The organism is Mycobacterium sp. 852002-51152_SCH6134967 (genome assembly GCF_001667105.1).
GTDB classification, from domain to species: Bacteria; Actinomycetota; Actinomycetes; order Mycobacteriales; family Mycobacteriaceae; genus Mycobacterium; species Mycobacterium neumannii_A.
In genome coordinates this window covers 1-57,671 of sequence record NZ_LZIK01000041.1, presented here as the reverse complement: position 1 = coordinate 57,671, position 57,671 = coordinate 1, and the positions used below count along the sequence as shown (strand labels likewise).

Genomic DNA, 57,671 nt, shown 5'->3' with positions numbered 1-57,671 from the left:
ACCACCCACCTGCAGCGGGCGGGTGGCCGGCTGGTACCGCACGGCGAAGCCGCTCGAAACGGTGGGGCCGAGAATCGCGTGCTGCAGCGCGAGTGCGGTTTCGCGCTGCTGGTCGAGTAGGTGTACGCGCTGCAATCCCTGGCCGAGCCTGCCTGCCAAGACCGCCAACAGCGTCTTGTCTTCGGGCGTGAACGGTCGGCGCTCGGGCAATTGGAGGTAGACGATCAGCAGCCCGCGCGGATGCTGCAGGGCGATGCGCGCGGACCCGGTGTCCGACGCGTCGGCCACCAGTGAGTCGGCGGAGCGCAGCGAGGTGATCGCCAGTCTTGTGGCCGCGGGCAGGTCGTGCCACTCGACCGGCTCGCCAGAACAGACCAGCCCTGTCGGATCGATCGTCGTGGCACCATCATCGGCCGGAAACGTGACGGCCAGAACGCGGTGCGCCCGCCACACCTCACGCAGCACGTCGGCTGCCGTGCGCACCGCGTCGTCGAGCGTATCCGCCTGCGCCAGTTGCTGGTTGAGCGCTGCCAGCGCCGCCTCCCGCTGCACCGTGTAGTGCTCGGCGGTGACGTCGCGGAAGGTGCCGACGATCACGGGCCTGCCGGTGTCGATCTCCTCGATCTGGTTGTAGGTGAGAGTCACCCACAGACGGTGCCCGTCGCGGTGCGTAACCGGAACCGTGTGCCTGCCATGCGGTTCACGCATAATCTGTGACAACAGCTGGTTGGCTTGGTGATGCGCTTCTGGATCCGACTCCGCCGTCGGCCACCACGGTTGTACGGGTTCATACGGCAGTTCCTCGACGCCGTAGCCGAGGATGTCGGTGAACGCCGCATTGATTTCGATCACCGCGCCGCGCTCGTCGGCCACGAAGAACGCCTCCTGCAGCGAGTCGATCAGCGCGGTGCGCCAGCGGGCGTGATGATTGCGGATCCTTGCGAGTTTGACGTTCGCGCGCACGCGCGCCAGCAGTTCGGCGGCGGCGAACGGCTTGACGAGATAGTCGTCGGCGCCGGCCTGTAAACCCTCGATGGCGGCTTCCTGTCCGGCGCGGGCGGACAACATCAGCACCGGTACGGCCGCGGTGCGCGGGTCTGACCGCAAGGCGGCGACCAGTTGAAGACCGTCCAGACGCGGCATCATGACGTCGCTGACCACCATGTCGGGCAGCTCCGTGCGGACCGCGTCCAGCGCTTGCTGACCGTCGGTGACGGCATCGACGAGGTATCCGTCGTTGCGCAGCATCCGGGCGACGTAATCACGCATGTCGGCGTTGTCGTCGGCGATGAGCACCCGCGGTGTGGTGCCCGGAACCGGAGGCGAAGTGGGTGAGCCGGGCAGCTCCGAGGGCACATCGGGGGCAGGCCCTTCGCCGTCGGCGGGCAGCCACCGCAGCGCCTCCTGGAGGTAGGGCTCGGCACCTGCGGCCGCTGTCTGCGTGTCATCTGCGGAGAAGAGCGCCGCGGCCGGTAGATGCGCGGTGCCGAAGTGCAGGCGGATCGCGAACGTGGTGCCGACACCTTCGCTGCTCTCGGCGGTGATGCTGCCGCCATGGAGTTCGACCAGTTCCTTGACCAAGGCCAGGCCGATCCCGCTGCCCTCATTCGACCGCGCCCGCACGTTCTCGATCCGGTGGAACCGTTCGAACAACCGGGGTATCTCCGCGGCGGCAATTCCGGCTCCGGTATCGGAGACGGTCACCACCGCGTCGTCGCCGTCGCGGGTCGCGTTGACCGAAATGCCACCGGTGAAGGTGAATTTCAGCGCGTTCGACAGCAGGTTGAAGATGACCTTCTCCCACATGTCGCGGTCGATGTATACCGTTTCGCCGAGAGGAGGACAGTCGACGGTGAACGTGAGGCCGGCACGCTCGATCGCCGATCGGAAGACGCTGGCGAGTTCGGCGGTGACGGACGCGAGCTCGACCGGGGCGAAGCTCGCCCGCATGCGGCCGGCTTCGATACGCGAGAAGTCGAGCAGCGTGTTGACCAGTTTGGCCAGCCGTAACCCGTTGCGCCACACGATGTCCAGCTCCTCGCGAGCCAGAGCGTCGAGGTCGGCGCCGCGGGTCCGCAGTTCGGCGACCGGATCGAGGATCAACGTCAGGGGGGTCCGGAACTCGTGGCTGATGTTGGAGAAGAACGCCGTTTTGGCACGGTCGAGTTCGGCGAGCTCTTCTGCGCGCTGCTGCTGAGCCTGGTAGTTGCGCGCACTGCCGACGCCCGCGGCGACATGGCCCGCCACGAGCGACACGAAGCCGCGGTAGGTGTCGTCGAGCGGACGGTAGCGGTTGAGCGCGGCGACCAGGAAACCGATCGGGGAACCGCCCTGTTGTTGCAGTGGGACGATCAGCGCGTGTGTCGGTGGGTCGCGCCAATCACCGGTCGGCAGGTCCGCATACCTGTCGTCGTCGAGCGCGAGCACCGTCGTCTCACCGCGCGCAGGTTTGTCGAGCGGCCAACTGCCATCGCTGTCTGCGGGCACCCACGTCGATGCGATCGGATGGTCGGCGATGCCCCCGGTGGATCCGGCAAGACGTGCACCGTCGTCGGCGTCGAACAGATAGATCAACGTGAACGGCAGGTCACGCAGGTTCTGACCCAGCTGGCGTTCGGCGAACGCCATGATCTCTTCTTCGGTACGCACCGCGCTCGGGTCCGATCCGAGGTCGCGCAACGTCGCCATCTGGCGCTCGCTGATCACCTTCTGGGTGTCCTCGCTGACCACACACAGCATGCCCACGACCAGCCCTTCGTCGTCGCGCAGCGGGCTGTAGGAAAAGGTGTGGTAGGTCTCCTCCTGATAGCCGGAGCGCTCGAGGAACAGGAGCAGTGCCGAGTCCCAGGTCGCCTCTCCGGTGGAGAGCACGAGATCGATTCGCGGGCCGATATCGGGCCAGATCTCGGCCCACACCTCGCGCGCCGGCCGGCCGAGGGCCCAAGGATACTTGCGGCCCAACGTGTCCCGTCGGTAGGCGGCATTGCAGAAGAAAGTCAGATCGGGCCCCCACGCCATCCACATCGGGAATCGCGAGGACAGCAGGATGTTGACCGCGGTTCGCAGGCTCTGCGGCCAGCCGTCCGGCGTCCCCAGGGGTGTGGCGGCCCACCGAACCTCGGCCAGATCGGGACCGACCTCGCCGTCGGCATCGAAAACTGTGGTCAACCGATTCTGCGGCCCCCTCGGGTCACTCATGCGTCGACCGCATCGGCCACGGATCCGTACGGCCGCAGAACCTTGTCGAGCTTGGTGACCTCAATGGGGCGGACCACCTCGGGGTTGGCGGCCACCAACCGCACCGTCACCCCCGCCGCCAAGCCCTTCTCGTAACACTCGAGGACGGCGTTCAGGCCCGCACTGCCGAAGTAGCCGACCCGGGACAGTTCGACGATCAGCAACTTGGCTGGATGCTCGTCGGCGGCCTCGACCGCGCGGTCAAGGTGTGGCTGCAGCGATCCGACGCTGTTCGAGTCGATCTCGCCTGCGACCGACACCACCACCGCGGTGTCGCGCATGTCCAGGCTCACCTCTAATTGCGCCACGTCATCCCACCCGTCAGTGGCGGAGCGGTGCGCGCGTCTGATCCGTCATGCCTTGGTGATACCCCGGCGGCGACTTCAGTTACCACGCGCATCCACGGCCCTCGATCACCTACTCGGCGCGGGTGTGCGCGGTGAGCAGCAGATGGTCGAACTGCCTTCGCAGGTCGTCCCGCTGGGGATCGATCGTGCCGAGTTCGGCGACGATCTGCGCGGCCAGGGAGCGCAACTTCGTGTTGGTGTGCTGTGAGCGCCACATCAGCAACTCGAACGCGGCTTCGGCGTCGATGCAGTAGACGAGCATCAGGGCGCCCTTGGCTTGCTCGATCGCCGCTCTGGCCTCGAACAGCTCGGGCAGCGAGTCACTCAACGCTTGGCGGCGGGTCTGGGCGAACGTGTCGGTCAGGTCGATGTAGTAGCCCTCGGTGCCGACCACCGCACCCTTGTCGTCGAGCATCCGGTCGCCGATCACGATGACGGTATGCAACCTGCCCGCGGTGTCGATGAACCGGTGGCGGCTCGAGAACGAGCCACCCAGGTGCAGGGCGTGGTCGAGTAGATCCTGGACGTGCTGTCGGTCGTCGGGATGTTTGTGCGACAGCAGCAGTTCGGTTGTCGGCACGACGGTGCCCGGTTCGTACCCGTGCATCCGCGCCACTTCGTCCGACCACTCCCAGCGCTGCCCGACGAACCAGAACCTGAACGTGCCGACATTGCGGTCCGCAATAGCCCAAGCCGAGGCAGACGGTAGTGGGCTGTCCGCCACGTCGGGGTTCGACATCTGCCAATCATGGCACCACAGACCCCGAAGAAGGAGCGCGTTCGGAAAGCTCTATGACTTCGGTTCTGCTCGGCCGCGGACACTGCTTCCCACCGCCGCCCGCTCCGGGAACACGGCGGCCATCCTGCGCTGCGATGCCGGAGTGAGCACCCTCTGCGGCCACCAGAACCAACGGCCGAGCAGGGCGGCGACGGACGGCGTCATGAACGCGCGCACGATGAGGGTGTCGAACAACAGACCCAACGCGATCGTGCTGCCGACCTGGGCGATGCTGCGCAGATCGCCGACGACGAACGAGGCCATCGTCGCGGCGAACACCAGGCCCGCCGAAGTGACGACCTTCCCCGAACCGGCCATCGCACGGATGATCGCGATTTTGAACCCGTGGTGCAGTTCCTCCTTGAACCGGGAAACCAGCAGCAGGTTGTAATCCGAGCCGACGGCCAACAACAGGATCACCGACATCACCAACACGATCCAGTGCAGCTTGATGCCCAGCAGGTGTTGCCAGACGAGCACAGACAGTCCGAACGACGTGCCCAGCGAAAGCAGAACCGTTCCGACGATCACCGCAGCGGCCACCACCGCCCGCGTGATGATCAGCATGATGATGAAGATCAATGCCGCAGCGGACAATCCGGCGATCATCAGGTCGTAGTTGGAGCCGTCGCGCATGTCCTTGTACGTTGCCGCGGTTCCGCCGAGGTAGATGGTGGACCCCTCCAACGGGGTGCCCTTGATGGCTTCCTTGGCCGCGAGCTTGATCGCGTCGATGTGGTCGATGCCTTCTGGGGTGGCGGGATCACCCTCATGCTCGATGATGAAGCGCACCGACCTACCATCCGGTGAAATGAAGTTTTCCATGCCGCGCTGGAAGTCCTTGTTCTCGAACGCTTCTGGCGGCAGGTAGAACGAGTCGTCGTTCATCGATGCGTCGAACGCGTCGCCCATGGCGTGCGAGTTCTCCTGCATCGCGGCCATCTGATCCTGCAGTCCCTTCTGCGAGGAGTGCATGGTCAGCATCATGGTCTTCATCGTCTTCATGGTTTCGATCTGCTGGGGCAGCAGCAGGATCAGCTGAGGCATCAGGCTGTCGAGGTGTTCGAGATCGGGCACGAGGTGCTCGATGTCATCGGTCAACGTGTCGATGCCGTCGAGGGTGTCGAAGATCGAGCGCAGCGACCAGCAGATCGGAATGTTGAAGCAGTGCGGTTCCCAGTAGAAGTAACTGCGGATGGGTCGGAAGAAGTCGTCGAAATCGGCGATGTGATCCCGTAATTCGGCAATGTCGACCGTCATCTCCTTGGTCTTTCGCACCATGCTGTGAGTGGTGTCGGCCATCTGCTGCATCAGGCTTGCCATCTTTTCCATCTGGTCGATGGTCGACTGCATCTCGTCGGCCTGGACCAACATGTCGGCCATCCGGTCCTGCAGGTACTTCTGATTGAGCTGGTTGGTCGTGCCCTGCATGCTCAGCAGAAACGGGATAGTGGTGTGCTCGATCGGCTTACCCTGCGGCCGGGTGATGGTCTGCACGCGGGCGATGCCGGGTACGCGAAAGACCCCCTTGGCGATCTTGTCGATCACCAGGAAGTCGGCCGAGTTGCGTAGATCGTGGTCGCTCTCGACCATCATCAGTTCGGGGTTCATCCGGGCAGCGTCGAAATGCCGGTCGGCGACGTCGTATCCGATGTTCGACGGGGTGTCAGCGGGAAGGAAGTGCCGCCCGTCGTAGTCGACCTTGTATCCGGTCAGCGCCAGCAACCCGACCAGCGACAGGGCGCAGGTCGCGACGAGAACCGGCCCCGGCCACCGCACGACCACGACGCCGACCCGTCGCCATCCGCGGGAGTTGATCGGTCGCTTCGGTTCGAAGAATCCGAACCGGCTACCCACGACGGTGACAGCCGGGCCCAACGTCAAGGCGGCGATCACCGCGACGAGAACGCCCACCGCGCATGGCACCGCCATGGTCTGGAACCACGGCAGCCTGGTGAACTTCAGGCACAACAAGGCGCCGGCGATCGTCAGACCGGAGCCCAGCACCACGTGGGCAGTGCCGTGAAACATGGTGTAGTAGGCGGTTTCCTTGTCCTCGCCGGCCTGGCGGGCCTCTTGATACCGGCCGATCAGGAAGATCGCGTAGTCGGTTCCCGCGGCGATGGCGATCAGGGTCAGCAGGCTGGTGGCGAATGTCGAGAGCCCGATCAGTCCGGTGTTGCCGAGGAAGGCGACGATGCCACGGGAGGCGCCGAGTTCGACGAACACCATGAACAGGATCAGCACCATGGTGGCGATCGAGCGGTAGACGATCAGCAGCATCACCGCGATGACGATCAGCGTTGCGACAGTTGCTTTGACGGCTCCCTTGTCACCCGCGACGCGCTGGTCGGCGTTCAACGCCGCTCCGCCGGTGACGTACGCCCTGATTCCCTGCGGGGCAGGGACTTCCGTGATGATGTCGCGGACCGCTTGGATCGATTCGTTCGCGATCGTCTCGCCGATGTTCCCGCGCAGATAGATTTGCACATACGCCGACTTTCCGTCGGCGCTCTGCGCCCCCGCTGCGGTCAGCGGGTCGCTCCAGAAATCGGCGACATGCTCGACGTGTTCTGGGTCGGCGCGGAACCTCTGGATCAACTCGTCGTAGTAGCGGCGTGCTTGTGCGCCGAGCGGTTTGTCACCCTCCAGGATGACCATCGCGTTGCTGTCGGAGTCGAACTCCTGGAAGTTCGCGCCGATGCGCTGCATCGCGATGAAAGCCGGCGCGTCGTGGGCGTTCATCGAGACGGTGTTGGCCTCGCCGACCTTCTCCAACGACGGGACGAACACGTTGGTTACCGCGGTCAGCACCAGCCAGCCGATGATGATCGGCACCGAGAGCACCCGGATGGCATGAGCGATGCGCGATCGTTCGGCCTGCGTTCCGGACGGACTGCGGGCTGGTCGAATTGCGGTCATCCCATGACCCTTCGGTGGCGCGCGTGTCGCAGGCCGACCGTGTCCCCATGACCCTGTCCACCGTGCGTGTCGTATATCTAGCCTGTCGAACTATCGGCTGTCAATCTTTGAAGACCAGCTCGTGGCCGGTTTCTGGGAGGACGCGGTGTCACCGGTTTGCCTGGGTGGGTCGGCGGCGGTGCGAGGCAGGGCCACCGCAACGCTCGCAGTCAAGTGAGGTGACGGAGAAGCTCAGGCCTAGCTCTTTGCCCACCATGAGCACTTGCGCGGAAGGATGCGGCTCGGGCGAAGTCGTTGCGCTCAGGTCGCCGGAAGCCCCGGCGACCTGAGAGTCGACTTCCAGCAACTTATCCACCCGACCTTCAGCAGACTCTTGCTCTGATGTGTCACAGGTCACGGCGTTGCGGAGAGGTGGCCCTGGACGGTGGCTCGCTCTCGTGTAAGTTTCCTTACGATCACTGCGTGCACATGCAAGTACCGTGCGTCATCTGCAATATGCCGAGTTATGGCGAGCCTGTGACAGCGCAGGACCGGCCAGCATAGTCCACCCTGTTTAGTGGTACGAATCACTTGCCTCTTAGGTTAGGCTCAGCTAATCTTCAGCTGCCATTTGGCAAATTCACAGGCACAACAGGAGAAAACGTGCAACTAGCAGTTCAGGCCGGTCCGCCGGTTCAGGACCTCCCACCCAGTTACTCGCCATCGAGTCGGCGCAACTCCAAGCTGTTGGTTGCTGGCGTCGCAATGGCAAGTGCCAGCGTGATCGCGGTCAGCCCGGTAGCCCCCCCGATGCCCACTGTTCAGGATGTCCAGGAGCGCGTCGCGCACGCCGCGGTCCAGCTCACGGCGGCCAGCAATCCGCTCCTCGTGTGGGGACAGGCCATCGCCGACACGTTCGGAAGCCTGGAGACGCTGACCGGAGACTCCGCCGGCGCGACGGAAAACCTCTTGAGGCAGCTGAGCACCGGCTACATCTTCCGCGAGACCGCCAATGTCCTGATTCAGAACACCCTGAACCCGGGTCCTCTGCTGAATGAGGTTCTCAACTTCAATTCGAAGTACGGACCCACCATCGAGACGGCGATCTCGGGGACCATCGAGGCGATGCGGCTGGCGGCTGAACAGCTTCCCGGTGTGATTAGCGAGTCACTGACCTACCTGTCGCAGGGACAGTTCTTCGAGGCTTTCTCGAAGGTCAACGGCTGGTTCGTGCTCAGGTTCCTGGCCGGAATGCGGCCGCTGATCCCGATCCTCTCCATCCCCTCGCAGTTCGTGGGGGCGCTGCCCGGCGCGGAGAAGTTGCCTGCACTGCTCGATGTCGTCTCTGAATTCGCGCTCACCAAGGCGATTTTCGAACCGATCGTCGGCTCGATCGTGCAGTCGACCGAGATTTTCGACGCCACACGCGAAGCGTTGGCCGCAGGCAACATCGCCGACGCCGTCACCAACCTGGTGAACCTCCCGGTGCTGGCGCTCAGCGCTCTGGTCAACGGATTCCAGCCCGCCGCCTCCCCCTCGGAGTGGCAGGGTCTGCTCGACCGTGGTCTGTTCACCTATCTCGCGGTCACGCTGCCCAGCCAGATCGCCAACGCGATCGCGCCTCCGGTTCCTGCTGCGTCGACCCTGAGCGCGCCGGGTGGCCCGGGCCAGTTCAGCTTCGGTGGTGACACACTCGCGATCAGCCTCGCCAATGACGGCGAGGGTGAAGACGAAGGTGCCAACGACGGCGAAGGCGAAGGCGAAGGCACCGGCGAAAGCACGGGCGAAGCCGCCAAGGAAGCCGAAGGCACCGAGGAGAGCACCGACGAAGCCACCGAGGAAGCCGAAGGCACCGAGGAGAGCGCCGAGGAGGGCAGCGAGGTGAGCACCGGCGCCGAGGAAGGCTCGGACGCTGGTGAGGATGCCGGCGACAGCACCACCGACGCCGAGAGCACCACGGGCTCGAACACCAACACCGGCAGCAACACCTCGGGCATCAGCACCAGCCGGAGCGGCAGCACCGGCAGCACCAGCGGTTCCGGCACCACCACCGGTGCCGGCAGCACGACCGGCTCCGGCAGCACCGGTTCGACCGGCAGCACCGGTTCGACCGGCAGCACCGGTTCGATCGGCAGCGCCGGCTCGACAGACAGCACCGGCACCGGTTCGGACGGCAGCACCGGCACCGGCTCCGGCAGCACCGGCTCGGCCAACAGCTCCGGCAGCACGGGCTCCGGCTCGGGCAGCGGTTCCGGCTCGGGCAGCGGTTCCGGCTCGGGCAGCGGTTCCGGGTCGGGCAGCGGTTCCGGCAGCAACTAAGTAGGTACGACGATGACGGCCCCCTCGGCAACGAGGGGGCCGTCTCTCGTCTGCGGCTGATCCGGGATCAGCGAGCGCCGCGCACAAGGCGCCCCGGCCGGGCGCCCGTGTCGACGCCGTCGCGGCGCGTCACCACGCCGCTGACGATCGTCGCGGTGTAACCGGAGGCGCCCTGCACCAACCGCTGTCCCCCCGCAGGCAGGTCATAGGTTATCCGCGCGGGATGCAATGTCAGTGCATCCATGTCGATGACATTGACGTCGGCCTTCTTGCCTACCTCGATGACGCCGCGATCGGTCAGCCCGAACAGCTGCGCGGTGTCGTGAGACTGTTTGCGCACCACGTATTCCAGCGGAAGCTTGTCACCGCGGTGGCGGTCTCGCGCCCAGTGCGTGAGAAGGAACGTGGGATACGACGCGTCGCAGATCATGCCGCAATGTGCGCCGCCGTCGGACAACCCGACCACACCCGCCGGATGCAGCAGCATCTCCCGGATCGCGTCGTGGTTGCCGTAGAAATAGTTGTAGAACGGCAGCATCAGCATCGCCGTTGCGTCGTCCTCGAGCATCAGGTCGTACAACGTGGTCAGCGGGTCCTCACCGCGGTCGCTGGCGATCTTGTCCACGGTGCGTTCGACCGTCGGTTCGTAGTCGGGCGGATCGCCCAGCGCATAGATGCGACCCAGCGAGTACTGCACGAGCGCGAACATGTTGTCGAACAACACATTCGGATCGGGCGGCAAGTCCTCCTCGGCCAGGATCGCGGCCTTGACCGCCGGGTCCGCCAGGCGCGCGGCCAACTCTTCGCGGCTGCATTCGGCCTTCAGCTTGCGGAAGGTCGGCCGGTGGGTGAAGGCGTGATGGCCCGGGAAGCCGAACAGCATCCCGAACGGGCGCGCGGCGATCTGCGGATAGAGTTCACTGCCTGACGCGTGGGCCTCGGCCGAGATGTCGAGCTGTTCCCGCCACAGGTCCGGCGCCGCATCGACCTGGATCATCCCGAACGAGATGGGTCGGTCAATCTCGGCGGCGAGACGCTTCATCCATTCCAGTTCCTTCTTGGGCGCGATGATGTCCTCGCCCGCGACCCCCTGCGGCGCCAGCTCGAACACGGCCCGCCCGCCGGCGGCCATGGCGCGGCCGAGGCCGAACAGTTCGTCTTCGGCGGCGAAGGTGCCCGGAACCGGTTCACCGTCGATGGCCCGGTGCCCCAGCGTGCGCGACGTCGAGAAGCCCAGCGCACCGGCCTCGATGCCCTGCTGCACGAGGCGGGCCATCACCGCGATGTCCTCCGGTGAGGCGGGCTCGTTGCGGGCTCCGCGCTCCCCCATCGCATACGCGCGCACCGCGCCGTGGGCGATCTGGCTGCCCACATCGATGGCGAAGTCCTGCTTTTCGACGACATCGAGGTATTCGGGATAACTCTCCCACCCCCACGAGATGCCCTCGGTGAGCGCGGTGCCCGGGATGTCTTCGACGCCCTCCATCAACCCGATCAGCCATTCCTCGTGGCCTGGCCGCACCGGTGCGAACCCGACGCCGCAATTGCCGGTCACCACGGTGGTCACCCCGTGGCCGCTGGAGGGCTCGAGCAAGCTGTCCCAGCTGACCTGCCCGTCGTAATGGGTGTGGATGTCGACGAAGCCCGGTGCGACGACTTTCCCGGTGGCATCCATCGTCTCGGCGGCTTCGCCCTCCAGCGGAGCGTCGCCGTGTCCGCGGCGACGGACTTCGACGATCCTGCCGTCCCTGATGCCGATGTCGGCGGTGTACCGGTCCGCTCCTGTGCCGTCGACGACGGTTCCGCCGGTGATTTTCAGGTCGAACACGATTACTCCTCCGCATCCGGATGTCAGCCGCTAATGTCGGGCACTGTAACACCGTTACAGAAGCTTCGCGGCGACTTCGGAGAGGACCGTTCGTGACACACACAGCGCAAGAAGTCCGACGCGAAGATGCGATCGGCACCCCGCCCGCGCGGCCCACCCTGGTGCCGGCCGAGCGGTACTATTCGCCCGCATTCGCTGCTCTCGAGATCGAACGCATGTGGCCCAAGGTGTGGCAACTGGCCTGCACGACTGATCACGTCGCCGAGCCTGGCGACTACTTCGAATATCGCTGCGGCCCATACTCCGTGCTGATCGTCTGCGGCGACGACAGCGTTCTGCGGGCGTTTCAGAACGTGTGCCGGCATCGCGGCAACTCACTGTGCTCCGGGGCGGGCTCGGGTCTGCGCGAGCTGCGGTGCGGGTACCACGGCTGGACGTGGGATCTCGGCGGATCGCTGCGGCGGGTACCGAACCGCAAGGGGTTCGGCGCATTACACATGTCCGAGCTGCCGCTGGTGCCGGTCGCCGTCGACACCTGGGAACGGCTGGTCTTCGTCAACCTCGATGTCGACGCGATGCCGCTGCTCGAATACCTCGAGGCGATGCCCGCCGATGTGGAATGGTGCAGGCTGGCCGACTTCCGCTGCTACGCCACGATGACGATCGACGTCGACGCCAACTGGAAGACGATCGTCGACGGCTACAGCGAGACCTACCACATTCAAACCCTGCACCCTGAGTTGCATCGCTGCATGGACGATGTCTACGCCCCACAGACGATCTGGGGACACACGGGCAAATCCGAACAGCTGTACGGGGTGCCGAGCCCCCACTTGAAACAGTCGGTCAGCGACGACGAGGTATGGGACGCGTACGTGTGCACGCAGGGCGCATTGATGGGCGTCGAGGAGGGCACCCCGCTGCCCGACGACCGCGAAGCCGGCGCGTCGGTCGCCGATGTCATCGCCGCCCGCACACGCGCATTCGCCGCATCCCGCGGTGTCGACCTGCAATGGGCGGGCACCGAGCAGATCATGCGGCTGCACCAGTACAACGTGTTCCCGAACATGACGCTGCTGATGAATGCCGACCACCTGACGGTGATGACGTCACATCCGGGATCCGATCCGGACCGCGGCGAATTGGTGATGCTGCTGTGGACACGGATGGCGCCAGGCTCGCCACGTACCAAGCCCGTCGACGTGCGCATGAAGGCCGAAGACGCCCACCCCGGACTGGTTCTCACCCAGGACATCTCGGTGTTGGCGGGTTTACAGCGGGGCCTGCACCAGCCGGGCTTGAAGCACCTGACGCTGTCCAACGAGGAGCGCCGCGTGATCAACATGCACCGCAACCTCGAGCGCTACCTCGACCTGCCCGAGTCCGAACGGATGACCGGGGGTGAGCCCGGTGGCGACACGACGGACGGCCGCTAGGGGCCAGGAGGCGGTCAACGCAGAGGTCATCCTCGACGCCGCCGCCAGGATGATCGAACTGCACGGGGTGGACGGCTTCACCATGCGCGGGCTGGCCGAGCAGCTCGGGGTGGCGGTGACCTCGATCTACTGGCACGTCGGCGGCCGCGACAAGCTGTTCGACAGTCTCGTGGACCGGCTGCTCGACGAGATGGCACATCTGCCCAACGAGGGCGACACCGCGGTCGACCGCATCGCCTCGCTCGCGCATGCTCAGCGGCGGGCACTCATCAGCAGACAACATCTGCTCGCCATCGCCCACGAGCGCGACCAGACACCGCGGTTGTTCCTGCCGGTTCAACAGGCGCTGGCGGCCCAACTCGCCGAGCTCGGGGTGATGGGCCAGGACGCTGCCCTGGTGCTGCGTGCGGTCGAGGTGCATGTCATTTCGTCTGCGGTGATGCAGTTTTCGGCCGTGCGCGGCGAGAAACACGACGAGGAGGACCCGTCGCTGTGGACCGATGACTGGCCCGACCGTGCCCTCGTGCAAGCGCTGCAGTCACCCACCGACTATGACGCGGTGTTCGCCTACGGCCTCGAAGCGCTGCTGGCCCCCCTGCAGCGCTGAGCGACTATGCCGGGGTGTAGCGCAGCATCGTCACGTCGTGCTCGGGGTAGTCGAAGAACACGGGTTTGACCCGCATCCCGACTCTCAGGTCGCCGGGTTCAACGTCGACCAGCTCGGTGGAAAACCGCGGTCCCTCATCCCATTCGACGATCGCCAGCAGCTGAGGCACCGCATCGGCGAAGTGCGGCCCGACGGGCCGGCGCGCCACCGTGTACGAGTACAGCGTGCCCATCCCGGAGATCTCGCGCCACTCGAGGTCGTCGGTGAGGGTCCGCGGGGCTCGCACCCTCGGATAGAACACGTACGCATCCGAAGACGGCGAGTACTGGATCAGGATGCGGTGCTGGGCCAGCGCATCCCAAAAAGGCGCGGTGGTCGGGGTTTTCACCGGCATGGGCCGCTCGAAGGTGGTCACGGGTCAGTCTCCCTCGAGGATCAGGGCGGTCTGCTCGGACAGGATTCCGCCGTTACCGGACACGAACGCGCGATTGCAGGCGGGCACCTGTGCGGCGTCGGCCCGGCCCATGATCTGGCGCGTCGCATCGCAGACGTGGTGCATTCCGCCCGCGAGACCGGCCTGGCCGAAACCGAGTTGGCCCCCGGCGGTGTTCAGCGGGAAGTCCCCGCGGAACGTGAGGTCGTGGTCGGCGACGAACTGCATGCCCTTGCCCTTCTCGCAGAACCCGGCGTCCTCCAGCGACAGCAGCACGGTGATCGTGTAGCAGTCGTAGATCGAGACCATGTCCATATCGGTGCGGGTCAGATCGGTCATGCCGAAAGCGGTTGCGGCGGCCTCCGCCATCGGGGTGTGCAGGAGATCGGCCGCGTACGTGGGGGTCTTGAACGGGACGTGCTCGCCGAAACCCTTGATCCACACCGGCCTGTTCCGCGCTCGCCTGGCGATGTCCGCGCTCGCGACGACCACCGCTGCGCCGCCCACACACGGCATCACGATCTCGAGCATGTGCAACGGGTCGGCGATGATCGGGCTGTTCAGCACGTCGTCGACGGTTAGTGGTTTGTCCTTCCAGATCGCGCCTTCGGTGTAATTGGCGTTGACCCGTTGATCGACGACGATCTTGGCCATCGCCCGCTCGTCGTAGCCGTACACCGCTCCGTAGCGGGTGGCTACCTGACCGTACGGCCCGTTCTGCCCCAGGTTGCCGTACGGGATCTCGAATTCGGCCTGCGGAGAACCGTACTGATTGCTCGACGAACCGAAGAACACGGCGTCTACCAACGGCTTCGGCTTCTTCTCCGACATCGGCGTGATGTAGCGCGCCGGCAGCGCACACAGCACCACGTCGCACAAGCCGAGCTCGACCGCCGCGGCCGCCCGCCACACCATCGCCGCCGCGCTCGCCCCGCCGAGGTCGACGAGCTCGGCGAAGTTGGCTCGCACGCCCAGGTATTCGGCGATCGTGGACGGTACGAAGATCTCCGACTCGGCCAGGTGTGAGGTGACGATGCCGTTGACGAGTTCTCCTGAGAGCCCGGCGTCCTGCAGCGCAGCCGAGGCCAGCTCCGCCCACTGCTCGAGGGTGAACGGCGCCGGGGTCGCCTTGTTGAACCGCTCGGGCGGCAGTTCGACGTAGCCGACGATCGCGGCTTCACCACGTAGTCCCATGGGTGTCCTTCTTCAGTTGATCACTTGCGCGGGAGCCCGAGGATCATCTGGGCGATGATGTTGAGTTGAATCTCCTTGGTGCCGCCTCCGATCAGCTCGGCGGGCACTCGCAGATACGGCTGTACGACGTCGGATTCGGCGGCCATCGCCGATCGGCCCGCCGAGCCGAGGGTTGCCGGGAACGTGCGTCGCAGAAGCACGTTCATCGCAACCTTGGCGATGCTGGACGCCGCGCCCGAAGCCTGCCCGTCGAGCAGCCGGATGGTCTCGCGCACACCGAGTGCTTTGATCGCGTTGGCGTAGGCGTCGAGTTCCCCCAGCTCGCGCAGCGCGTCCTCGCGCGGCCTGTCGGGTGCCGCGGCGCTTCGACGCAGTGGCGCTGCCCGGTCGTACTGCACGTAACCACTGATGGCCGAACGCTCTTCGGCCATGGTGGCGATGGCCAGCGCCCACCCCCCGGTCGGCTCGCCGAGCAGCATCCCGTCGGGGACGAAGACGTCGTCGAGGAAGACCTCGTTGAACTCCTGTTCCCCGCTGGCCTGCTTGATCGGCTGGACTTCGATCCCGGGTGAGCGCATGTCGATGATGAAGTAGCCGATGCCGCGGTGTTTCGGGGCCGTCGGATCGGTCCGGGCAAGTAGCGCTCCGTAGTCGGCCCGGTGCGCCGATGAGGTCCAGATCTTGTGCCCGTGGATGCGCCATCCGCCGTCGACCTTGGTCGCCCGCGTGGCCAATGCGGCGAGATCCGAACCCGCACCCGGCTCGCTGAACAGCTGGCACCACGCCAGTTCGCCGCGCTGGGTGGGCGTGATGAGCTGCTGCTGCAGCTCTTTGGAGCCGGCCTTGATCAGTGAGGGCAGGATCCACTCGGCGATTCCCAGCGACGGTCGTACCACCGAGGGCCGCTTGCCGAACTCCTCGTCGATGATCAGTTGTTGCAGCGGGCTGGCGTCGATTCCCCAGGGCGGCGGCCAGTGCGGGGCGATCAATCCCGCATCGGCGATGGCGGTGCGCTGCGCGCCCGTGGCGAAGTGCTCGTAGTCGCCTTGACGCCCCGGGCCATCGTTGCTCAGCGCCGCGGCCTCCTCGAGGGTCTCGGCGATCCGGGCCCGGAACGCGGATTCGGCCTCACCGAGGTCGACCGAGAAATCGCGTTCACCAGTGGCGGTCAGTTCACCCAGCCGCTTGGCCCAGCGATTCCTGTCCCCGATCGACGCGGACAGGCTGGTGGCGCGCCGCCAGTAGAGGTGCAGGTCGTGTTCCCAGGTGAAGCCGATGGCGCCGAACATCGTCAGCGTGTCCAGGGCAAGGTCCGGGCACGGCGCGACGGCCATCAGCGCAGCGCCGGCCGCGGCCATCGCGTGTTGGTCGATCGGTTCGGACGCCGCGCGCACCGCGTCCCAGGTCGCCGCGCTGGCCAACTCGCTGTTGACCAGAAGCATTGCGGCGCTGTGCTGCAGCGCCTGGAACGTGCCGATGAGCTTGCCGAACTGTTCGCGCGTGCGCAGATGCGCGGTGGCGGCTTCCACACACCACTGCGTGATGCCGACGGCCACGCTCGCTGTCAGCGCGGTGGCAAGGTACTCGGCCCGCCGGGCGTCGATACCGTTGAGAACGTCGGTCTTCTCGACCGGATAGTCGGCAAGACGCAACCTGCCGAGGTCGGTCAACAGGTCGGTGCCGCGCACGGATTCGACGGCCGCCGCGGGATGCGTCGTATCGATGGCGAGCCAGATGTGGTCCCCGCGGTCGCTGACGGCACAGACCAAAGCCGTTGTCGCCGCACAAATCCCCGCGATCAGGTCCGAGTCGCCGTTGATCGACCACCGGTGGCCGTCGTCGCGGGCAGTGAACGTCGAGTCGCCGGGCAACGCCAACGCGGCCGCGTCGCCGGCGGCGAGGCGGGTCAGCAACGCTGTGGCCGAAGGGGTCGGTTCGGCCAGCAGGGCGACCGCGCCCGTCGCCACGGTCGGCAGCAGCGGTCCGGGAAGCGATGTCCTGCCCGCCGCCTCGAGCACGCAGGCGGCGTCGAGCAGGGCGCCGCCCTGACCGCCGTAGTTCTCGGGCAAGTGCACGGCGTGAAATCCGTTGGCGACGAACTCCTCCCACCATGACGGCAGGCGGCCCTGCGCAAGCAGGTCGAAGGATTCGCGGGTGGCCGACACCGGGGCGCGCCGCGCCGCGAACTGCGCGACCGACTCGCTGAGTTCCCGTTGTTCGGGGGTCAGGGCCAGGCTCACCCGGACCCCCTGCCGGACCGACGTGATGTCCGGAAGAACTGCGCGGCCGCCGCGATCGCGTCGGGCGTCGGCGACGGCTCCCAGCCCAACTCGCGTACCGCCTTCGAGTGGTCCATTACAGACATGATGTTCATCAGCCGGATGTTCAGCGGTGTCAACAAGGTGTCACGGCCGCGGAGCCGGGCGATCCAGCTGCTCGGGTAGCTCGCGGCTGCCATCAGTGCGATCGGGACGCCGCGTCGTGGGGGCTCGACTCCCACTGCGCCACAACCGGCTTCGAAGATCTCCCGCGCGCTCATCCACCGCTCGGAGACGATGTAGCGCTCACCGATCCGGCCGCGCTCACCCGCGAGGATCATCGCCCGCGCGGCATCCTCGATGCCGACGGTCTCGCTCTCGAAACCGTCGATGTAGAACGGCAGCTTGCCGCGCACGGCCGCCGACAGCAGCGCCCCGTGCGGGGTCGGCAGCCAATCCCCCGGCCCGTAGGTGTTCGAGACGCACATCGCGACGGAGGGAAGACCCTTCTCGGCGGCGTAGCGCAGCACCATCTGCTCGGCCTGCACCCGGCTGCGGACGTAGTCGCCGCCGATGTCGAGCCAGTTGTGAGCGGTGGTTTCGTCGACGGGGCCGTCGCTGGAGCGGCCGATGGTGGCGATCGAACTGGTGAACACGAAGCGGTGCAGTCCCGCGTCGACGGCGACATCCAGCACGGCTTGTAAGCCGTCGACATTGGTGCGCCACATCGGCGCGGGGTCGAGCAGCCACGGACGCGCGTCGACGACGCAGTAGTACACGACATCGCATCCACGCATCGCGGAGCGCACGCCGTCCGCGTCGAAGATTTCGCCGCGCCGGATGTCGACCGGCAAGCCGTCGATGCCGCGGGTCGAACTGGTCGGACGGAGCAGCACGCGCACGTCGTCACCGCGGGCGACCAGTTGCTTGGTGACGTGGGAACCCAAGAAGCCGCTGGCGCCGATGACGAGCTTCTTGGGCGTCACCGGTGGCCGGCCAATCGCGTCCCTCTCCACTCCCACGAGACGCAACGTCTCGTCTTGCCAAAGATTATGCATCCTGTCACCATCTGTAAAGCCGACCCCCTCAGATGCGGAGTCAACCGATGGTCACCGAGGCGAAAGCGCCCCGCCGCCGCAGCGAGCGGTCCCGCACGGCGATCATTTCGGCCACCAAGGAACTGCTACTCCAGCGCGGGTTCGACGGGCTGAGCATCGAGGCGGTCGCGGCGCGCGCCGGTGTCGGCAAGCAGACGATCTACCGGTGGTGGCCGAGCCGCCCGGCTCTCGTCGCCGATGTGCTGCTCGAGGATGCGGACAAGATCCTGCGGCCCGTCGGGCACACCGACGACCTCGTGGCTGACCTGAGCCGATGGTCGGCCAGCCTCGCGGCCACACTCACGGGCGAGCGCGGCAACGCCATGCTGCGCATCCTCACCGTCGCGGGAATGGAGCATGAGGACACCAAGGCACGCATGCAGGCGGGCTTCAGCGACCCACTGCACGAGGGCGTCAGAGCGCGGTTGTCGGCCGACGGGATCGATGACGCGACATCGCAGGCGGCGGCCGACGCCATCGTCGGCGGGATCGTCTACGCGATCCTCACCGAGGGGCGGTCGTTTCGCCGGAGCCGGGCCGAGGCGATCACTCGGACCGTCATCGCCGGGGTATGCCGATGACCCTGGCTCCCAATGTTTTTCGTGTCTCTACTAACGACGGCGTGACGATCGTCGCAGACCGCATCGGCGATCCGGCCGCGCCGGCTGTGGTGTTCTTGCACGGCGGCGGACAAACCCGGCGGTCATGGGGCCGAGCGGCGGCCGCGGTCGCCGAACGCGGGTGGCAGGCCGTCACCGTCGACTTCCGCGGACACGGCGAGTCCGACTGGTCGGCCGATGGCGACTATCGCGTCACCACGTTCGCCGGGGACGTGCTCGAAGTGCTCGGCGAGCTCCCCGCCCGGCCCGTCATCGTCGGTGCTTCCCTTGGTGGGTTCACCGCGATGCTGCTCGCCGGTGAACTCGCGCCCGGTACGGTGCGCGCGATCGTCCTCGTCGACATCGTGCCGGATATGAACGAGTCCGGCGCGTCACGCATCCACGATTTCATGGCCGAGAAGATGACGTCGGGCTTCGCATCGCTCGACGAGGTCGCCGACATGATCCAGCAGTACAACCCCCACCGGCCAAGGCCGGCCGACCTCAACGGCTTGAAGACGAACCTGCGCGAACGCGACGGTCGCTGGTACTGGCACTGGGATCCGAAGTTCATCGACGGCACCGCCGCGTTGCCGCCGATCGAGGTGACCGAAGTGGACCGGATGCACGCCGCGGTCGACGCGATTCTGCGCAACGGGGTTCCGATGCTGCTCGTGCGCGGGCAGCTCAGTGACCTGGTGACCGAAGGGCGCGCCCGGGAGTTTCTCGGCCGCTTCCCCGACGTCGACTTCGTCGATGTCGGCGGCGCCGGACACATGGTGGCCGGCGATCGCAACGATGCCTTCGCCGAGGCCGTGGTGAACTTCGTCATTCGCCACACTTAGGGTTGCTCTCACGAAAGTACCTACCCGGCCGTCTGTTTCGTGCGTCAGCACCCCCATCGGCGCGGCAGGCAGCCGTGGATATATGGCTGATCGAGAGAGCCGCCTGCCACGCGCTACGGCAGAACGTCCTCCGAAAGATTTCCTCCAGTCGCACCTTGACCCGTTAGCCCCTCTAAGAGCAAGATTTGCGGGTGATCGAGTTGAATGAGCAGCAGATCCTGGATCAGATCGCCGCCCGTCTGGCGGGGTCTTATCCCAGCGTTCCGGCGGATGCGGTGACGAGCCTGGTCCGCGAACAGCATGCCCGCTTCGCGGATCGTCCCATCCGCGACTTCATCCCGTTGTTCGTCGAGCGACAGGCACGTGCCGAACTCGAGGGAATCGAGCGCCCTGCCGCGCGAGTCTGATTTCCGCGGCCACCGTTCCGACCTCCTCTGGGAAGCGTCGAATCAGCGCCCCTCGGCGCTACCGTGTTTGACTGACCGCCACTTCCGTGTACGCGAAAGGCCGCAATGACAGAGAACAGGGTCGGCCGGGTTGCCGGCAAGGTCGCGTTCATCACCGGCGCCGCCCGCGGTCAGGGGCGCGAGCACGCGGTCCGGCTCGCCGAGGAGGGGGCCGACGTCATCGCCGTCGACGTCTGCGATGACATCGACACCGCCGGATATCCCGGCCCCACGGAGGCAGACCTCGCCGACACGGCAACGCTGGTCGAGAAATCGGGCCGCCGCATCGTGACCGCCAAGGCGGATGTGCGCGACCTCTCGAGCCTTCAGACGGCTCTCGAGCGCGGGGTCGGTGAACTCGGACCGCTCGACATCGTCGTCGCCAACGCCGGCATCAGCGCCGATCCAGCGCCCGCCGCAATGATCCGGGAATCCGCGTGGCAGACGATGTTCGACATCAACGTGACCGGCGTCTGGCACACCGTGAAAGCCGCACTGCCGCACATGACCAACGGCGGTGGCTCGATCATCCTGGTCAGTTCGATGTTGGGGCTTCGCGGCGGCGGCTACATGGCCCACTACGCGTCGGCCAAGCACGCTGTGGTCGGGTTGATGAACTCGCTGGCCAATGAGCTTGCACCGCAATGGATCAGAGTCAACTCGATCCACCCCGGCAACATCCTGACACCGATGATCGACAACGATCACTTCCGCCGCACGGTCCGGCCCGACCTCAGCGATCCGACGATGGAGGACGCCACGCAGGTCATCGGGCACTTCCACATGCTGCCGAAACCGGTGATCGAGGCACGGGCCGTCAGCAACGCCGTGCTGTTTCTCGCCTCCGACGAATCCCAGTACATCACCGGGGCGGCGTTACCCGTCGATGCCGGCGCCGTAGCCAAGTTCTGACTTTCGGAGGCGACTATTTGGACTTGGTGGTGTTGAACCTCTGGAACCGCCACAGGTACGACGGCAGCCGCCGAGCGGGCACGGATTTCGGCCAGTCCCGCGACCGGAAGTAGGCGTCTGAACCGCCATCGACGAAAATGATGCTGCCGCAGAGGAAGTCGGCGGAGTCCGACAGCATGAACAACATCCAGTCGGCGAGCTGGGCGGGATCTCCGAAACCTCCGACAGGCACCGGGAAGGCGTTGACCGCCTTGGCCTCGCGCGGTGTGGCCAATTGCTTCTCCAACAGCGGCGTCAGGATCGCGCCGGGGGCGAGGGCGTTGAGCCGGATGCCCGCGCCCGCCCACTGTGGTGTCACCGCGGTGCGCCGGACCCAGTGGGAGACCGCGATTTTCGAGGCGGCATAGCCGAGCGATGGCGCGGCAGGCCCGAGCAGCTTCAGGGAGCGCACCGCTTTGTCGGTATCGCCATCCAAGAGCGCACGCACTGTGCGTCGCGGCACCGCGGGGGTGGTGGTTGTCGAATTGCTGCCGATCACCACGACTTTGGCTCGCTCGGTCGCGGCCAGAGCGGGGCGCCACGCCTGCAGCAGGTCGACCACGCCGCGATAGTTGACCTCGAATATCCGCCGCGTGCTGTCCTTGCCGGGTGTCGGCCCGATCCCCGCGGCCAACACGGCACCGTCCAGTCGGTTCGACCTGGCGAGCACCTGATCAGCGGCGCTCTGTCGCCCGTCGGCGGTCGACAGGTCGGCCTCGATGTCGCCTTCTTTGACGTCGACAGCGATGACGGTGTGCCCCTGCGCTCTCAGCTTGGTGGCGGCTTGCTGACCCATGCCGGACGCGGCCCCGGTGACTACGTACACACCCATCTCGACCATCCCCTGCCATCGACCGCTTCTCGTTCACCCAATGTCGACGGGCAGCGTAGCGGTGAGCACAGTCCTGCCTTCCTCGAGGTCGCTCTCCTGCGCTTTGAAGGCCGCTGGTTTTGCGATCTTTGATTGCGGGGTTTGCACTGGCTCTCCGGGGGCACAGATGTGTCATGAGCCATGATCCGTATTCCTCTACGGACAGAATCAGCTCGGCGATCTGGGTGGGCATCGCGATCGGGATGTCGGCGTTTGTCTTGCTGACGACGATCCTCGCCGCGGGTTGAACTTATTGGGATCGGTAGTCCCGGTCCCCGGCTGTACTTCGGTCACGACGAAGCCATCCCGGCGACGTGATGACGAAAAGGAACAGCAATGAATATCGTGCCCGCCCGCGTCGAAGAGCAGGTCAGTCGCGTCGACCGGACGTACAGCCTGGTGATCGGAATCTCCGCGGGGCTGACTGCGCTCTGGTCGCTCTACCGCGTGCTCTGGCTCTTCTACACGGCTGCGACGTTCTCCAGCATCGGATGGTCACCGGTGTCGCTGGTGGTGCCGTTGGTGTTGTGGCTCGTGATCGGTGTCGCCGCGGGATATGTCGCAGCCGCATTCCTGATCCGGTACGCCAAACAGCCCTGACCACGTTCGAAAGGGGGCCGCAGCGATGCGGCCCCCTTCGGTGTATGCGGAGCCGTTGTGCGACCGTGCCCGTCGGCGGTAGCCATCGCGTGAAGGCGGGCCCGACTCGCCCACACGCGTGCGAAGCGCTGTGCGGCAGGCTAATTCACGCTCAGTCCTGATTCGTCGCCGTCGTCGATGTCGCGACAGTCTGCGCTGTCCTCGTCGTCTCCGTCGTCGGGGATGAGGTAGCGGTTGGGGTGGTGGTAGTTGTTGACGCGGGCTTGGCCGGTGTCGAGCTGGGGCGGAGGACGCCATGCGGTGCGCCCGTCTTTGCGTTTGTAGGTGCGCCAGCCGCCGGGTTTGACCCGCCTATTGTCGGGGCCACACGCCAGCGTCAGCTCGTCGATGTCCGTCTGACCGCCAGCGGCCCAATCCTTGTGCCCGTGATGGACCTGGCAGTGGTAAGCCGGGACCGTGCAGCCGGGCCGGGTGCAGCCCCGATCCCTGGCGAAGAGCACCAGTCGTTGGGCTTTGGACGCTAAACGGTTAGCCCGCCCCAAGTACAGAATTTCTTCGGTGTGGTCATCGAAGATCGCCAGATAGTGGTGCGCGGAGGAGGCCTGTTTGATCACCTCGCTCATCGGCAACAGCGACCCCCCGCCGGTGAGCCCGTGGCCGATGCCCGATTCGAGCTCTTTGAGCTTGGCGGTGATCAGCAGCGTCGCCGGCAAGCCGTTATGGCTGCCCAACGTGGTGCCCGAGGCGAGCAACTTCCGGCACATGGCATTGAGCGCATCGTGGTTGCGCTGCCCGACCGTGCGCCGATCAGCGGCCACCGTCTCCGCCGACGCGTCCGCCTGCGCCGAGGGATCCTGATCCGCACATCGCTGACCGTCCTCGCCCTCGGTTTCGCCGTCGGGGTGGCAGCGCCCAGGAGCCGCCCACACCGCCAGCACCGCCTCCAACGCCGCCCGGGTGGCCGGATCAAGCAGTCCACGTAGCTCACTCATCCCATCAAGGCGCTGCCGACCCAGACGCAACCAGCGCTGCGCCGCGCGCAACTCATCGGAGAAATCCCCATCGGGGTTCAAATACGCCGCCAGCCGCTGGGCGGCCGCGCGCAATTCCTCAGGTGTGTGCTTGGTGGCCAGCTGCGCCAGCTGCCCTTCGGCGGCCTCGCGCACGTCAAACGGCGTCGAGGCCGGCACCTGCTTGTCAAAGAACCGCCGGATGACCCGCACATGCTCGGCACCCACCAGGCCCTGCTCCACAGCCGCGGCGGTGTGGGCCAGCACCGGTTCGAGTGTCTCGCCGGTCATCGCCCGCCGCGGCGCCAACTCTTTGGCCTCGGCCACCCGCCGATGCGCCTCGGCCTTGGAAAGGCGCAACAACACCGCCAACGCCCCGGCCACGCTGTTTTCCCCCAACTCCTCGATCGGCGCACGCCCCAGCCCGGCCACCATGCTGTGGCTCACTGCCGCTTGACGCCGGGTGAACGTCTCCCACTGCACGATCACCCTCAACTGCTCAGCGGTGCCCAACGTGTCGAACGACTCAGCAATCAACGCGGTCAGCTCGCGGTCCATCGCCGCGATGCGCTGGGTGACCTGCTCCGCCGACATACTCGAACACTAGTTCGACCCACCGACAACCCCGACCCATTTGTGACCACAGAAACCAAAGAGACACAAGTGATTTCCCGAGCGCTATCGGGCGGTGAGCCCCTTGCGGGTGAAGGGTTCAGCTTCGCCGCGGTCGACCGCCTCATCGTGCTTGGCGGCCGCGCGATCGAGCAGCTCGATGAGCGCATCTTCGTCACGAACCAGCTGCCGGTACTTGGGACCGAGCGCGAGGATCTGGTCACGCTCACGAAGAAGCGCCTTGAAGATGCGTTCGCGTTCGGCGGCGCTGCGGGTGTACTCGGAATCGAGATAGGCCCGAGCGTGCCGGCGAGCGTTGGCGATCGCCGTCTGGGCCGTTCCCCTCTTACTGAACAGCGATGCGACGACGGTGACGACGAGGACTCCGATGATCACCGAGAGCGAGAGGCCGGTGCTGACTTCGACGACCGTGACGGGTTCTCCGTCGTTGATGAACGGCACGTTGTTCTCGTGCAGCGCATGCAGGATCAGCTTCACACCGATGAACGCCAGGATCGCCGCGAGACCGTACGAAAGGTAGATCAACCGGTCGAGCAGGCCGTCGATGAGGAAGTACAGCTGCCGAAGGCCCAACAACGAGAACGCCGTCGCGGTGAAGACGATGTAGACGTTCTGGGTCAGACCGAAGATCGCCGGGATCGAGTCGAGAGCGAAAAGGATGTCGGTGCCGCCGATGGCAACCATGACCAGCAGCATCGGCGTCATCGCGCGCTTGCCGTCCACCGTCGTGAACAGCTTGTCGCCGTCGTAGTGCTCGGTGGTGTGAAAGAGCTTCCGCGCCAGCCGAATGATGAAGTTGTCGGCGGTCTCCGAGTCGCTGTTGTTCGGTGCCAGCATGTTGCCCGCGGTGATCAGAAGGATCAACCCGAACGCATAAAAGACCCAGGCGAAGGTGTTGATCAGCGCAGCGCCGAGGAAGATGAAGCCGGTCCGCGCGATCAACGAGAACACGATGCCGAACAGCAGCACCTTCTGCTGGTCCTCGCGCGGCACGCGGAAGCTGCTGATGATGATCAGGAAGACGAAGAGGTTGTCGACCGACAGCGCTTTCTCGGTGATATACCCCGCGAAATACTCGCCACCGGGGTCGACGCCCCCGAAGATCAACACACCGATCCCGAACAGCACCGCGATCCCGACGTACAACGCCGACCAGATCGCCGCCTCTTTGAGGGTCGGGACATGAGCCTTGCGTACATGGAAGAAGAAGTCGAACGCCAAGAGTCCGACGATGGCGACGATCGTCAGCGCCCACACCCACCCGGGTACAACCATGCGTTACTCGCTATCCCTTACCGGAACCGACTGCCCCTAGTGGTGCCCGCAATGGCCGGTTCGAACCCTCGACCGGGCGAGCACCGCCCCGCCGGGCGCGACGAACCCACACATTACGGTTGGTCGAGCACAGCTACCACGATAGACAGGAGAACGTCGGAGATGACGATTCTGGACCGCTTCCGACTCGACGACAAGGTCGTCGTCATCACCGGCGCATCGTCCGGGCTTGGAGTGTCGTTCGCCGAGGCGGTTGCACAAGCCGGTGCGGATGTGGTGCTGGCTGCCCGGCGTGCCGAAAAGCTGGAAACCACAGCAGAACTCGTCAGGGCCGCCGGCAAACGCGCTCTCAACGTCCAGACCGACGTCGTCGACCCCGATCAGTGCACGGCGCTCGTCGACGCGGCAATGCAGGAGTTCGGCCGCGTCGATGTGTTGGTGAACAACGCCGGAGTCGGCACCGCCGTGCCTGCCACTCGGGAAACGCCCGAGGAGTTCCGCAAGGTCGTTGACGTCAATCTCAACGGGTCGTACTGGACCGCCCAAGCGTGTGGGCGGGTGATGCAGCCGGGCAGTTCGATCATCAACATCGCCAGCATCTTGGGTCTGACCACCGCCGCGCTGCCCCAGGCCGCCTACAGCGCCAGCAAGGCCGCGATCGTCGGCCTCACCCGCGACCTCGCCCAACAGTGGGGCGAGCGCAAGGGGATCCGCGTCAACGCCCTGGCCCCGGGCTTTTTCAAGTCCGAGATGACCGACGAGTACAAGCCGGGCTATCTGGACCGCACCGTGGCCGACCGGGTCGTATTCAAGCGCTTGGGTGAGCCGCACGAGTTGTCGGCCGCCGTCGTCTGGCTCGCATCCGAGGCCGGTGGCTACGTCACCGGCCAGACCATCGTGGTGGACGGTGGCGTGACGATCACGTAGACGCCTTGGTAACCACGTGGTCGTCTCGTGACCCGTAGGCGCCCTGCAACGCTTCGCGTTCACTTCGGTCACGAAACGCGTACGGGACCGTCGGCACCGCAGTGTCGGTGATTCTATTGACCGCAGCGGCTCGCGGATGACGGGCCGGAAGGTTGCTTATGGGTTCGCTCGGACTGCCGTTTTGGGTGGGTCTGCTGGTCGTGGTCGCGATCCTGGGCGCGATGTGCGGATTCGCCGCGTCGACGGCCATGCGGCGGAGCAGGCGACATACGCGGCGCGTCTTTCTTCTCGGCGCTTTGTGTGGATTCCTGGCAGGCGCGACCGTCGTCGGGCGGCACAGCGCCGTCGCCCGAACCCGGGCCGTCCTTCGGCGCGCCGGGATCCAGTCGTTGACCCGACTTTGCCTTCCTTCGCCACCGCCTCGACGGCGCCGGCTCCCGATAGGACGCTAAGCCGCCTCGGCGTGTCGTGGCTTCCGCTCCCATGGCCACGTCATCAGTGCCCACGCGGCGACGATGATCGCCACTTCGACCGCCAGATACATCGGCCACGGCCCGAACACATCCAACAGCGACGCTGTCGGCGGTTTCCTGTTCAGATAGCCGTAATTCGTGCCGACGATCGCGTTGAAGGTGAAGGTCGCCGCTGCCCAGATCAGGGTCACGACGATGGTGAAGCGGTAGCTGCGCCATCGCGGACGATTCCCCCGTCCCCACGTGAGGTAGATGGCCGCCCAGACCGCGAAGACGTGAAGCACGAAGAACGTGAGAAACAGGTGATGCGGGAAATCCGGTGCGCCCTCGCGGGGAGTTCCCACGTCGGGCGTCAGCAACGCCTGCGAACTCAGGAGCAGACACCAGTAGTAAGTCAGCGCGAAAACCCAATGCCGTTGTGACCAAAGCGCGTAGGCGGCCGTGAGTTCGGCGATGTCGCACAGTTGGATCGGTATGGACGTCTGGATGTCGGGTCGGATCACCTTATAGACCAACGCCACCACGAACGCACCGACGATCAGCAACGCGAATACGCGTGAGAACACCCGCGCCTGCGCTTCGGTCTGTCGACGGCCCAACCAGATCAGCAGTGCCGCGCCGACCGCGAAGATCGCGAGGACCACCAGGTGCGATGGCCCGTACGCCTCGAACTGTCTTTGCGCGTAGTACAACTCGGTCATCTCTTACTCGTTCAGCGGGGTTTTGGGGCCGGTTGCGGGTCGGTGTACAGGTCCAGCGCTCGGGCGGTCACCGTGGCGAGTTCTCCTTGTAGGTTCGAAAGCGGTCTGCTGCCGCGGATGTGGATGACGTTCGTCAGCAGGATCACATACGTGTTAGAAGCCGGGTCTATCCACATCGACGTCCCGGTGAAGCCGGTATGCCCGAAGCTGCCGACGGGAAACAGTAGTCCGCGCGGTCGGGAATGGCCCGTGTCGATGTCCCAACCGAGCCCGCGCAGGTTTTGACCCTGTATCGCCGGATAGCTCGGGGCGAGAAGCGGATTCGGGTTGGATGCCGCGGCGATGGCCTCTTGGACGGCTTCGTTGGCCGCTCCGACCTGTCCTGGTGAGTGCCCCGGTTGCTGGGGCGTCGTCGTCAGCCGAAGGGTTTCCTGCGTCAACGGAAACGCGCTGGGACGGCCCGCCAATCGGTCCAGCAGCGCCTGCGCATAGATGCCGATGTCACGTGCGGTCGAGAACACCCCGGCATGCCCGGCGACGCCACCCATGCGCCGTGCTGTCGGATCGTGGACCGTGCCTCGCAGCGGGAAGTCGAGATCGGGGTTGGCGCCCGGTTGGGCTCTGCCTTCCTCGTCGAGGGCGGTCGGCGCGATCCGGGCCAAAACGTCGGTGTTCCAGGCATCGTCGGGACAGCCGGTCGGAGCAGGCGGCTCCGATGTGGGTGCCCACGCGACCGCGGCCCCTCTGATCTTGTGCGGGCCGCACGTCTTGGCCGGAGGGAGGTAGCGGGTGTCCTCCATGCCGAGGGGCGCGAACACGTTCCGCTGGACGTAGACGTCTTCTGATTGGCCGGTGATCTGTTCGATTAGCGCCCCGAGCAGGATGAAGTTGATATCGGAGTAGCGGAACACTTCTCCTGGCTCGAATTGCAGCGGCGTGGCGAGCGCGCGGCGGATTCCTTCTGCGCTGTCGGGGGCGGCCAGGCCCCACGGATCCCGCAGGTCGATATCGCCTGCGATGCCCGAAGTGTGGGTGAGCAACATGCGCAGCGTCACCTGGGCCCGCTGCGGATCGCGCGCACTGTTGAAGGCAGGCAGATAGTTCTGCACCGGTTCGTCGAGTCCGACCTTGTTTTGTTCGTAGAGCTGCATGACGGCGGTCGCCGTAGCGAGGCTCTTGGTCAGGGACGCAACGTCGAAGATCGTGTCCTCGGTCATCGGCTCGGCAGGCGCCGGGGCACCGTCGAGCCCGGGTTCGCCCGACAGCTTCCGTGAGCCGTACGCGTGGTGGACGACGAGCTCGCCGCGGTGTCCGACCGCGACCACTGCGCCGGGCAGTTCGTGGGCGGCAATCGCGGTGTTGATCAACTCGTCGATCGGCGCCAGCCCGGGCGCCGGGATGGTCGGGGTGGGCGTTGCGGCCGACGGGGGCGGCGGTGTCGCCGGCGCACCGGAATCGGCCGGCGGATGATCGACCCCGCCACCGCACGCCGCAGACGCTGTCAGAGCGAGGACGATTGTGGCGATGGAAAGCCACCTCGACAAGGACCGCTTGCCGTGCATGGCGAGTCGGTCTGCGGGCATGGCCACCCCGTCCGGTCGAAGGTGCGGGTGCGACGCCGCCGTGTCCAGCTGCGTATCGGTCATCAGCATAGGGCGGGGGCGGTTCGGTACCGAGGAATCAGGCACAGAGAAATCAATCGACCGGCACCCGTGCGTCGTCAATGTTGTTAGCATCGCGCCGTGCAGGACTCCCCGAGGTCACCCGGTCGTGGCGGAGGGAATTCTCCTTCCCGACGCGATCTCCTCAAGTATGCCGTCGCGGCGCCGCCGCTGTTCTTCCTCGGGGCAGCGGCAGCGACGATTTCGGGTCCGAGTGCGTCGGCGGCGCCGCTGCGTCTCGTCGACTTCGCGCACCGCAAGGTCCCGGCCGATCAGCTCAAGGCGGCGGGCTTCGACGGGGCGCTCGTTTACGTCTCCGAACTGCGGCCGGGCGCGGACTTCGACTTCAAACCGGTGACGCGCGAGTATGCCGACTCGCTGCGGGCCGAGGGGTTGCACGTCGTCAGCTGCTATCAGTACGGCAAGCCCGGCTGGCCCACGCCGTCCGATTACACACGCGGATACGACGGTGGTGTCGCGGACGCCCTGACCGCGCAGCGATTGCACATTGCCGCGGGCGGTCCTCATTCGGCACCCATTTTCTTCAGCGTTGACGAGGACATCGACGCTGAGACGTGGGAGAACGTCGCGCTCGAGTGGTACCGCGGAATCAATTCGGTGCTGGGGGTGGATCGCACGGGCCTCTACGGCCACGCGCGGGCGTGCTCGTGGGCGATCGGCGACGGCGTCGTCGGCCGCTCGACCAGCGACGGACATTGGTGGGTGTGGCAGACCAAGGCCTGGTCAGCTGGTGAGCGCGAGCCCCGGGCCGTGCTCTATCAGGCCGTGGTGATCGGCCCGTCCGAGCCCGGCGTGCCCATCGGAGACACCCACGTCGACGTCGACGAGGTCCTCGCACCCGACTTCGGCCAGTGGGATCTGGACCGAAGCTGACCGTGCCCGTTACCAGAGCGTTTCGCCGTCGTTGCGATGAAATCGGCGCGGGAGTGTTCGTCGCGAGACCGCATTTAATACTCTGCTGACATGCCGGAGCGCTCACCGGCCGGGGGGACGGTCATCAAGCTGATTTTGTGCTGCACGCTGGCCGGGGTGTTGGTGGCGGCGCTGATGTTCCCGTTCGCGGGCGGATTCGGCCTGTTGTCCAACCGAGCCTCCGACGTCGTCGCCAACGGGTCGGCGCAGCTGGTGGAGGAAGACGTCCCCCAGGTGACGACGATGGTCGACGCCGCAGGGAAGCCGATCGCCTGGCTCTACAGCCAGCGCCGGTTCGAGGTGAAGAGCGAGCAGATCGCCAACACCATGAAGCTGGCCATCGTCTCGATCGAGGACAAGCGGTTCGCCGAACACGCGGGCGTCGACTGGCAAGGCACACTCACCGGGCTGTCGGGTTATCTGTCGGGCAACCTCGACACCCGCGGCGGTTCGACGATCGAGCAGCAGTACGTCAAGAACTTCCAGTTGCTGGTGACCGCGCAGACCAACGCCGAGAGGCGCGCCGCGGTCGAGCTGACTCCGGCGCGCAAGCTCCGCGAGATGCGGATGGCGTTGACGCTGGACAAGACGTTCACCAAGGCGGAGATCCTCACGCGCTACCTGAACCTTGTCGGGTTCGGAAACGGGGCGTTCGGCGTTCAGGACGCCGCGCAGACCTACTTCGGGATCAACGCCTCGCGGTTGAACTGGCAGCAGGCGGCGCTGTTGGCCGGTTTGGTCCAGTCGCCCACCTCGCTGGATCCCTACGTCAACCCTCAGGGGGCCCTGCAGCGTCGGAACCTGGTGTTGGACACCATGATCGAACACCTCCCCCAGCACACCGACGAACTGCGAGCCGCCAAGTCCGCGCCGCTCGGTGTGCTGCCCCGCCCCAAGGAACTTCCGGGCGGATGCATCGCCGCCGGTGACCGCGGCTTTTTCTGCGAGTACGTGCTGGCCTACCTGGCCCATGCGGGAATCAACAAGGAACAGGTCGCCCGCGGCGGGTACCTGATCCGCACCACGCTCGACCCGACGGTCCAGTCGTCGGTGAAACGGGCGATCGACAAGGTCGCGAGCCCCACGCTGGACGGAATCGCCAGCGTGATGAGCGTCATCAGGCCGGGCAAGGACTCGCACCGGGTGCTCGCGATGGCCAGCAACCGGAATTACGGCTTGAACAAGGACGCCGGGCAGACGGTGCAGCCGCAACCGTTCTCACTCGTAGGCGACGGCGCAGGTTCGATCTTCAAGGTCTTCACCACCGCCGCGGCGCTCGAGATGGGCATGGGCATCAACGCCGAGCTCGCCGTCCCCGGATCGTTCCAAGCCCGTGGACTCGGCAGCAGCGACACTCCCGGCTGCCCGAAAGAGACGTGGTGTGTGAGGAACGCCGGAAATTACCGCGGGTCGATGAACGTCACCGACGCGCTGGCCAGTTCGCCCAACACCGCGTTCGCCAAGCTCATCCAGCAGGTGGGTGTGCCTCGCGCAGTCGACATGGCCGTGCGGCTCGGGCTGCGCTCCTATGCCCTTCCGGGAACGGCGCGACCGTACGACCGGGGAAGCAATGAGAGCCTCGCCGAGTACATCAAGCGGCAGAACGCCGGATCGTTCACCCTGGGACCGTTCCAGCTCAACGCCCTCGAGTTGTCGAATGTGGCCGCGACGTTGAGTTCCGGCGGCACGTGGTGTCCGCCCAACCCGATCGACAAGATCATCGACCGTCGTGGCAACGAGGTGACGTTCACCGCGGAAAAGTGCGACCAAGCGGTCCCGGAAGGGTTGGCGAACACCCTCGCGAACGCGCTGAGCAAGGACGACAAGGGGGGCGGTACGGCCGCGGGAGCCGCGGGTTCGGTGGGCTGGGATCTGCCGATGTCCGGTAAGACCGGCACGACCGAGTCCCACCGGTCCTCCGGGTTCCTGGGATTCACCAACCAGCTCGCCGGCGCCGTCTACATCTTCGACGACTCCAACTCACCGTCGGGGATCTGCTCGTTCCCGCTTCGCAAGTGCTACAGCGGGGACCTGTACGGGGGCAACGAGCCGGCGCGCATCTGGTTCGAGGCGATGAAGCCGATCGCGACCGATCTCGGCGAGGTGCGTCTGCCGCCGACCGATCCCCGCTTCGTCGAGGGCGGTCCCGGCAGCGAGGTGCCGAACGTGACGGGCATGAATGTCGACCGGGCCCGGCAGCGGCTGAAGGACGCCGGCTTCCAGGTGGCCGAGAAGACGACGCCGGTCAACAGCGGGGCCGCTTACGGTGCGGTGGTCGGGACCACGCCGAGTGGTCGAACCATCCCGGGGTCCATCGTCACGATCAACACCAGCACGGGGATCGCGCCGGCACCGCCGCCGCGTCGGGAGGAACCGCCGCCTCCGCCGGGTGTGCCGCCGCCACCGCCACCGCCACCCGATCCGATGGCGATGCCGATTCCCGGTCTGCCGCCGTTCATCTTCGGGCCGCCACCGCCGCCACCGCCGCCGGCCGCCTCGGCCGCCTCCGCCGCCTCCGCCGAACGTGGGTTACCCGCACACCTTTCGTGGCGAGGACGTGTGTCGATCCCACACTCGGCGTATTAGAGCCAAGCAATTCGCGCGTCGAGTCGAACCTCATCCGAATGCGGCCAGCCCCTCGCCTGCATCGCGTCCCGTACGCGCGCGAGAAAGACATGGGGGCGAGAGCGCAAAATATCGCGACTCGCCCGGATGATCAGCCAGCGCTGAGCCCCCAGTTCCGCCAGCCGGTCGATGTCGCGCGCGTGCTGTGCGGGATCGTCCCAATGCTGCGGACCGTCATATTCGACGCCGACCTTGAGCTCCTCCCAGCCCATGTCGACGCGGCCGATGAAGCAGCCGTACTCGTCAGCGACGAGGATCTGCGTTTGCGGCCTCGGGAATCCGGCGGCGAGCATCAGCAGGCGTGTCCTGGTTTCCTGCGGCGACTCAGCGCCGCCGTCCATCAATTCGAGCACCCGTCGCAGCTGCACGATGCCGCGGGCGCCACGACGCGTTTCGGCGAGACGCCCGACGTCGACCGGCTTGAGACCGGTAGCGTTCGCCAGCGCATCGACCCTGATGATCGCCGTCTCGAGGCTGCCCCCGCGGCCGAGGTCGAATGCCGTTCGCACCGGCGTGGTCACCGGCATTCCATGGACCATGCCCATCTCCTCATCGCGCAGTTTCGCCCGATGGATGGTGATTCCGTCGACATCACAGGCTTCGCCACGGATCAATTCGGCGGGCAGGTTCTCGTCGATCCATCGGGATCCGTGCAACGCCGCGGCGGATATTCCGGCGATCGTGGCGTTTCGCCGGGACCACAGCCACGCCGCGACCGCCCGTCTCTCCGGCGTCAGCTTCACCCCTTTCGGCAGGTAGACATTGCGGTAGATCATGTTGTGGCGGCTGACCAGTGTTCGCCTGGTCACCCCGCCTGCCGCCAACCCTTCGGTGCCGATGAACGGCGATGACTTCGTATCCATGCGGTCACGGTCAGTGCCGAGTCCCACAGAATCGGTCGGTGCGGACCACTGAACGCTCGGGCTGTGGATACGCGCGTCGTTGTGAATCGGCGAGTGTGGCCTCGTGTCACGCCCGAGCCGCAATAGGTGTGCGGGTAACCCACGTTCGCGGGGACCGAGGGAGCCGGAATGTGTCGTCCGGGTCACATACAGTGGCAGCGTGTTCGTGGCCTCCGAGGGCGCCGAAACCCGCGTCGTATACAGCGCATCCGATCTCGCAGCGGCAGCCCGCTGCGAGTACGCGCTGCTGCGCGCGTTCGACGCCAAGCTCGGACGAGGTCCTGCCGTCGCGAGCGAGGACGAGCTGTTGGCCAGGACGGCTCAGCTCGGCGACGAGCATGAACAGCGGCACCTCGATCTGCTGCGCGGCCGCGCCGACGTCGCGATCATCGGCAGGCCCCCGTACACGGTCGAGGGGTTGACCGCCGCCGCCGAGCAGACGCGTCGCGCGGTCGAGCGTCGCGCCGAGGTGATCTACCAGGCCGCCATGTTCGACGGCCGGTTCGTCGGTTTCGCCGACTTTCTGATCTTGGAGCGCGACGAAGACGGCGAGCGATATCGGTTGCGCGACACCAAGCTCGCCCGCTCGGTGAAGGTCGAGGCGCTGCTGCAGTTGGCGGCCTACGCCGAAACGCTCACCGCCGCGGGTGTGCCGGTGGCCGACGAGGTCGAGCTGATCCTGGGTGACGGCGCCGCCGCGAGCTACCGCATCGACGAACTGCTCCCAGTCTATCGCCCGCGGCGCGAAGCCCTGCAGCGCCTGCTTGACGACCACTTCGCGTCGGGCGCGCCCGTCGACTGGGCCGACGACACCGTGCGCGCGTGTTTCCGCTGTCCGGAATGCGAGGCCCAGGTTCGCGCCGGCGACGATCTGCTGCTGGTGGCCAACATGCGAGTGAGCCAGCGGGCCCGCCTGCTCGACGCGGGCATCACCACGGTCGCCGAACTCGCCCGACACGAAGGCCCGGTGGCCGAGCTTCCTGCCCGCACCCTCACCGCGCTGCGGGAGCAGGCCAGGCTGCAGCTGGCACCGCGGGTGGAAGGCAAGCCGCCGTACCAGATCGTCGACGCCCAACCGCTGACCCTGCTGCCCGATCCCGACAAGGGTGACCTGTTCTTCGACTTCGAAGGCGACCCCCTGTGGACTTCCAACGGTCACGAGTGGGGCCTGGAGTACATGTGGGGCGTGCTCGAGGTGGGCGGCGGTTTCCGGCCGCTGTGGGCGCACGACCGTCCGAGTGAGCGCAAGGCGCTTGTCGACTTCCTCAAGCTGGTGCGCCAGCGCCGCAAGCGGTATCCGAAGATGCACATCTACCACTACGCGGCGTACGAGAAGACGGCGCTTCTCCGGCTGGCCGGCCGCTACGGCGTCGGCGAGGACGAGGTCGACGACCTGCTGCGCAGCGGCGTGCTTGTCGACCTGTATCCGTTGGTGCGCAAGAGCATTCGTGTTGGCACGGAGAACTACAGCCTGAAGTCCCTTGAGCCGCTGTACATGGGCTCCGAGCTACGCACCGGCGACGTCACCACCGCGACGGAGTCGATCACGATGTACGCCCGCTTCTGTGAGCTGCGCGCCGAAGGCCGTCGCGACGAAGCCGACAACATGCTCAAGAAGATCGAGGATTACAACCGCTACGACTGCCGATCCACGCACCGGCTGCGCGACTGGCTGATCAAGATCGCGATCGAGTCGAGCGTTCCGCCGCTCGGACCACAGCCCGTCACCCACAGCGTCGCCGTCGAGGACACCGATCAACTGGCCCGCACGCTGATGGACTTCGCCGGAGACGGTGTGGCCCAGCGCAGTCCGGAGCAGACGGCCGTGGCATTGATGGCCGCCGCGCGCGGATACCACCGCCGCGAGGACAAACCGTTCTGGTGGGCGCATTTCGACCGGTTGAACAGTCCCGTCGACGAGTGGGGCGACACCAGCGACGTGTTCCTGGTCGACGCCGACGGCGTGGTGGTCGTCAAAGACTGGCATCTGCCGTCGACGCGCGCCCGTAAACAGCAGCGCTGGCTGGAGCTGACCGGAGCGCTGGAGGGCGGTGGCATCAGCGCCGAGGTGTTCGCGCTGTACGAACCGCCGTCGCCCGCCGGGATGGCGGACAACGCGGACCGGCGTGCAGCCGGTAACGCCGACGTCATCGAGGTCGACGACCCACCCACCCGGGTGGTGATCTGCGAACGCGAAACCCCAGCGGGGACATTCACGCAGACGCCGTTCGCGCTCACGCCGCGAAACATCGTGCCGACAAAGAAGTTACGTGAGGCGATCGACACCGCGGCCGCCGACGTCGCCGCCGCATTACCGGACCTGCCGCGCACCGCGGTGGTCGACATCCTGCTGCGCAGGCCGCCGCGCACGCGCAGCGGCGCGCCGCTACCTCACACCGGTGATGTCACCGCCGACATCACCGCCGCGGCGCTCGACCTGGAGTCGTCGTATCTCGCGGTGCACGGCCCGCCCGGGACCGGCAAGACCTACACGGCGGCCAGGATCATCGCCAGGCTGGTCAACGACCACCAGTGGCGCGTCGGCGTCGTGGCGCAGTCACATGCGGTGGTGGAGAACCTCTTTCGTGACCTCATCAAGGCCGGGGTGGACTCAGAACGCATCGCCAAGAAGGACTGCCCCGATGACGTCGGCTGTCAGGCGATCGACAAGGACGAGTACGCGGCGTTCATCGCCGATCACGCCGGGTGCGTCATCGGCGGCACCGCATGGGATTTCGCGAACGATACGCGCGTCGAGGCCCGCAGCCTGAACCTGCTGGTGATCGAGGAGGCGGGCCAGTACTGCCTGGCCAACACCATCGCCGTGGCCAGGGCGGCCGACAACCTGATGCTGCTCGGCGACCCGCAGCAGCTGCCCCAGGTCAGCCAGGGCCACCATCCCGAGCCGGTCGACGCGTCGGCGCTGGGCTGGCTGGTGCAGGAAAACCGCACGCTGCCCGAACAATTCGGCTACTTCCTCGACCGCTCCCACCGGATGCATCCCGCGGTGTGCGCCCCGGTGTCCCGGCTGGCCTACGAAGGCAGGTTGCAGTCCGCGGACGGACCCCCCGCAGCGCGGCACCTCGACGGCCAGGATCCCGGTGTGCGCGTGGTGTCCATCCCCCACGACGGCAACTCCACGAGCAGCCCCGAGGAGGCCGAAGCGATCGTCGCGGCGACGCTGACCCTGCTCGGCAGCGACTGGACCGACGAGCACGGCACCCGCGCGTTGACACAGAAGGACGTCCTGGTCGTCGCCCCCTACAACGCGCAGGTGCTGCTGTTGCGCGACTACTTCGAGGCGGCCGGGCTGTCCGACGTTGCGGTCGGCACCGTGGACAAGTTCCAGGGCAGGCAGGCGCCGGTGGTGTTCGTATCGATGACGGCGTCCTCCATCGACGACGTGCCGCGGGGGATATCGTTTCTGCTCAACAGGAATCGACTCAACGTCGCGGTCAGTCGCGCGAAGTACCTCAGCGTGATCGTCCGTTCGGAGGTGCTCACCGAGTATCTGCCGAGCACACCGGACCGCTTGATCGAGTTGGGAGCGTTCCTGTCGCTGGGCGCGAGCGACACACCGACGTGATGAGCCTGACCGAGCGGCTGGCCGAGATCGTCGGGAAGGCCTACGTCAGCAGCGATCCCGACGTGCTCGCCGCACGCGTCGTCGACCACACCGGGCGGTACCGCGGCCGGGCCAGCGCCCTGGTGCGGCCGGGGTCGTCCGACGAGGTCGCCGCCGTACTGCGGGCCTGCCGCGACGCTGGTGCCTACGTCACCGTGCAGGGCGGACGGACATCGCTGGTGGCGGGCACCGTTCCCGAACACGACGACGTGCTGCTGTCGACCGAGCGACTGCGTGACATCGGTGACGTCGACATCACCGAACGCCGAATCTCGGTGGGCGCCGGAGTGACTCTGGCCGAGGTGCAGCGGACGGCCGGCGAGGCAGGGCTGGTGTTCGGCGTCGACCTGGCCGCGCGCGACACCGCCACCGTCGGGGGGATGGCGTCGACGAACGCCGGCGGGTTGCGCACCGTCCGCTACGGCAACATGGGCGAGCAGGTGATCGGCTTGGATGTGGCTCTGCCCAACGGTTCGGTCGTGCACCGGCACAGCCGGGTGCGGATGGACAACACCGGCTACGACCTGGCGTCGCTGTTCGTCGGCGCGGAAGGCACTTTGGGCGTCATCACCGCGCTCGATCTGCGACTGCACCCCACACCGCCACACCGGGTGACCGCGATCTGCGGGTTCGCCGACCTCGACGCGCTCGTCACCGCCGGACGGATCTTCCGCGACCTGGACGGCATCGCCGCACTGGAATTGATCGACGCGCGCGCCAGCGCGTTGACCGCCGAGCACGCCGGGGTGCCCGCGCCCGTCGACGGCGCCTGGCAGCTTCTGATCGAACTGGCGGGCGACACCGACCAGACCGATCGACTCGCCGACGCGATCGAGGGCGCAGACCTGTGCGGGGAACCCGCCGTCGGCGTCGACACAGCCGCACAGCAACGACTCTGGCAGGTGCGCGAGGCCATCGCCGAAGTGCTCGGCGTGTACGGCCCGCCGCTGAAGTTCGACGTCTCGCTTCCGCTTTCGGCCATCGCGCAGTTCGCCGCCGATGCGGTTCGACTCGTCGGCCGCCATGCGCCCGAAGCGATTCCGGTGCTGTTCGGTCATGTCGGCGAGGGCAGCCTGCACCTGAACCTCGTGCGGTGCACGCTCGACAGCCAAGCCGAACAAGCCCTGTACTCGGCGATGATGGATCTCATCGCCCACCTCGGCGGCAACGTCAGCAGCGAGCACGGCGTCGGCACCCGCAAGCGCCCGTACCTCGCAATGTCGCGCGCCGACGCCGATATCGCGGCCATGCGGACGGTGAAGGCGGCCTTCGACCCGTCCGGCTACCTCAACCCCGCGGTGCTGTTCGACTAGTCGCGGTCGTCGCGCGCATGCCTGCCGCTGGAACGGGACTCCCCGCGGTGGCGATAGGCCTCGCCGTCCGGCCGGGCCGATTCCAGCGATGTGAGCCGCCGCTCGTTCTCGACGTGTAAGCCGTTGTGCGAGAGCCCGATCGGATCGGCTGCGGGTTTGGCGGGCGGCGCTGGCGGAATGTCGGCGAGCAGTTGGTCGAGAATCGCGCGCCACGAGTCGTCGGACTGCTCGGGCGGGCGCTCATCGCGCGCGGGCATTGGCTCGGTCGCCGGTTCCCGCTCGGCGGGAACCCATGACGCAGAGCCGTCGTCCCAGTCGATGGTGTACTCGACGTAGTCGTCATCGTCGTCGACGAACGCCTCGTCGTCGTCGGGCTCGTCGACTGGTTCGACGGCGGCGGGTCCCTCTGGTGGGCGGCGCGCATAGCCGACTAGGAACACCGCGGCGAGCACACCGAACAGCGCGACGAACGCGGGCAACAACAGCGACTGCGACATGGCGGCCGCGAACGGCGTGTGCAGGAACGACGGCAACTGCGTCGCACCCGCATCACCCTGAGCCGGATCGGCCCACGGCGGCATCTCGGAGTTGACCTGCCACGTCATGAACGCCGCCATGCTGGCGCTGCCCAGCACGGCCCCGACCTGGCGGGTGGTGTTGTAGACACCCGAACCCGCACCGGCCAACCGGGTCGGCAGGTTGCGGGTAGCCGTCGCGGCCAGCGGAGACCAGATGAACGCCATCCCGATCCCCGTCGCGGTGAGCGGCAACACCAGCCGCCAGATCGCAGTGGCGGGCGCCATTTCCAGGGAGAGCCAGGTCAACGCGATCGCCAGCACCGAGAACCCGAATCCGACCACCGGGCGTGGGTGCCACCGGTCGACGATCCGTCCGACGACGGGCGCGAGCACACCTGTGGCGATCGCCATCGGCGCGGTCAGAAGCGCCGACTGCGTCGGCGACAACCCGCACACCGCCTGCGCGTAGAACATGACCGGCACGATCATCCCGGTCACGACGAACCCGATCGTCGCGACGCCGAATGTCGACAGCCAGAAGTCGCGGTCGCGGAAGATCTCGAGCGGCAGCAGCGGATCGTTGCGGTTGGCTGCCTGCCAGAACAGGAACGCGGCGACCACCCCGGTGCCCAACGCCATCAGGCCCCAGACCCAGTGGGTCCACCTGTTCGCCTGCCCCTCCTGCAGGGCGAACACGATGAGGAACAACCCGACCGCCGAGAGGATCACCCCTGCAACGTCGAGTCGCTGCCTCTGTCTCGGCAGCTCGGGCACCAGCCGCAGCGCCAACGCCACGCCCACCACCCCGATCGGCACGTTGACGAAGAAGATCCACTGCCACCCGAGGGCGTCCACCAGGATCCCGCCGGCCAACGGACCGACCAGCGTCGCGACCCCGGCCGTCGCCCCCCACACGCTCATCGCCATGCCGCGCCGTTCGGCGGGGAAGATGCGGGTGACCGTCGACAGGGTCTGCGGCGTCAGGAGCGCCGCGCCGAAGCCCTGCACGACCCGCGCGGCGATCAACATCCCGATCGTGTCGGACAGTCCGCACCACAGCGAGGCGACGGTGAACACCGTGAGGCCGAGAAGGTACAGGTTCTTGGGGCCGAACCGGTCACCGAGGCGGCCCGCCACCAGCAACGGCACCGCGTATGCGAGCAGATAGGCGCTCGTGACCCACAGGACGGCGTCGTAGCTGGCGCCGAACGTGGCCATGATCGACGGGTTGGCGACCGCGACGATCGTCGCGTCCACCAGGATCATGAAGAAGCCGACCATCATCGCCCACAGCGCATGCCACGGGTTCGTTGACGTGTTCTGCCTGGTGAAAAGCGTTGACAACATTCTGGGTCGACTAGCACTCGGCGATGCCGCCGACGCTACGGAGCGTGGTCGATCCCGACAAGGCGGGACCACGCGCTGCGAAGCGTCAGGCCGGCTCGGGCACGACGTCGGCGGTGACATCGCGTTCGGAGTCGTCCGCGCGTCCGGCCGCCGACACACCGACGGCCATGAGCGCGAGCAACGCGATCACCATACCCACCGTCATCACCGCGGCCAGAGCGAACTCGTCGTTGCCGAGGGCACCGACGAGCGGGGCGATCGCAGCACCCAGACCGAACTGTCCCGCGCCGAGCAGAGCGGCCGCGGTGCCCGCGGCGTCCGGATGCCGGGTCAACGCCAGCGCCGGCGCGTTCGGGATGACGAAGCCCACGGCGGCCAGGAGCACCCACACCGGGACGACGAATCCGGCCACCCCGCCGACGTCGGCAACCGTGATCCCGACGAAGACCGCACCGGCCAGCGAGGCCACGGTCAGGGCCCACAGCACGATGGTCTGCGGCCGGAACCGGCGCAGTAAGACGACGTTGAACTGCGTGGCGCCGATCAGCGCGATCGCGCCGGCGGCAAAGACCAGCGCGAACCCCTGCTGATCCAGGCCGTAGCGACCCTGCAGGACGAACGGCGCCGCCGCGATGTAGGCGAACAGCCCCGACATGCCCAGCGCCGCGACCAGCACCAACACTACGAACCGGGTATCGCGCAGCAACTCCAGGTACGTCATTGCGATACCGCGCACCTTCAGCGGGCGACGATGCGCGACCGGCAGCGTCTCTGGCAGGGCCGTCGCCGCCACGACCAGTAACAATCCCGCCAACAGCACCAGAGCGGCGAACACCCAGTGCCAGGAGGCCTTCAGCAGGACCGCCGCGCCCAACGACGGAGCCAGGACGGGCGCCACGCCGAGCACCAGCATCAGTCGTGACATCACCGTGGCCGCGACCGAGCCCGTGAACAGATCGCCGACGACGGCGACCGCGACCACCGAGGCCGCTGCGGCGCCCATTCCCTGCAGCGCCCGAGCCAACCCGAGCACCTCGATGTTGGGCGCAAACATGCACATCAGCGAGGCCATCATGTGCAGCACGATCCCGGCCATCAACGGGCGGCGGCGGCCCAGCGAATCGGAGAGCGGACCGACGACCAGCTGGCCGAGCGCCAGCCCGGCGAGCGTCCCGGTGAGCGTCAGCTGCGCGATCGAGGAAGACACCCCGAGTTCCTCGGCGATTCTCGGCAGCGCGGGCAGGTACATGTCGATGGTCAGCGGCCCCAGCGCCACCATGACGCCCAATACGACGATCATCCGGATGCGGCTGACAGACGTGCCCTCCTGAATCGGAGTCGGGGCAGTCGTCAGATCCACAGCCGATGATGGTGCCATGGGAATGAAGAGCGCCGCTTCTCATTATTTTCTTCCCTGCCCGGCATAAGGTGAGCGCGATCACGGCCGGGGCACTCACCGACGCCGTCGTTCGTTAGCCGAAGCGATAGCCTGAAACGAGTCGTTCGGACAGGAGGCCCCATGAGTGCCCGGTCGAAGGCCAAGAGCCAGTTACCGGCGGGCAGCCCGGGAGACAAGGCGGGCTCCGCCGAAGATCCGAGCGTCGCCGCCAAAGCGCTGTCCCGCATCATCGAGCGCGGCTCGCGCGTGCAGGCTCCCGCGGTCAAGGCGTACGTCGACCGGTTGCGCGAACAGGACCCGCACGCGACGCCGGCCGAGGTCATCAAGAAACTCGAGAAGCGCTATCTGAGCGCGGTGATGGCCAGCGGCGCCGCCGTCGGGTCGGCTGCCGCGTTCCCCGGCATCGGGACGTTGACCGCGATGGCGTCGGTGGCCGGCGAGACGGTCGTCTTCCTGGAGGCGACGGCGTTGTACGTGCTCGCCGTAGCCGAGGTGCACGGAATTCCGGCCGAGCACCAGGAGCGGCGTCGCGCGCTCGTGCTGGCGGTCTTGGTCGGCGAGGACAGCAAGCGTGCAATCGCCGACCTGGTCGGCCGCGGCCGCACCAGAGGCGCCTGGGTCGCCGACGGGGCGGCCACCCTTCCGCTGCCTGCGCTGTCGCAGCTGAACTCGCGCCTGCTGAGATATTTCGTCAAGCGCTACACCCTCAAGCGAGGCGCACTCGCGTTCGGCAAGACGCTGCCCGTCGGCGTCGGCGCGGTCGTCGGCGGTGTGGGCAACCGCCTGATGGGCAAACGAATCATCGACAATGCGCACGGCGCGTTCGGCACCCCGCCACCGCGATGGCCGACGGTGGTGCACATGCTGCCCGCGTCCAAGGACTAGCGGCACATGGCCGGGAAGGTCGTTGTCGTGGTCTGGCCGATGCTTCGGCGCTAGCCTTTAGTCGGCGGAATGCGGGTAATCCGTACAGAACCTGGCGAGCGTTTCAGATGCGCTCGCGCGAAGCGAAGAATTGAGGCGAGTAGCTACCGTGAGCTCACCTTCACCATTCGGACAGAACGAGTGGTTGGTCGAGGAGATGTATCGCAAGTTCCGCGAGGATCCCTCGTCGGTAGATCCCAGTTGGCACGAATTCCTTGTCGACTACTCCCCTGAGCCGACCTCCTCGGAGAGTCAGGCTCGCAGCGGCAACGGTCAGCGCAGCGCAGGACCGGTGAGCCCGCCGGAGCCTGCCCCCGCGCCCGCGCCCAAGCAGTCCGGCGGCAACGGCGCCGCCCCGCCCGCCAAGGAGACCCCCGCCAAGGAGACCTCAGCCAACGAGACCAAGGCGAAGGAATCCGACGCCGGCGCCTCCAAGAGCAAGGCATCAAAGTCGTCGGCACCGGCCAAGGCGCCCGCCAAGGACAAGGAGCCCGCGAAGGAGTCGGCCAAGAAATCGGAGCCCAAGAACAAGGGCGCTGAGGCCAAGGCCAAGACCAAGGACAGGGACGCCGAGGCCGAAGATTCGGGCGGCGACGACGAGACTCAGGTGCTGCGCGGCGCGGCCGCGGCCGTCGTGAAGAACATGGCGGCGTCGCTGGAGGTGCCGACCGCGACCAGTGTTCGCGCGGTCCCAGCCAAGTTGATGATCGACAACCGCATCGTCATCAACAACCACCTCAAGCGGACCCGCGGCGGAAAGATCTCGTTCACCCACCTCATCGGGTATGCGCTCGTGCAGGCGGTCAAGAAGTTCCCTGGCATGAACCGGTACTTCGAAGAGATCGACGGCAAGCCCAACGTGGTCACCCCGCCACATACCAACCTGGGCCTGGCCATCGACCTGCAACGCAAGGACGGCGACCGGCAACTGGTGGTGGCCGCGATCAAGAAGGCCGACACGATGGGCTTCGGCCAGTTCGTGGCCGCCTACGAGGACATCGTGCGGCGGGCCCGCGACGGCAAGCTGACCATGGACGACTTCTCCGGCGTGACGATCTCACTGACCAACCCGGGCACCATCGGCACCGTGCACTCGGTGCCGCGGCTGATGCGCGGCCAGGGCACGATCCTCGGCGTCGGCGCGATGGAGTACCCCGCCGAGTTCCAGGGCGCCAGCGAGGAACGCATCGCCCAACTGGGTATCGGGAAGCTGGTCACGCTGACGTCGACCTACGACCATCGCATCATCCAGGGCGCCGAATCCGGTGACTTCCTGCGCACCATTCACGAACTGCTGCTCGACGACGACTTCTTCGACGAGATCTTCCGCGAGCTGCACATCCCGTACGAGCCGGTGCGCTGGCGGACCGACAACCCGGACTCGGTCGAGGACAAGAACGCCCGAGTCATCGAGCTGATCTCGGACTACCGCAACCGCGGCCACCTGATGGCCGACATCGATCCGCTGCGGCTGGACAAGAACCGCTTCCGCAGCCACCCCGACCTGGACATCCTCACCCACGGGCTGACGCTGTGGGACCTCGACCGCGAGTTCAAGGTCAACGGGTTCGCCGGCGCCGACGAGAAGAAGCTGCGCGACGTGTTGGGGCTGCTTCGCGACTCCTACTGTCGCCACATCGGCGTCGAGTACACGCACATCCTCGAACCCGAGCAGCAGCAGTGGCTGCAAGAGCGCATCGAGAAGAAGCACGAGAAGCCGACCGTCGCCGAGCAGAAGTACATCCTGAGCAAGCTCAACGCGGCCGAGGCGTTCGAGACATTCCTGCAGACGAAGTACGTTGGCCAGAAACGTTTCTCGCTGGAGGGCGCGGAGACGGTCATCCCGACCATGGATGCGGTGATCGACCAGTGCGCCGAGTACGCGCTCGACGAGGTCGTCGTCGCCATGCCGCACCGCGGCAGGCTCAACGTGCTGGCCAACATCGTCGGCAAGCCGTACTCGCAGATCTTCTCCGAGTTCGAAGGGAATCTGAACCCGTCGCAGGCGCACGGCTCCGGTGACGTGAAGTACCACCTAGGCGCGTCGGGCAGGTTCATCCAGATGTTCGGCGACAACGACATCGACGTGTCGCTGGTGGCCAACCCGTCGCACCTCGAGGCCGTCGACCCGGTCCTCGAGGGCCTGGTGCGCGCCAAGCAGGACGTGATCGACGGGGGCGACGGCGACGGTGAGGGCGCCGGGGCGTTCAGCGTCGTGCCGCTGATGCTGCACGGCGACGCCGCGTTCGCCGGTCAGGGTGTGGTGGCCGAGACGCTGAACCTGGCGCTGCTGCGGGGATATCGCGTCGGCGGGACGATCCACATCATCGTCAACAATCAGATCGGTTTCACCACATCGCCGTCCGACGCCAAGTCCTCGGAGTACTGCACCGACGTGGCCAAGATGGTCGGTGCGCCGATCTTCCACGTCAACGGCGACGACCCCGAAGCGGCCGCGTGGGTGGCCCGGCTCGCGGTCGACTTCCGGCAGAAGTTCCACAAGGACGTCGTCATCGACATGCTGTGCTACCGCCGCCGCGGGCACAACGAGGGCGACGACCCGTCGATGACGCAGCCGCGGATGTACGACGCTATCGACGTCAAGCGCGGTGTGCGCAAGAGCTATACCGAAGCGCTGATCGGCCGCGGCGACATCTCGATGAAAGAGGCCGAGGACGCGCTGCGCGACTACCAGGGCCAGCTGGAACGCGTCTTCAACGAGGTGCGCGAACTCGAGAAACACGAGATCGAACCCAGCGCCTCGGTGGAAGCCGATCAGATGGTGCCCGCCGGTACGAACACCGCGGTCGACAAGTCGCTGCTGGCGCGGATCGGTGATGCCCATCTGTCGGTGCCCGAGGGCTTCAACGTGCACCCGCGCGTCAAGCCCGTGCTGGAGAAGCGCCGCGAAATGGCCTACGAGGGCAAGGTGGACTGGGCGTTCGCCGAGCTGCTCGCGCTCGGCTCGCTGATCGCCGAGGGCAAGACCGTGCGGCTGTCGGGGCAGGACACCCGCCGAGGCACGTTCACCCAGCGCCATTCGGTGATCATCGACCGCAAGACGGGTCAGGAGTTCACCCCGCTGGATCTGTTGACCGTCGACAAGGACGGCAACCCGACCGGCGGCAGGTTCATGGTGTACGACTCCCCGTTGTCGGAGTTCGCGGCCGTCGGCTTCGAGTACGGCTACTCGGTCGGCAACCCCGACGCAATGGTGTTGTGGGAGGCGCAGTTCGGTGACTTCATCAACGGTGCGCAGTCGATCATCGACGAGTTCATCAGCTCCGGCGAGGCCAAGTGGGGCCAGCGTTCGGACGTCGTGCTGCTGCTGCCGCACGGTCACGAAGGCCAAGGCCCCGACCACACGTCGGGCCGCATCGAGCGGTTCCTGCTGTTGTGGGCCGAAGGGTCGATGACGATCGCGATGCCGTCCACGCCGGCCAACTATTTCCACCTGCTGCGGCGTCACGCCCTGGACGGCATCCACCGGCCGCTCATCGTGTTCACGCCGAAGTCGATGCTGCGCAACAAGGCCGCCGTCAGCGACATCCGCGACTTCACCGAGCAGAAGTTCCGCTCGGTCCTCGAGGAGCCGACCTACACCGACGGCGACGGGGATCGCAACAAGGCCAAGCGGATGCTGTTGTGCAGCGGCAAGCTCTACTACGAGCTGGCCGCGCGCAAGAAGAAGGATGAGCGCGACGACGTGGCGATCGTGCGCGTCGAGCAGCTCGCCCCCCTGCCGCGGCGCCGGCTGGCCGAGACGCTGGACCGCTACCCCAACGTCGAGCAGTACCTGTGGGTGCAGGAGGAACCGGCGAACCAGGGTCCGTGGCCGACGTTCGGGCTGACGTTGCCGGAGGTGCTTCCGGAGAAGCTGACCGGCATCACGCGCGTCTCGCGGCGGGCCATGTCGGCGCCGTCGTCGGGCTCGTCGAAGGTGCACGCCGTCGAGCAGCAGGAGATCATCGACGAGGCGTTCGCCTGAGCCTTCGCCTTCGCATTCGGCGGGCCTTAACCGGTTGATTGCCCGCACCTCACGTCAGGGCGATCAACCCGTTAGTGGGCGGACCCGCGGTACCGGCTAGCCTCTTGACGGCAGCAACACGAGGGAGTGGTTATGCAGGGCTTCGCCGGAAAAGTCGCCGTGGTGACCGGTGCCGGGTCGGGTATCGGACAGGCGCTGGCGATCGAGCTGGGCAAGTCGGGTGCGAGTGTGGCGATCAGCGACGTCGACGCCGAAGGTCTGGCGGCGACCGAGGAGCGGCTCAAGGCGATCGGCGCACCGGTGAGGACCGACCGCCTCGACGTCACCGAGCGTGAGGCCTTCGAGCTGTACGCCGACGCGGTCGTCGAGCACTTCGGCAAGGTCAACCAGATCTACAACAACGCAGGCATCGCGTATGTCGGCGATGTCGAGGTGACGCCGTACAAGGACATCGAACGGGTGATGGACGTCGACTTCTGGGGCGTCGTCAACGGCACGAAAGCGTTCCTGCCGCATCTGATCGCGTCGGGCGACGGGCACGTCGTCAACGTGTCGAGCCTGTTCGGCATCTTCTCGGTTCCGGGTCAGGCGGCATACAACTCGGCGAAGTTCGCGGTCCGCGGGTTCACCGAGGCGCTGCGCCAGGAGATGCAGGCCGCGGGCCATCCGGTCAAGGTCACCACCATCCACCCGGGCGGGATCAAGACCGCGATCATGCGCAACTCGACGGCCGCTGAGGGCGTCGACCGCGAGGGCCTGACCAAAACGTTCGACACCAGGCTGACACGGACCACGCCCGAGGAGGCCGCGAAAATCATCCTCGACGGTGTCCGCAAGGACCGGGCGCGGGTGTTGGTCGGGGCCGACGCGAAGATACTCGACGCGATCGTGCGGCTCACCGGTTCGGGCTATCAGCGCCTGTTCCTGTCGGTGATGAAGCGTCTCGTGCCCAACAGCCACTGAGGCTGCGGCGCTCTCGAACGTCTACGAGTCGCCGAGGGGGTGTTCGGCCAGGAACGCGTCGGCCACGTGGCCTGGATCCGCGCCGTCGGCGACCTCGGCGCGCATCTCGGCCAACGCCGCGGTGTCCAGCACGCCTGCGACCTCGTTGAGCGCGAGCACCTGTGACTCGTTGAGCCCGTTGCGGCGAGACAGCGGCACCAGGTTCTCCGCGCGGATCAGCGACGTACGGTCCGACAGCATCACCAGTTCGGGCGGGATGCCGGGAGCCGCGGTCGTCGTCCACGCGGCGGGGAACCGGCCGGAGCGAACAGCATCGAAAGCCGCGTCGCTGTCGGGGAATTCAGTCACGTTGGGTTCGCACGTGCCGATCGTCTCCGGACGGGGTGCGTCGGCGACCGCGGCGATGGTCAGCCCGTCGCAGTTGCGCACCGCGGCGGTGACGTCGCGCCCGTCCCACTTTCCGGCGGTCGCCTCGGTGACCGCTAGGGCGGGCTTGTCCTCCGCCGACGTGGTGTAGTCCCCCGCCGCGACGCCTTCGGGCAGCGCGGAGACCATCTCGCGGTACACCTGCGTCGGCGCCCGTGCCGCCGACTCGGGATTGAACCGGTCCAGCAACCGTCCGGTGAGCCCGGGCACGACGCGGACGGCCCCGGTGTCCAGCCCGGTCAGCGGGTCGTCCTCGATCTTGACGTGAGCGGGGTTGCCGTACGAGCGCAGCGCGGCGGCATAGAGGTGGGCGCTCAACGTCGACTCCGGATCGGGTGTGGCGCCGACGGCTATCGACGGCCGCTCGGTGTCCTCGCCGCACGCTGCGGTGCTCGCCACGATCACCGCGACGAGCGCCAGCGCCAGCCGCCGGCCCACCTGCGTCTAGCCTCCCGACGCGTCGCGGGACGCACTGGCGACCGCCTGTGCGACCGCGGGGGCGACCCGGGGGTCGAGCACGCTCGGCACAATGCGATCGGGTTCGAGGTCGGTCCCGACGACCGAGAAGATCGCTTCGGCGGCGGCCACCTTCATCCGCTCGGTGATACGGCGCGCACCGGCGTCGAGCGCACCGCGGAACACGCCCGGGAAGGCGAGCACGTTGTTGATCTGGTTCGGAAAGTCGCTGCGCCCGGTGGCGACGACGGCCGCGTACCGGCTCGCGTCGTCGGGGTGGATTTCCGGATCCGGATTCGACAGCGCGAACACGATCGAGTTCGGCGCCATCGAGGCGACCAGGTCGACGGGCACCACGCCGGCGGACAGCCCCAGGAACACGTCAGCGCCCTCGAGCGCTTCGGCGAGCCCGCCGGTCAGCCCGCGCGGGTTGGTCGACTCGGCCAGGTCGGCCTTGTAGGAGTTGAGGTTCTGGCGACCCTTGTGCACGATGCCCTGCGAATCGAGCAGCGTGATGTCGCTGACGCCCGCCGCCATCAGGATCTTCGCGCACGCGATGCCTGCCGCGCCGCAGCCGGAGACCACGACCCGAAGCGAGGCGATCTCGCGATCGACGACCTTGGCCGCACCCAGCAGGGCGGCCAGCACGACGATCGCGGTGCCGTGCTGATCGTCATGCATGACCGGGCAGTCCAGCGCCTCGACCAGGCGCCGCTCGATCTCGAAACATCGCGGGGCCGAGATGTCTTCGAGGTTGACGGCCCCGAACGTCGGACGCAGCCGGACCAGGGTCTCGACGATCTCGTCGGTGTCCTTGGTGTCGAGCACGATCGGGATCGAGTCCAGGTCGGCGAACGCCTTGAACAACGCGCTCTTGCCCTCCATCACCGGCAGCGACGCCGCCGGGCCGATGTCACCGAGCCCCAGCACCGCGCTGCCGTCGCTGACCACCGCCACCATTCGGCTCGCCCACGTGTAGCGGGCGGCCAGCGTGTGGTCGGCGGCGATGGCACGGCTGACCTGGGCCACGCCCGGCGTGTAGGCGACGGACAACGCCCGTTCGGTGTCGAGGGCCGCGTTCAGCGCTACCGAGAGCTTGCCGCCTACGTGGGCCGCGAAGATCTCCTCATCGCTGAGGACGATGTTGGATCCGGTCAATGGAAGGTCTCTCACCGCTTGCGACACGGCGCCCAGGTTAACGACGAACTGGTAGGTAACCTAATCGCCCGCTGCCTCAAATCAGGCCGAGATCGGTGACCGCTTTGCGCTCGTCGGCGAGCTCGGCCGTCGTCTTGTCGATGCGGCTGCGGGAGAAATCGTCGATGTCCAGGCCCTGCACGATCGACCAGTCGCCGTCCTTCGTCGTTACCGGGAACGACGAGATCAGGCCCTCCGGCACTCCGTAGGAACCGTCGGAGTACACCGCCATCGACACCCAGTCGTCGGCGGGCGTGCCCAGCAGCCAGTCCCGGGCCGCGTCGACGGTCGCCGAGGCGGCCGACGCCGCCGAGGAGGCACCGCGGGCGTCGATGATCGCCGCACCGCGCTTGGCGACGGTCGGAATGAAGTCGTTCTCGATCCAGTTCTGGTCGTTGACCACCTCGGCGGCGTTGCGGCCGCCGACCTCGGCGTGGAAGACGTCGGGGTACTGGGTGGCCGAGTGGTTGCCCCAGATCGTCATCTTCTTGATATCGGTGACCTTGGCGCCGGTCTTGCGGGCCAGCTGGCTGATCGCCCGGTTGTGGTCGAGGCGGGTCAGCGCCGAGAACCGCTCACGCGGGATGTCGGGGGCGTTGGACATCGCGATGAGCGCGTTGGTGTTGGCGGGGTTGCCGGTCACCCCGATGCGCACGTCGTCGGCGGCGACCTCGTTGAGCGCCTTGCCCTGGGCGGTGAAGATCGCGCCGTTGGCCTCGAGCAGGTCACTGCGCTCCATGCCCGGGCCGCGGGGGCGGGCGCCGACGAGCAGCGCCAGGTTCGCACCGTCGAAGATCTTGTTCGCGTCGGCGCCGATCTGAACGCCGGCAAGAAGCGGGAACGCGCAGTCGTCGAGCTCCATCACCACACCCTCGAGCGCCTTGAGGGCCGGCTCGATCTCGAGGAGCCGCAGTTCGATCGGCCGGTCGGGGCCAAGCAGTGACCCGCTCGCGAGGCGGAACAGCAAGCTGTAGCCGATCTGGCCGGCGGCACCGGTGACTGCGACCTTGAGGGGAGTTGTGCTCACGTCAGATGCTCCTTGGACAGATGTACGTTGCCCGCACCGCGGGCGGATTGCGTCGGGAACGAAACTAGCAGGCAGCCGACGCGCCCAGCCGCGTAGCATCTACCACGGCCCAATACCTGGGCCCCGTCCGCCCGGGGGGAGCGACCCAGTGCCCTCATTTCGCCCGACCCGTCAAGCGTCCACGCCAGCTATCGGCGCCGACGGCCACGCACCGGTGACCAACGTCACCGTCGACTGCGGCATCTATTGTCAGGGCACCCGGCTGGCGGGCACATATTCCACCGCGGCGGCACTGGACGAGGTGCGCGAAGTGGAGCGCGACGGCAAGAAGGCGTTCGTCTGGATCGGGTTGCACGAACCCGACGAGGCCCAGATGCAGTCGGTGGCCGAGGTGTTCGGCCTGCACGAGCTGGCGGTTGAGGACGCCGTTCATGCTCATCAGCGGCCCAAACTGGAGCGCTACGACGACACCCTGTTCCTGGTGCTCAAGACCGTCAACTACGTGGAGCACGAATCGGTAGCCAACGCGCGCGACATCGTGGAGACCGGCGAGATCATGATTTTCGCCGGCGCGAATTTCGTGGTGACCGTGCGCCACGGAGACCACAGCGGACTGGCGAGCGTACGTCACCGCCTCGACGCCTCCCCCGGTCTGGCCGAATTGGGGCCCTACGCCGTCATGCATGCGATCGCCGACCATGTCGTCGACGGCTATCTCGAGGTCACCGAACTCGTCGAAGCCGACGTCGACGCGATGCAGGAAGAGATCTTCTCGCCGAATCGCCAGACCAACGTCGAATACATCTATTTGCTCAAGCGGGAGGTCGTCGAGCTACGCCGGTCGGTCAGCCCGCTCACGCTGGCGTTGCAACGACTGCTGTCCGATCACGACGACCTCGTCTCAGTCGAGGTGCGTCGTTATATGGGCGACGTGTTCGACCACAACACCAAGGCCTCGGACCGCATCGCCAGCTTCGACGAGATGCTGACGTCGTTGGTGCAGGCCGCACTCGGCAAGGTTGCGATGCAACAGAACACCGACATGCGCAAGATCTCGGCGTGGGTGGCCATCGCCGCGGTACCGACGGCCATCGCGGGTGTTTACGGCATGAACTTCGACCACATGCCTGAACTGGACTGGTCGTGGGGCTACCCCGCGGTTCTGTTGTTGATGGCAACGGTATGCACGCTGCTGTATCGCACGTTCCGTAGTAACAACTGGCTCTGATTTTGCGCGAAATGGCGTTCCAGCAGGCCCGTACTCGACCTTCTTCTGCTGGAACGCAATTTCGCGACTGCTTGCGCTGGCTTCAACTCAGCTCGGCTTGGCCGCCCGACGTGCCGGGTCGAGCACGTCGACGCCGTCCTGCTGCCACGCCTCGCGCATCGCGTCGGCGCCCTTGAGGCGCACCCACGCGGCTTCGGTCGCGGTGATCGGCGTGGCGGCCAACACCTTCACCGGCTCAAGCGGGTCGGCCAACGGAACGTCGTCGATTTCGCTGTCGCTCAACAGGAACGCGGTGAACGGTGTGTTCTCCCACAGCGGTGTCTCGAGGTCGATCAATGCATCGGGCGCCAGGACGAGCCCTTCCACCGCGGGCGCGGCGGCCACGATCGCGATCGACCGGTGCAGTCCCCGCGGCGAGGGTCCGCGAAGGGCGACAATCACCTCCGCGCGAGGACCGTGCACGACGTCGGTGACCATCTCGGTCGGGTCGAACATCGGATGACGCGAACAGCCCAGCGACACATAGTGGATGACTCCGTCGGGGCCCGGCCCGAAGCGCAGCACGCCGATGGTCTCGGTGCCAAGGAACGTGACGCTGGCCTCGGCGGGCTCGGAATCGATGCCCTGCCCGGCGAAATGCTCACGCAGGTGGGTGCGGACCTTCGCGGGGACGTCGATCACTCGGCCGGCGGCGCGGCTGAACCCGCGGGTGAATCGGCAGGCGCATCGGCCTCGGGCAGGCTGAGGTTGTTGCCTGTCTCGGGGTCGAAGACCACCAGCTTCGACGTGTCGAACGCCAACTGGATCGTGTCGCCTTGTCTGGCGGTCGAATCGACCGAAACCCGTGCCACGAACTCGTTCTCGCCGACGCCTGACTCGGCGGCCAGCTCGGCGAGCTGCGCCGAATGCGCCCCGGCGCCTTCGGTTTTGAAGTGGAGATACTTGTCGGCGCCCAGCGACTCGACCATGTCAACCGTCACGTCGAAGGTCAGTGCGCGGATGCGCGCATATCCGTCGAGCACCGCGGCGTCCTCGAAATGCTCGGGCCGGACGCCGACGATCACGTTTCTCGGCGCGTTGCGCCGGGCCAGCAGGTCGTAATTCTCCTGGGTGAGGGTGACCTCGCCGAAGGGCAGCCGGACGCCGACGTCGGTGATCGTCGCGCTGAAGAAGTTCATCGCAGGCGAACCGATGAAACCGGCGACGAACAGGTTCGTCGGGCGGTTGTAGAGGTCCTCGGGCGTTCCGATCTGCTGGGCCACCCCGGCAAGCAGCACCACCACGCGATCGCCCAGTGTCATCGCCTCGGTCTGGTCGTGGGTGACGTAGACGGTGGTCGTGCCCAGCCGGTCCTGCAGGCGGGCGATCTCCGCGCGCATCTGCACACGGAGCTTGGCGTCGAGGTTCGACAGCGGCTCGTCCATCAGGAAGGCCTTGGGATCACGCACGATCGCGCGGCCCATCGCGACGCGTTGCCGCTGACCGCCGGACAGCTGCCCCGGTTTGCGGTCCAGAAGCTCGCTCAGGTCAAGGATTTTCGCGGCTTCGTCGACCTTGCGGGCGATCTCGTCCTTCTTCAGCTTGGCCAGCGTGAGAGGAAACGCGATGTTCTGCCGAACGCTCATGTGGGGGTACAAAGCGTAGGACTGGAAGACCATCGCGATGTCACGGTCCTTGGGTGCCTTCTCGTTGACGCGCTCGCCACCGATGCGCAGTTCACCGGAGGTGATGTCCTCCAGCCCCGCAATCATGTTGAGCGTGGTCGACTTTCCGCATCCCGAAGGGCCGACGAGGATGATGAACTCGCCGTCGGCGATCGTCATCGACAATTCGTGGACGGCCGTCGCGCCGTTGGGGTAACTCTTCGTCACCCGGTCCAACACAATTTCGGCCATGGAACTACCCCTTCACCGCGCCGGATGTCAGTCCGGCGACGATCCGTCGTTGGAAGATGAGCACAAAGATGATGATCGGGATGGTGATGACCATCGCGCCCGCCGCGATCGATCCGGTCGGCTCCTCGAACTGCGAACTGCCGGTGAAGTTCGCGATCGCCACCGGCGCGGTGATCGCGCGTTCGGTGGCGGTCAGCGACAGCGCGAGAAGTAGGTCGTTCCAGGCGAAGATGAACACCAAGATCGCGGCGGTGACGATGCCCGGCGCGGCGAGCGGGGCGATGACCTTGCGGAACGCCTGCGCGGGTGTCGCACCGTCCATCTTGGCCGCCTTCTCCAGATCCCATGGGATCTCCCGGAAGAACGCCGATAGCGTGTAGATCGCCAGCGGCAGCGCGAAGGTGATGTACGGGATGATCAGGCCGGGCCAGGTGTCGAAGAGGCCGACCGCGCGTTCGATGTTGAAAAGCGGTGTGACGAGCGAGATATGGGGGAACATCGCGATCAGCAGGGAGACGCCGATCAGCAGCTTCTTGCCGGGGAAGTCGAGGCGCGCCACCGCGTACGCAGCCATCCCACCGATCACCACCGCGATGGCCGTGGTGATCAGGCCGATACCGATCGAGTTGATCAGCGCCGAGGTGAAGATGTTGCCCTGGAATATCGCCTTGTAGTTGTCGAAGGTGATCTCGGCGGGAATCAGCTTGCCGTCCTTGACACTTGAGGTTGGCTTGAGCGACAGCGACAGGATCCACAGCACCGGGAAGAGCGCGTAGACGATAACCAGCGCGTTGACGATCGTCCAACCCGTCACCCGCGACGCACCGACCCGCTCAGCCATCAGCGATTCTCCTCGGCGGACCCCGGCGCCGCGGCACCGAAGATCTTGATGTAAATGAACGCGATGATCGCCACGCACAGAAAGATCAGCACGCTGATCGCCGAGCCGAGGCCCACATTGAACGCCTTGAACAGGTTGTCGTATCCCAAAATCGACACCGAGCCCGTGTTGTTGGCCCCGCCGGTGAGGATGTAGATGTTGTCGAAGATCCGGAAGGCGTCGAGGGTGCGGAACAGCAGCGCCACCAGGATCGCCGGCTTGATCAGCGGCAGGATCACCTTGGTCAGCCGCTTCCAGGCGCCTGCACCGTCGACCTGGGCGGCGTTGAGCAGATCCTGTGGCACCAGCGCCAATCCGGCCAACAGCAGCAGCGCCATGAACGGCGTCGTCTTCCACACCTCGGCGAGCACCACGATCGCCAGCGACGGAAGCTGTTCGGTCAGTGGGGCACTGCCCTCGGGCAGCAGGTTCGCCAGGTATCCCGTGCCCGGTGTCCACGCGTAGTACCAGCTGTAGGACGCGGCGACCGTGACGATGCCATACGGGATGAGGATGGCCGTTCGCACGACGCCCTTGCCGAAGATGGTTCGGTGCATCACCAGTGCCAGCGCCATGCCGAGGACGAATTCGATGGCCACCGAGACGACGGTGATACCGAGCGTGACGAAAAAGGCTGTCCACCAGTACTGGTCGGTGAGAATGGTGACGTAGTTCTCCAACCCGATGAACTCGGTGTCGTCGGGTGCGGCCATGTTGTTGCGCTGCAGGCTCAGCCACACCGCGTAAGCGATCGGGTAGCCGGTCACCGCGAGCATCAACACGACGGCCGGCGCGATGAGCAGGAATGCCAGCTTCCGTTCCGAGCGAGTGTCGTCGCTGCCGGTCGCGCTCGGCACCGGTGCGGTCGCGGTCGCCGGTGGGGCGGTCACGGGATCAGCCCCTTACCGTCGATGGCCTTCTGCACCTGCTCGGTGAGCTCGTCGGCGGTGCGCTCCGGGTCGATGTCGGTGATCGGAGCCAGCGTGGTGGAGATGCGGGTGGAAACCGCTTGGTACTGGGGTGTGGCGGGACGCACCGCGGCGTTGGTGAGCTGTTCGCGGATGATCTCGTGCTGCGGATATTTCACCTGGAACGCCGGATCGCTGTACAGCGACGTGCGCACCGCGGGCAGCCCGCCTTCGACGGAGGTGTACCGCTGATTTTCCACGTCGCGCAGGCATCGGATGGCTTCGAACGCCTCGGCCTTGTGCTGCGTCGTCTTCGCCACGGCGAGGTTGAGGCCGCCGATGGTGACCCTTGCCGCCTCGCCCGGTCGCACGCCCGGATACAGGGCGAACCCAAGGACCTTTCTGCTCGCCTCGAAGGCGGTCTCGAACTGTTCGTCGCTGGGCGAGAACGTGCCGACGTCGTTGATGCTGCCGGCCAGCGAGGGGTCTTCGTCCAGCGGCAGGAACGACACCCCGCCCTTGATCGCGTTCTCGAGCAGCGACGGCAGCACGTAGGGCCAGTTCACCTCGAGCGCCGCCTTGCCCTGTTCGAGTGCCAGCCGTGCGGTGGTCTCGTCGGTCTGAGTCACCGACGGGTCCGCGCCTGGTGCGGTGGCGACGTTGCGGATGATCTGCAGCGCCTTGACGGTGGCGGCCCGGTGTTCGGGTGTGTCGGTCAACGTGACGGTTTTGCCGTCGTCGGAAAGCACTTGACCGCCCGCGCTTTCGAGCAGGGTGTTGAACCACACGACCAGGCCTTCGTACTGCTTTCCTTGTACCGCAATCCAGCTCGGCTCACCCGCGGCGTGCAACCGCGTCGCCTCGGCCACCATGTCGTCCCATGTTGTTGGTGGCTGCGCCATCAGATCGGCTCGGTACCAAAGCAATTGGGTGTTGGTGGTGATCGGCGCGGCGTACAGCTTGTCCTGCCACATGGCCGTTTCCAGCGGGCCCGGCAACGTATTGGCCCTCGCATCGGCTTCGGCTTGGCCGGCTGGATCGTCAGAGAGCGGCAACGCCCAACCGGCTTCGGCGAATTCGGCGGTCCACACCACGTCGAGGGCCATGACGTCGAGGCTTCTGTCGTTTCCGGTCAGCCGCCGCGCGAGTTGGAGCCGTTGATCGTCGGCGCTCTTGGGCAGGCTGATCTGTTGGATTCGGAAGCGGCCGCCGAGCTGTTCGTTACACCGCTCGGCGACGGCGGTGAAGGTCTGCGCTTCGTTGGCGGGCGTGTAGTAGTTGATGACGATGCCGCCGCTGTCGGAACCACACGCCGTCAGCGTTGACGCCGTCGTCAGCGCAGCAATCGCCGCAGCACCCATCCGTCGTGGGCCGCCGCGCATGCTGGGGAAGCGCACCACCCGCCTCCGTCCGCGTGATGTCACCGACGGGAATCTCCCGCGCGCAAACCGTATTGCCACAAGCATGTGGTTTGCAACACCTCGACGGCGCGCGTCGCACACCGTTACGCAATCGCGAACTGCGCATACGCCGTACCGGTGATGGTGCCTCTGCTACCGATCGCGCGCGGACCTCAGATGGTCAAGCGCGCCAGCAGATCCCGTCCGCGCTCGGCGTTCTGCGGATCGCACAGGACGTCGTAGCGGCCCGCGACGAGTTGCAGCGTGGAACTGAAATCTCTTGTGCCGCG

General features: G+C 66.5%; 41 protein-coding genes and 2 pseudogenes (1 of these 43 running past the window's edge). 17 read left to right on the top strand and 26 right to left on the bottom strand.

Annotated features, from left to right (window positions below):
- The 4 genes from A5790_RS13075 to A5790_RS13060 form a co-directional block, all read right to left on the bottom strand.
- A protein-coding gene (locus A5790_RS13075) for a SpoIIE family protein phosphatase (protein WP_066844595.1) crosses the window boundary here: on the bottom strand, positions 1-3,198 show its 5' portion. 969 nt of this gene lie to the left of the window's left edge; 3,198 of the gene's 4,167 nt are visible here — the first part of the coding sequence; it begins with the start codon at positions 3,196-3,198; its stop codon lies beyond the left edge, outside the window.
- The gene (locus tag A5790_RS13070) at positions 3,195-3,545 is read right to left on the bottom strand and encodes an STAS domain-containing protein (protein WP_082961705.1); all 351 of its coding nucleotides are present in this window, start codon (positions 3,543-3,545) and stop codon (positions 3,195-3,197) included. The genes A5790_RS13075 and A5790_RS13070 overlap by 4 nt, the downstream gene beginning before the upstream one ends.
- Before the next feature lie 109 nt (positions 3,546-3,654).
- Positions 3,655-4,323 carry a PAS and ANTAR domain-containing protein gene (locus tag A5790_RS13065; protein WP_082961704.1) on the bottom strand — a complete coding sequence of 223 codons (669 nt, stop codon included), beginning with the start codon at positions 4,321-4,323 and terminating at the stop codon, positions 3,655-3,657.
- A gap of 51 nt (positions 4,324-4,374) precedes the next feature.
- Entirely contained in the window at positions 4,375-7,284 is a 2,910-nt protein-coding gene (locus A5790_RS13060; protein ID WP_066844594.1) for an RND family transporter, read from the bottom strand.
- Between the two features lie 744 nt (positions 7,285-8,028).
- Between A5790_RS13060 and A5790_RS25780 the strand changes: the two genes are divergently transcribed.
- Positions 8,029-9,582, top strand: a complete 1,554-nt coding sequence (locus A5790_RS25780; RefSeq protein WP_066844591.1) for a hypothetical protein — start codon at positions 8,029-8,031, stop codon at positions 9,580-9,582.
- Positions 9,583-9,649: 67 nt separating this feature from the next.
- Here the strand turns inward: A5790_RS25780 and A5790_RS13050 are convergent, their stop codons facing one another.
- Positions 9,650-11,410, bottom strand: coding sequence for an amidohydrolase family protein (locus A5790_RS13050; protein ID WP_066844588.1), 1,761 nt, complete (start codon positions 11,408-11,410; stop codon positions 9,650-9,652).
- A gap of 92 nt (positions 11,411-11,502) precedes the next feature.
- Between A5790_RS13050 and A5790_RS13045 the strand changes: the two genes are divergently transcribed.
- Positions 11,503-12,846: an aromatic ring-hydroxylating dioxygenase subunit alpha gene (locus tag A5790_RS13045; RefSeq protein WP_066844585.1), complete on the top strand. Its 1,344-nt coding sequence runs from the start codon at positions 11,503-11,505 to the stop codon at positions 12,844-12,846.
- Entirely contained in the window at positions 12,821-13,453 is a 633-nt protein-coding gene (locus A5790_RS13040; RefSeq protein ID WP_066844674.1) for a TetR family transcriptional regulator, read from the top strand. The genes A5790_RS13045 and A5790_RS13040 overlap by 26 nt, the downstream gene beginning before the upstream one ends.
- Before the next feature lie 4 nt (positions 13,454-13,457).
- Here A5790_RS13040 and A5790_RS13035 read toward each other — a convergent pair whose 3' ends face one another.
- The 4 genes from A5790_RS13035 to A5790_RS13020 are packed head-to-tail and all read right to left on the bottom strand — an operon-like array spanning position 13,458 to position 18,324.
- Complete coding sequence (locus A5790_RS13035; protein WP_066844582.1) at positions 13,458-13,868, bottom strand: Zn-ribbon domain-containing OB-fold protein; 411 nt, start codon at positions 13,866-13,868, stop codon at positions 13,458-13,460.
- A 3-nt stretch (positions 13,869-13,871) separates the two neighbouring features.
- Entirely contained in the window at positions 13,872-15,080 is a 1,209-nt protein-coding gene (locus A5790_RS13030) for a thiolase family protein (protein WP_066844579.1), read from the bottom strand.
- A gap of 20 nt (positions 15,081-15,100) precedes the next feature.
- On the bottom strand, positions 15,101-17,320 hold the full coding sequence (locus A5790_RS13025; RefSeq protein ID WP_066844576.1) for an acyl-CoA dehydrogenase: 2,220 nt from the start codon (positions 17,318-17,320) through the stop codon (positions 15,101-15,103).
- Positions 17,317-18,324 carry an NAD-dependent epimerase/dehydratase family protein gene (locus A5790_RS13020; protein WP_066844573.1) on the bottom strand — a complete coding sequence of 336 codons (1,008 nt, stop codon included), beginning with the start codon at positions 18,322-18,324 and terminating at the stop codon, positions 17,317-17,319. Before A5790_RS13020 ends, A5790_RS13025 begins: the two co-directional genes overlap by 4 nt.
- Before the next feature lie 119 nt (positions 18,325-18,443).
- On the opposite strand from A5790_RS13020, the gene A5790_RS13015 reads away from it, so the two are divergent.
- The 4 genes from A5790_RS13015 (at position 18,444) to A5790_RS13000 (ending at position 21,237) form a co-directional block, all read left to right on the top strand.
- The gene (locus A5790_RS13015; protein ID WP_066844570.1) at positions 18,444-19,016 is read left to right on the top strand and encodes a TetR/AcrR family transcriptional regulator; all 573 of its coding nucleotides are present in this window, start codon (positions 18,444-18,446) and stop codon (positions 19,014-19,016) included.
- Positions 19,013-19,879: an alpha/beta fold hydrolase gene (locus A5790_RS13010; RefSeq protein ID WP_156656384.1), complete on the top strand. Its 867-nt coding sequence runs from the start codon at positions 19,013-19,015 to the stop codon at positions 19,877-19,879. The genes A5790_RS13015 and A5790_RS13010 overlap by 4 nt, the downstream gene beginning before the upstream one ends.
- Before the next feature lie 191 nt (positions 19,880-20,070).
- Entirely contained in the window at positions 20,071-20,286 is a 216-nt protein-coding gene (locus tag A5790_RS13005; protein WP_082961700.1) for a three-helix bundle dimerization domain-containing protein, read from the top strand.
- A 105-nt stretch (positions 20,287-20,391) separates the two neighbouring features.
- A complete protein-coding gene (locus tag A5790_RS13000) occupies positions 20,392-21,237 on the top strand; it encodes a mycofactocin-coupled SDR family oxidoreductase (RefSeq protein ID WP_066844567.1) in 846 nt (281 codons plus the stop codon).
- A gap of 13 nt (positions 21,238-21,250) precedes the next feature.
- On the opposite strand, the gene A5790_RS12995 is transcribed toward A5790_RS13000, so the two are convergent.
- Positions 21,251-22,108 carry an SDR family oxidoreductase gene (locus A5790_RS12995; protein WP_066844666.1) on the bottom strand — a complete coding sequence of 286 codons (858 nt, stop codon included), beginning with the start codon at positions 22,106-22,108 and terminating at the stop codon, positions 21,251-21,253.
- Between the two features lie 375 nt (positions 22,109-22,483).
- On the opposite strand from A5790_RS12995, the gene A5790_RS12990 reads away from it, so the two are divergent.
- Positions 22,484-22,747, top strand: a complete 264-nt coding sequence (locus A5790_RS12990; RefSeq protein ID WP_066844566.1) for a hypothetical protein — start codon at positions 22,484-22,486, stop codon at positions 22,745-22,747.
- A 140-nt stretch (positions 22,748-22,887) separates the two neighbouring features.
- On the opposite strand, the gene A5790_RS12985 is transcribed toward A5790_RS12990, so the two are convergent.
- Positions 22,888-24,351 (bottom strand): HNH endonuclease signature motif containing protein, encoded by a 1,464-nt coding sequence (locus tag A5790_RS12985; protein WP_066844563.1) that lies wholly within the window; start codon positions 24,349-24,351, stop codon positions 22,888-22,890.
- A gap of 84 nt (positions 24,352-24,435) precedes the next feature.
- The gene (locus A5790_RS12980) at positions 24,436-25,665 is read right to left on the bottom strand and encodes a TerC family protein (RefSeq protein ID WP_066844560.1); all 1,230 of its coding nucleotides are present in this window, start codon (positions 25,663-25,665) and stop codon (positions 24,436-24,438) included.
- Between the two features lie 162 nt (positions 25,666-25,827).
- Here A5790_RS12980 and A5790_RS12975 point away from each other — a divergent pair, with 162 nt between their 5' ends.
- Complete coding sequence (locus A5790_RS12975) at positions 25,828-26,592, top strand: SDR family NAD(P)-dependent oxidoreductase (protein WP_066844558.1); 765 nt, start codon at positions 25,828-25,830, stop codon at positions 26,590-26,592.
- 448 nt (positions 26,593-27,040) lie between these two features.
- Here A5790_RS12975 and A5790_RS12970 read toward each other — a convergent pair whose 3' ends face one another.
- On the bottom strand, positions 27,041-27,766 hold the full coding sequence (locus tag A5790_RS12970) for a TIGR02206 family membrane protein (RefSeq protein ID WP_066844555.1): 726 nt from the start codon (positions 27,764-27,766) through the stop codon (positions 27,041-27,043).
- Between the two features lie 11 nt (positions 27,767-27,777).
- The gene (locus A5790_RS12965) at positions 27,778-29,328 is read right to left on the bottom strand and encodes a serine hydrolase (RefSeq protein WP_066844663.1); all 1,551 of its coding nucleotides are present in this window, start codon (positions 29,326-29,328) and stop codon (positions 27,778-27,780) included.
- 180 nt (positions 29,329-29,508) lie between these two features.
- On the opposite strand from A5790_RS12965, the gene A5790_RS12960 reads away from it, so the two are divergent.
- Both A5790_RS12960 and A5790_RS12955 read left to right on the top strand, forming a co-directional pair.
- Entirely contained in the window at positions 29,509-30,321 is an 813-nt protein-coding gene (locus A5790_RS12960) for a DUF1906 domain-containing protein (RefSeq protein ID WP_066844552.1), read from the top strand.
- A gap of 90 nt (positions 30,322-30,411) precedes the next feature.
- A pseudogene (locus A5790_RS12955) lies at positions 30,412-32,850 on the top strand (penicillin-binding protein); the annotation flags it as partial.
- Positions 32,851-32,942: 92 nt separating this feature from the next.
- Here A5790_RS12955 and A5790_RS12950 read toward each other — a convergent pair.
- The gene (locus A5790_RS12950; protein WP_064428538.1) at positions 32,943-33,848 is read right to left on the bottom strand and encodes a hypothetical protein; all 906 of its coding nucleotides are present in this window, start codon (positions 33,846-33,848) and stop codon (positions 32,943-32,945) included.
- A gap of 199 nt (positions 33,849-34,047) precedes the next feature.
- Here A5790_RS12950 and A5790_RS12945 point away from each other — a divergent pair, with 199 nt between their 5' ends.
- A complete protein-coding gene (locus tag A5790_RS12945; protein ID WP_066844549.1) occupies positions 34,048-37,473 on the top strand; it encodes a TM0106 family RecB-like putative nuclease in 3,426 nt (1,141 codons plus the stop codon).
- On the top strand, positions 37,473-38,825 hold the full coding sequence (locus A5790_RS12940) for an FAD-binding oxidoreductase (RefSeq protein WP_066844546.1): 1,353 nt from the start codon (positions 37,473-37,475) through the stop codon (positions 38,823-38,825). Before A5790_RS12945 ends, A5790_RS12940 begins: the two co-directional genes overlap by 1 nt.
- Here the strand turns inward: A5790_RS12940 and A5790_RS12935 are convergent.
- On the bottom strand, positions 38,822-40,690 hold the full coding sequence (locus A5790_RS12935) for an MFS transporter (protein WP_064396271.1): 1,869 nt from the start codon (positions 40,688-40,690) through the stop codon (positions 38,822-38,824). The genes A5790_RS12940 and A5790_RS12935 overlap by 4 nt on opposite strands.
- An 85-nt stretch (positions 40,691-40,775) precedes the next feature.
- The gene (locus A5790_RS12930; protein WP_066844535.1) at positions 40,776-42,068 is read right to left on the bottom strand and encodes a multidrug effflux MFS transporter; all 1,293 of its coding nucleotides are present in this window, start codon (positions 42,066-42,068) and stop codon (positions 40,776-40,778) included.
- 141 nt (positions 42,069-42,209) lie between these two features.
- Between A5790_RS12930 and A5790_RS12925 the strand changes: the two genes are divergently transcribed.
- The 3 genes from A5790_RS12925 to A5790_RS12915 all read left to right on the top strand — a co-directional run bounded on the left by A5790_RS12925 (position 42,210) and on the right by A5790_RS12915 (position 47,964).
- The gene (locus A5790_RS12925) at positions 42,210-42,974 is read left to right on the top strand and encodes a hypothetical protein (RefSeq protein WP_066844534.1); all 765 of its coding nucleotides are present in this window, start codon (positions 42,210-42,212) and stop codon (positions 42,972-42,974) included.
- Positions 42,975-43,170: 196 nt separating this feature from the next.
- The gene (locus A5790_RS12920) at positions 43,171-47,001 is read left to right on the top strand and encodes a multifunctional oxoglutarate decarboxylase/oxoglutarate dehydrogenase thiamine pyrophosphate-binding subunit/dihydrolipoyllysine-residue succinyltransferase subunit (RefSeq protein ID WP_231987780.1); all 3,831 of its coding nucleotides are present in this window, start codon (positions 43,171-43,173) and stop codon (positions 46,999-47,001) included.
- 132 nt (positions 47,002-47,133) lie between these two features.
- Complete coding sequence (locus A5790_RS12915) at positions 47,134-47,964, top strand: SDR family oxidoreductase (RefSeq protein WP_064396264.1); 831 nt, start codon at positions 47,134-47,136, stop codon at positions 47,962-47,964.
- A gap of 21 nt (positions 47,965-47,985) precedes the next feature.
- Here the strand turns inward: A5790_RS12915 and A5790_RS12910 are convergent, their stop codons facing one another.
- The 3 genes from A5790_RS12910 to A5790_RS12900 are packed head-to-tail and all read right to left on the bottom strand — an operon-like array spanning position 47,986 to position 51,070.
- Positions 47,986-48,828, bottom strand: coding sequence for a glycine betaine ABC transporter substrate-binding protein (locus A5790_RS12910; protein WP_064396262.1), 843 nt, complete (start codon positions 48,826-48,828; stop codon positions 47,986-47,988).
- A 6-nt stretch (positions 48,829-48,834) separates the two neighbouring features.
- Positions 48,835-50,031 (bottom strand): NADP-dependent malic enzyme, encoded by a 1,197-nt coding sequence (locus A5790_RS12905; protein WP_197696780.1) that lies wholly within the window; start codon positions 50,029-50,031, stop codon positions 48,835-48,837.
- Positions 50,032-50,080: 49 nt separating this feature from the next.
- Positions 50,081-51,070 carry a malate dehydrogenase gene (locus A5790_RS12900; RefSeq protein ID WP_064396260.1) on the bottom strand — a complete coding sequence of 330 codons (990 nt, stop codon included), beginning with the start codon at positions 51,068-51,070 and terminating at the stop codon, positions 50,081-50,083.
- A 148-nt stretch (positions 51,071-51,218) separates the two neighbouring features.
- On the opposite strand from A5790_RS12900, the gene corA reads away from it, so the two are divergent.
- Positions 51,219-52,298, top strand: coding sequence for a magnesium/cobalt transporter CorA (gene corA / locus A5790_RS12895; protein ID WP_064396259.1), 1,080 nt, complete (start codon positions 51,219-51,221; stop codon positions 52,296-52,298).
- An 87-nt stretch (positions 52,299-52,385) separates the two neighbouring features.
- Here the strand turns inward: corA and A5790_RS12890 are convergent, their stop codons facing one another.
- The 6 genes and pseudogenes from A5790_RS12890 to A5790_RS25455 all read right to left on the bottom strand — a co-directional run.
- A complete protein-coding gene (locus A5790_RS12890; RefSeq protein ID WP_066844529.1) occupies positions 52,386-52,979 on the bottom strand; it encodes a suppressor of fused domain protein in 594 nt (197 codons plus the stop codon).
- The gene (locus tag A5790_RS12885) at positions 52,976-54,193 is read right to left on the bottom strand and encodes an ABC transporter ATP-binding protein (RefSeq protein WP_064396255.1); all 1,218 of its coding nucleotides are present in this window, start codon (positions 54,191-54,193) and stop codon (positions 52,976-52,978) included. Before A5790_RS12885 ends, A5790_RS12890 begins: the two co-directional genes overlap by 4 nt.
- A 4-nt stretch (positions 54,194-54,197) precedes the next feature.
- Positions 54,198-55,034: a carbohydrate ABC transporter permease gene (locus A5790_RS12880; protein ID WP_064396253.1), complete on the bottom strand. Its 837-nt coding sequence runs from the start codon at positions 55,032-55,034 to the stop codon at positions 54,198-54,200.
- Positions 55,034-55,963 (bottom strand): carbohydrate ABC transporter permease, encoded by a 930-nt coding sequence (locus A5790_RS12875; protein ID WP_165593293.1) that lies wholly within the window; start codon positions 55,961-55,963, stop codon positions 55,034-55,036. The genes A5790_RS12880 and A5790_RS12875 overlap by 1 nt, the downstream gene beginning before the upstream one ends.
- Positions 55,960-57,363 carry an ABC transporter substrate-binding protein gene (locus A5790_RS12870; protein ID WP_064396337.1) on the bottom strand — a complete coding sequence of 468 codons (1,404 nt, stop codon included), beginning with the start codon at positions 57,361-57,363 and terminating at the stop codon, positions 55,960-55,962. Before A5790_RS12870 ends, A5790_RS12875 begins: the two co-directional genes overlap by 4 nt.
- 191 nt (positions 57,364-57,554) lie before the next feature.
- Positions 57,555-57,671 (bottom strand): annotated as a pseudogene (locus A5790_RS25455) (magnesium transporter); the annotation flags it as partial.

Excerpts from the sequence above, each read along its gene's own strand:
- A5790_RS13065 (WP_082961704.1), bottom strand. The coding sequence starts at position 4,323 with ATGTCGAACCCCGACGTGGCGGACAGCCCACTACCGTCTGCCTCGGCT.
- A5790_RS13060 (WP_066844594.1), bottom strand. The coding sequence starts at position 7,284 with ATGACCGCAATTCGACCAGCCCGCAGTCCGTCCGGAACGCAGGCCGAA.
- A5790_RS25780 (WP_066844591.1), top strand. The coding sequence starts at position 8,029 with ATGGCAAGTGCCAGCGTGATCGCGGTCAGCCCGGTAGCCCCCCCGATG.
- A5790_RS13030 (WP_066844579.1), bottom strand. The coding sequence starts at position 15,080 with ATGGGACTACGTGGTGAAGCCGCGATCGTCGGCTACGTCGAACTGCCG.
- A5790_RS13015 (WP_066844570.1), top strand. The coding sequence starts at position 18,444 with ATGGTCACCGAGGCGAAAGCGCCCCGCCGCCGCAGCGAGCGGTCCCGC.
- A5790_RS13010 (WP_156656384.1), top strand. The coding sequence starts at position 19,013 with ATGACCCTGGCTCCCAATGTTTTTCGTGTCTCTACTAACGACGGCGTG.
- A5790_RS13000 (WP_066844567.1), top strand. The coding sequence starts at position 20,392 with ATGACAGAGAACAGGGTCGGCCGGGTTGCCGGCAAGGTCGCGTTCATC.
- A5790_RS12995 (WP_066844666.1), bottom strand. The coding sequence starts at position 22,108 with ATGGGTGTGTACGTAGTCACCGGGGCCGCGTCCGGCATGGGTCAGCAA.
- A5790_RS12990 (WP_066844566.1), top strand. The coding sequence starts at position 22,484 with ATGAATATCGTGCCCGCCCGCGTCGAAGAGCAGGTCAGTCGCGTCGAC.
- A5790_RS12985 (WP_066844563.1), bottom strand. The coding sequence starts at position 24,351 with ATGTCGGCGGAGCAGGTCACCCAGCGCATCGCGGCGATGGACCGCGAG.
- A5790_RS12980 (WP_066844560.1), bottom strand. The coding sequence starts at position 25,665 with ATGGTTGTACCCGGGTGGGTGTGGGCGCTGACGATCGTCGCCATCGTC.
- A5790_RS12975 (WP_066844558.1), top strand. The coding sequence starts at position 25,828 with ATGACGATTCTGGACCGCTTCCGACTCGACGACAAGGTCGTCGTCATC.
- A5790_RS12970 (WP_066844555.1), bottom strand. The coding sequence starts at position 27,766 with ATGACCGAGTTGTACTACGCGCAAAGACAGTTCGAGGCGTACGGGCCA.
- A5790_RS12965 (WP_066844663.1), bottom strand. The coding sequence starts at position 29,328 with ATGCACGGCAAGCGGTCCTTGTCGAGGTGGCTTTCCATCGCCACAATC.
- A5790_RS12950 (WP_064428538.1), bottom strand. The coding sequence starts at position 33,848 with ATGGATACGAAGTCATCGCCGTTCATCGGCACCGAAGGGTTGGCGGCA.
- A5790_RS12940 (WP_066844546.1), top strand. The coding sequence starts at position 37,473 with ATGAGCCTGACCGAGCGGCTGGCCGAGATCGTCGGGAAGGCCTACGTC.
- A5790_RS12935 (WP_064396271.1), bottom strand. The coding sequence starts at position 40,690 with ATGTTGTCAACGCTTTTCACCAGGCAGAACACGTCAACGAACCCGTGG.
- A5790_RS12930 (WP_066844535.1), bottom strand. The coding sequence starts at position 42,068 with ATGGCACCATCATCGGCTGTGGATCTGACGACTGCCCCGACTCCGATT.
- A5790_RS12925 (WP_066844534.1), top strand. The coding sequence starts at position 42,210 with ATGAGTGCCCGGTCGAAGGCCAAGAGCCAGTTACCGGCGGGCAGCCCG.
- A5790_RS12920 (WP_231987780.1), top strand. The coding sequence starts at position 43,171 with ATGTATCGCAAGTTCCGCGAGGATCCCTCGTCGGTAGATCCCAGTTGG.
- A5790_RS12915 (WP_064396264.1), top strand. The coding sequence starts at position 47,134 with ATGCAGGGCTTCGCCGGAAAAGTCGCCGTGGTGACCGGTGCCGGGTCG.
- A5790_RS12885 (WP_064396255.1), bottom strand. The coding sequence starts at position 54,193 with ATGGCCGAAATTGTGTTGGACCGGGTGACGAAGAGTTACCCCAACGGC.
- A5790_RS12880 (WP_064396253.1), bottom strand. The coding sequence starts at position 55,034 with ATGGCTGAGCGGGTCGGTGCGTCGCGGGTGACGGGTTGGACGATCGTC.
- A5790_RS12870 (WP_064396337.1), bottom strand. The coding sequence starts at position 57,363 with ATGCGCGGCGGCCCACGACGGATGGGTGCTGCGGCGATTGCTGCGCTG.